Source organism: Bacillus sp. Hm123 (assembly GCF_051842975.2).
GTDB lineage: Bacteria > Bacillota > Bacilli > Bacillales > Domibacillaceae > Bacillus_CE.
Map to the genome: position 1 here is coordinate 887,501 of NZ_CM200277.1, position 54,600 is coordinate 942,100.

A 54,600-nucleotide genomic window follows, 5' to 3' on the forward strand; every position below is an offset into this window, starting at 1 on the left:
TCTGGAAAGGCCCATCAGAGAAGGTAACAATCCTGTAACCGAAATTTCGTTCTCTCCAGAGTGGATCCTGAGTACGGCGGAACACGTGAAATTCCGTCGGAATCCGGGAGGACCATCTCCCAAGGCTAAATACTCCCTAGTGACCGATAGTGAACCAGTACCGTGAGGGAAAGGTGAAAAGCACCCCGGAAGGGGAGTGAAAAAGATCCTGAAACCGTGTGCCTACAAGTAGTTAGAGCCCGTTAATGGGTGATAGCGTGCCTTTTGTAGAATGAACCGGCGAGTTACGATTTCATGCAAGGTTAAGTCAGAAAGACGGAGCCGCAGCGAAAGCGAGTCTGAATAGGGCGAATGAGTATGAGGTCGTAGACCCGAAACCAGGTGATCTACCCATGTCCAGGGTGAAGGTAAGGTAACACTTACTGGAGGCCCGAACCCACGTACGTTGAAAAGTGCGGGGATGAGGTGTGGGTAGCGGTGAAATTCCAATCGAACCTGGAGATAGCTGGTTCTCTCCGAAATAGCTTTAGGGCTAGCCTCAAGGGAAGAGTTTTGGAGGTAGAGCACTGTTTGGACTAGGGGCCCCCATCGGGTTACCGAATTCAGACAAACTCCGAATGCCAAAAACTTATCCTTGGGAGTCAGACTGCGAGTGATAAGATCCGTAGTCAAGAGGGAAACAGCCCAGACCACCAGCTAAGGTCCCAAAGTATACGTTAAGTGGAAAAGGATGTGGAGTTGCTTAGACAACCAGGATGTTGGCTTAGAAGCAGCCACCATTTAAAGAGTGCGTAATAGCTCACTGGTCGAGTGACTCTGCGCCGAAAATGTACCGGGGCTAAACGTATCACCGAAGCTGTGGATTGACATCTTTGATGTCAGTGGTAGGAGAGCGTTCTAAGGGCTGTGAAGCTAGACCGTAAGGACTGGTGGAGCGCTTAGAAGTGAGAATGCCGGTATGAGTAGCGAAAGAAGGGTGAGAATCCCTTCCACCGAATGCCTAAGGTTTCCTGAGGAAGGCTCGTCCTCTCAGGGTTAGTCGGGACCTAAGCCGAGGCCGAAAGGCGTAGGCGATGGATAACAGGTTGATATTCCTGTACCACCTATTTACCATTTGAGCAATGGGGGGACGCAGGAGGATAGGGTAAGCGCGCGAATGGAAATGCGCGTCCAAGCAGTTAGGCCGATGACGAGGCAAATCCCGTCATCATCAAGGCGGAGCTGTGACGGCGAGGGAAATATAGTACCGAAGTTCCTGATTCCACACTGCCAAGAAAAGCCTCTAGCGAGGTAAAAGGTGCCCGTACCGCAAACCGACACAGGTAGGCGAGGAGAGAATCCTAAGGTGAGCGAGTGAACTCTCGTTAAGGAACTCGGCAAAATGACCCCGTAACTTCGGGAGAAGGGGTGCTCTTTGGGGTGAATAGCCCCGAGGAGCCGCAGTGAATAGGCCCAGGCGACTGTTTAGCAAAAACACAGGTCTCTGCGAAGCCGCAAGGCGAAGTATAGGGGCTGACGCCTGCCCGGTGCTGGAAGGTTAAGGGGAGCGCTTAGCGTAAGCGAAGGTGTGAACCGAAGCCCCAGTAAACGGCGGCCGTAACTATAACGGTCCTAAGGTAGCGAAATTCCTTGTCGGGTAAGTTCCGACCCGCACGAAAGGCGTAACGATCTGGGCACTGTCTCAACGAGAGACTCGGTGAAATTATAGTACCTGTGAAGATGCAGGTTACCCGCGACAGGACGGAAAGACCCCGTGGAGCTTTACTGTAGCCTGATATTGAATTTTGGCACAGCTTGTACAGGATAGGTAGGAGCCTTTGAAGCGTGAGCGCCAGCTTACGTGGAGGCGTTGGTGGGATACTACCCTGGCTGTGTTGAACTTCTAACCCGCACCCCTGATCGGGGTGGGAGACAGTGTCAGGTGGGCAGTTTGACTGGGGCGGTCGCCTCCTAAAAAGTAACGGAGGCGCCCAAAGGTTCCCTCAGAATGGTTGGAAATCATTCGCAGAGTGTAAAGGCACAAGGGAGCTTGACTGCGAGACCTACAAGTCGAGCAGGGACGAAAGTCGGGCTTAGTGATCCGGTGGTTCCGCATGGAAGGGCCATCGCTCAACGGATAAAAGCTACCCCGGGGATAACAGGCTTATCTCCCCCAAGAGTCCACATCGACGGGGAGGTTTGGCACCTCGATGTCGGCTCATCGCATCCTGGGGCTGTAGTCGGTCCCAAGGGTTGGGCTGTTCGCCCATTAAAGCGGTACGCGAGCTGGGTTCAGAACGTCGTGAGACAGTTCGGTCCCTATCCGTCGCGGGCGCAGGAAATTTGAGAGGAGCTGTCCTTAGTACGAGAGGACCGGGATGGACGCACCGCTGGTGTACCAGTTGTCTTGCCAAAGGCATCGCTGGGTAGCTATGTGCGGACGGGATAAGTGCTGAAAGCATCTAAGCATGAAGCCCCCCTCAAGATGAGATTTCCCATAGCGCAAGCTAGTAAGATCCCTGAAAGATGATCAGGTAGATAGGTTCGAGGTGGAAGCGTGGCGACACGTGGAGCTGACGAATACTAATCGATCGAGGACTTTTCCTAGGCGATTTGCAAGGTTACAATACTTATTATCCAGTTTTGAAAGAACAAAAAAGTTCTTGCAAAAGATCATTATTATGTTATAATAATAAATGTCTTGAAAAGTCTGGTGGCGATAGCGAAGAGGTCACACCCGTTCCCATACCGAACACGGAAGTTAAGCTCTTCAGCGCCGATGGTAGTTGGGGGTTTCCCCCTGTGAGAGTAGGACGTTGCCAGGCGGATATTCCGCAGTAGCTCAGTGGTAGAGCAATCGGCTGTTAACCGATCGGTCGTAAGTTCGAATCTTACCTGCGGAGCCATTTAGGAGAGCTGTCCGAGTGGCCGAAGGAGCACGATTGGAAATCGTGTAGGCGGTTAACGCTGCCTCAAGGGTTCAAATCCCTTGCTCTCCGCCATTTATACATAATAAAAATAGGCCCGTTGGTCAAGCGGTTAAGACACCGCCCTTTCACGGCGGTAACACGGGTTCGAATCCCGTACGGGTCACCATATGGAGGATTAGCTCAGCTGGGAGAGCACCTGCCTTACAAGCAGGGGGTCGGCGGTTCGATCCCGTCATCCTCCACCATTAATAAATTAGTATCGTCGCGGGGTGGAGCAGTCTGGTAGCTCGTCGGGCTCATAACCCGAAGGTCGCAGGTTCAAATCCTGTCCCCGCAATAAATGGTCCGGTAGTTCAGTTGGTTAGAATGCCTGCCTGTCACGCAGGAGGTCGCGGGTTCGAGTCCCGTCCGGACCGCCATTTATATAATAATCTTGGCTCAGTAGCTCAGTTGGTAGAGCAATGGACTGAAAATCCATGTGTCGGCGGTTCGATTCCGTCCTGAGCCACCTTTATTGCCGGTGTAGCTCAATTGGTAGAGCAACTGACTTGTAATCAGTAGGTTGGGGGTTCAAGTCCTCTCGCCGGCACCACTTTTTAATATATGGAGGGGTAGCGAAGTGGCTAAACGCGGCGGACTGTAAATCCGCTCCCTCAGGGTTCGGCGGTTCGAATCCGTCCCCCTCCACCAGTTTTATAGGGGCATAGTTTAACGGTAGAACAGAGGTCTCCAAAACCTCCAGTGTGGGTTCGATTCCTACTGCCCCTGCCAAGTAAAATTCATAAAAATTATGGCGATCGTGGCGAAGTGGTTAACGCATCGGATTGTGGTTCCGACATTCGGGGGTTCGATTCCCCTCGGTCGCCCCATATTTAATTAATGGGCTATAGCCAAGCGGTAAGGCAGCGGATTTTGATTCCGTCACGCGAAGGTTCGAATCCTTCTAGCCCAGTTTGCGGAAGTAGTTCAGTGGTAGAACACCACCTTGCCAAGGTGGGGGTCGCGGGTTCGAATCCCGTCTTCCGCTCCAGTACATCTTTATGGCGGCATAGCCAAGTGGTAAGGCAGAGGTCTGCAAAACCTTCACCACCGGTTCAAATCCGGTTGCCGCCTCCATAATTTGCCGGTGTGGCGGAATTGGCAGACGCGCACGACTCAAAATCGTGTTCCGTGAGGAGTGTCGGTTCGACCCCGACCACCGGTATTATAAAACGTTGATATAACGGCATTTAAAGACATCTACTATCGTTAGTAGGTGTCTTTTTTGCTCATAATGATGAAGTTCTACATTGAGAGTCTTTATAGACATGTATAAAGGTATTACTTTGACGAATCTTCTGTTTTGAGGATGCTCTCAAACTTATTAAAGGTGGTATAGTATTTTTTAGGTGTGTGAAGATCTAGGGTATTAAAAACATAAATGAAAGGTGTGTAGTGATGAAAGAGATTATATTTAAGAACATTGATCCAATAATAAATGTGCTTTTATCTTATGCAACTTCGAGAGAAAAAATTAGTCGAGAGTATGAAACATACATACAGTCGTTAAATCGAAAGTTATATACGTTTGAGTTGGAAGGATTAATGGTTGGTTGTATCGGGATTGAGTTTGTTTGTTCGAATAAGTGCGAAATAAAACATATTGCGGTATTTCCAAATAAAAGAGGGAAGATGATTGGAAGTAAAATGATTAAGTATATTTGTGATACATACTCGTTAAGTTTTATTTTTGCTGAAACAGATAAAGATGCAGTGGAGTTTTATCGGAAATATGGATTTGAGATAACGAGCTTAGGTGAGAAATATCCAGGCACTGAGCGGTTTTTGTGTGAATATAAAGTTATATGAATCATAATAAGTAGATTGTAAGAGGAATGATAAATGGAGTATATTTCAGGAATTTAATCGTATACATGATAAAAGGAGGTGTAAAAAATGAATCTAAAAAAAGCAAAGATTTATATTTGTGGCTTCATTGCTTTAGGGGTCGTTTCTTTACTACTAACTGGTGCAAGTATACCTGGCATTTTTGGTTCTCAAATAGGGGTGAATCCTTTTCGTGTATTAAAAATAATTGCTTTGTTTTCATTCGTGTCCGCTATTATAACCTACTTCAAATTTCTTAAAGCTAAAAAAGTAGACACGATATAGGCTTTGCTTACCTGCAAAGGCAGGTTTTTTTTATTTTTAAATCTCATTTAAATTAAAAAAACTATTGACCTTAAATGGTTTTTAATGTAGAATATTAAATGTTCAGTCAAGAGAAATAAGCTTTGATGCGGGTGTAGTTTAATGGTAAAACCTCAGCCTTCCAAGCTGATGTCGTGAGTTCGATTCTCATCACCCGCTCCATACATATTGCTATTAACGCAATGTTTTGTTCTTTAGAATAAAACATTGCGTTTTTTACTGTTGTGTGGAATAATGCCTTAGCAAATGAATCGTTCTCTGAAAGGAGAAGAACAATGAATTACGATGTGTTAAAGCAAGAGATTATTGCTTATAGCCGAGAGATCGGGATAGATAAAATTGGGTTTGCTTCTGCTGCGCCATTTGTCGAGTTAAAGGATCGACTTATCCGTCAGCAGGAGTTAAATTATGCCTCTGGGTTTGAGGAGAAGGATATTGAAAAGCGGGTGGACCCTGCGAAAATTTTTGATCAGCCTCGTTCGATTATTGCGATTGCGTTAGCGTATCCTTCTAAAATGAAGGAAGTGGTAAAAGGGAAGCGAGGAGAAAGACGGGGCATATTTTGCCGGGCTTCTTGGGGAGAGGATTATCATAACGTTCTTCGGGATCGTCTCAGTCAATTAGAAACTTTCATCCGCTCTAAAGTGCCGGAAGCTCGTTTTCGTTCAATGGTCGATACGGGAGAACTAGCGGATCGGGCGGTGGCTGAACGGGCAGGGATCGGTTGGAGCGGGAAAAATTGTTCCATTATTACGCCTGAGTTTGGTTCGTATGTATATTTAGGAGAGATGATTACGAACTTACCATTTGAGCCGGATCAGCCAATAGAAGATCGCTGTGGCACTTGCACGAAATGTATAGATGCTTGTCCGACGGGGGCATTAGTGCAGGGAGGACAGTTGAATTCCAATCGTTGCATCGCTTTTTTAACGCAAACGAAGGATTTTTTGCCAGAGGAGTTTCGCGATCATTTAGGGAATCGTTTATATGGTTGTGATACGTGTCAGACCGTTTGTCCAGCAAATAAAGGAATGGATTTTCACTTTCATGAGGAAATGGAGCCTGCGGGGGAAGAGGTGAAGCCGCTTTTAGAGCCTTTACTTCAAATAAGTAATAAAGAATTTAAAGAGCGCTTCGGTTATATGTCTGGTTCGTGGCGAGGGAAAAAGCCGATCCAGCGAAATGCGATGATTGCTTTAGCCCATTTTAAAGAAGCATCTGCCTTGCCGACTTTAATTGATGTATTGACAAAGGATGTACGTCCGGTGATGCGTGGAACAGCGGCTTGGGCTATGGCAAGAATAGGAGGCCCGGAGGCGAAAGAAGCGCTTGTACAAGCAAAAGAAAAAGAAATAGAGCCAGAAGTAATAAAGGAAATTGATCAAGGCTTAGCTTCATTAAATCAATAATAGTCGTCCCTCTTTCATGCATATGATAATAATAAAAGCGGATAACGTGCTTGAAAAAGGGAGGCGCCATTTATGTATCAACAGCTTCAACAAAAGTTAGAGCAGCGTCTGCATCAGCTTTTAGACGATGATATTGCTTGTGTGGATGAAAAGGTTTTGAGAAAGAAGCAGTTGTTACAGGCGAGGCAGTGTCAGCTATTAAAAGCGAAAGCGGCTGTAAAGGTGCTGTTTGAAGATCAAGATGAAATTCATTATAAAGTTCATTTGAAATATTTAATGAGGCAAAAAGATTATGTATATCTTGAAGAAGAGTTGGAGCATCGAGTAGCGGCGAAATATAAGCAGGAGATTGTAGACGACCGAGAGCAGGCCTTTCTTTCTGAAGTGGTCCCTATGGATACGTTAGTGCCGGGTGATCGGTATGAGGAGGAGAGGAAGGGCTTTCGCTATGATCGAATGCAGGCGGTGCAATATGCAGAGCGTTGGTGGAATAGTTATAATCCAGCTTATCCTAAATTCTCTGTAGACTGCACCAATTATATTTCCCAATGTTTACGAGCAGGAGGTTCTCCGATGCGAGGGCATCCTCATAAAAATAAGGGATGGTGGGTTAGCGGAAAAAGCTGGAGCTATAGCTGGTCTGTCGCTCATGCGCTCCGCTGGTTTTTACCTTCATCTCAAATCGGTTTAAGGGCAACGGAAGTCAGTAGCGCAGATCAGCTTCAGCCTGGTGATGTCATTTGTATTGATTTTCAAGGGGATGGGCGGTTTGACCATACCGTATTTGTGACAGCTCAAGACCGTCAAGGGATGCCGCTTGTCAATGCACATACAGCGAACAGTCGCATGCGTTATTGGAGTTATGAAGATTCAACCGCTTATACCGAAAATATTCAATATAAATTTATGAGGATTCAAGATGATCACAGTTAATAATTGATCAATCAGTGGTATAATAAGATATTGGTTACAGTTTTATATAGGAGTTGAAGAATTTTGTCTATTAATGTTGTGCTATACCAGCCTGAAATTCCAGCGAACACAGGTAACATCGCAAGAACTTGTGCAGCTACTGATACAACGCTTCATCTAATCCGACCGCTTGGATTTTCTACAGATGATAAAATGCTTAGAAGAGCCGGACTTGATTATTGGCAGTTTGTAAACGTTGTTTATTATGATTCGTTAGAAGAATTTTTTGAAAAACATCCAGAGGGTGAGTTTTATTATTTAACGAAGTTTGGTGAAAAAGACCATGCTGCGTTTGACTATAGCAATCAGGAAAAAGATCACTTTTTCATTTTTGGAAAAGAGACAACAGGTTTGCCGAAAGATGTAATTGAGGCTAATAAAGAACGTACGTTGCGTATTCCAATGAATGACAATGTTCGCTCACTTAATTTATCGAATACAGCCGCGATCCTTGTCTACGAAGCTCTGCGTCAGCAACAATTCTTACATTTGAAATAAAGGTCATCCATTGTTTAATACAGCAATAAAAAAAGCATTGCAGACTGAACTGCAATGCTTTTTTTATTTTACGCCTGGTTTGTCATTGTATCCAGCAGCAAAGATTGCACTAAGGAAAGCTCCGATCACACCTAAGATTAGTAATAGTCTCATCGTTATGTCCCCCTTTCAATCAGTGATTTCACATATAGTATCTTTATTATATCTCAAACTGTAGCTGATGAAAACTGAACTTTTCCACAATTCATTGATATCCATCTATAAGCCTTTTCCTTAGCATGTTCAAGCCTGTACGAGCATAAGCTTTATTAATCGTTCTCTAATCATACTAAACGGGGGGTCAATATGGATATTTTAAAGAAGATTGAACAATATCGGGAAGAAGAAGAGCAGCTAAAGTGGGAAGGCACTTTTGAAGAATATTTAAATATTATCAGAGAACAGCCATGGGTTGCCCAATCCGCTCATTCACGAGTCTTTCATATGATTAAAGATCAAGGGGTAGAAGAAGAAAACGACGAAAAACGATACAGTTTTTTTAGTAATGAATTGTATGGATTAGAGGAAGCGTTAGAGCGACTTGTAGAGGAATATTTCCATCCAGCGGCCAAAAGGCTCGATGTGCGCAAACGGATTTTATTATTAATGGGACCTGTTAGTGGAGGGAAATCTACATTAGTTGCCATGCTGAAAAAAGGATTAGAAGCTTATTCGCGAACAGATAGAGGTGCCGTGTATGCTATTAAGGGCTGTCCGATGCATGAAGATCCTTTGCACCTCATTCCTAAGCATTTAAGAGAGGATTTCTTTCAAGAGTTCGGTATTCGTGTCGAAGGAAGCTTATCGCCATTGAATACGATGAGATTGCAAGAAGAGTATGGTGGACGGATTGAGGATGTCCTCGTTGAGAGAATCTTTTTCTCGGAGGATAAGCGGGTTGGGGTTGGGACATTTAGTCCATCAGACCCTAAATCTCAAGATATCGCTGATTTAACGGGCAGCATTGACTTTTCGACGATTGCCCAATATGGATCGGAATCAGATCCAAGAGCGTATCGTTTTGATGGCGAACTGAACAAAGCGAATCGGGGGTTAATGGAATTCCAAGAGATGTTGAAATGCGATGAGAAGTTTCTTTGGCATTTGCTCTCTTTGACACAGGAGGGGAATTTTAAAGCAGGCCGATTTGCATTAATTAGCGCGGATGAAATGATCGTCGCTCACACGAATGAAACCGAGTATCGTTCCTTCATTTCTAATAAAAAGAATGAAGCGCTCCATTCACGGATTATTGTAATGCCGATCCCTTACAACTTAAAGCTATCTCAAGAGGAGCGAATTTACGAGAAAATGATTCGTGAGAGCGATGTAGCGGATGTGCATATTGCTCCTCATACGTTAAAGGTAGCGGCGATGTTTACAATTTTAACTAGATTGAAAGAGCCGAAGCGTGGCGATATTGATCTGATTAAAAAAATGAGACTGTATGATGGAGAGAGCGTTGAAGGCTTTAATACGGCCGATGTCGAGCAGTTGAAAAAAGAGTACCAAGATGAAGGGATGAGCGGTATTGATCCACGATATGTGATCAACCGGATTTCTTCGACGATCATTCGCAAGGAAGTGCCATCGATTAATGCCCTTGACGTATTACGATCGTTGAAAGAAGGGCTGGATCAGCATCCATCGATTACAAATGAGCTGCGGGAAAAGTATTTAAACTTCATCTCAGTCGCTCGCAAAGAATACGACAGCATTGCGAAAAAAGAAGTACAGAAGGCATTTGTTTACTCGTATGAAGAGTCTGCCAAAACGTTAATGGATAATTATTTAGACAATGTAGAGGCCTATTGTAATAAATCGAAGCTTCATGATCAATTAACAGGGGAAGAGATTAGCCCAGATGAAAAGCTCATGCGTTCCATTGAAGAGCAAATTGGTATATCGGAAAATGCGAAAAAAGCGTTCCGTGAAGAAATTTTGATTCGGATTTCTGCCTTTGCTAGAAAAGGAAAGAGATTTGATTATCATTCCCATGATCGGCTACGTGAAGCAATCCAGAAGAAGCTATTTGCTGATTTAAAGGACATCGTGAAAATTACGACTTCGACGAAAACACCGGATGAACAACAGCTGAAGAAAATCAATGAAGTCGTTGCACGCTTAATTGATGATCATGGTTACAATTCGGTATCAGCGAATGAGCTTTTACGATATGTTGGCAGTCTGTTAAACAGGTAGAAAAGGAAAGAGGCAGCCATCGTTGGCCGCCCTCTTTTTTCCTTTTTATTTAGTTACTTGATCTCATCTTGATCCTGTGGTTTAAACTGAACGGGATCAGGCTGTCTTTTCTTTTGTTTCAGTTCTTGATTCGTACGCTGGCGTTCCATTTGTTTACCGAGTAGCTTCATTTCATCCAAGTCAGAGGCCATAGAGCCATTAAAAGCTTGCATGTCTTTATCATTCGTATTCATTAGGATCACCTCTTTTCTATTAGTCATACCCTATGGTGAAAAGAATTAAACAAAAGGCAGTTGATTTGTGAGAAGGGAGACTTAAGATGAGCGACAATTATCATATTTCCCGGGAAAATTGGTCTCTCCATCGTAAAGGTTATGATGATCAGCAGAGACATAAGGATAAAGTACAGGAAGCGATTCGCAAAAACCTTCCTGACTTAGTGACAGAAGAAAGTATTATTATGTCCAATGGCGAAGAAATGATTAAGATTCCGATTCGATCGCTAGATGAATACAAAATCCGCTACAATTATGACAAAAACAAACATGTCGGTCAGGGAGATGGCGATAGTCAAATTGGTGATGTCGTCGCTCGTGATGGAAGCGCTTCAGAGGGTCCGGGAAAAGGAAGTGGAGCAGGGGATCAAGCAGGGCAAGACTACTATGAAGCAGAAGTGTCATTTATGGAGCTTGAGAAGGCCTTTTTCAACGAGTTAGCTCTTCCTAATTTGATGAAAAAAGAGCAAGCGCCGTTTACAGTAGAAGATATAGAATTTAATGACATTCGCAAAACAGGTTTGATGGGGAATGTGGACAAAAAGAAAACATTAATGAGCGCCTTTAAACGAAATGCTCTTACTGGTGAACCGAAATTTCATCCGATTCTTCCGGAGGACTTGAAATTTCGCACATGGAACGAAATTGAAAAGCCAGATTCGCGAGCTGTCGTATTAGCGATGATGGATACAAGTGGTTCGATGGGCGTATGGGAAAAATATATGGCGAGAAGCTTCTTTTTTTGGATGGTTCGCTTTTTACGAACGAAGTATGAAACGGTAGAAATTGAATTTATTGCTCATCATACGGAAGCGAGAGTTGTCGATGAGGAGCATTTTTTCTCTAAGGGAGAAAGTGGAGGAACGATTTGCTCTTCCGTTTATCGAAAAGCGTTAGAGTTAATCGAGGATAAATATGATCCGAGTCGTTATAATATTTATCCATTCCACTTCTCGGATGGCGACAACCTGTCTTCTGACAATGCTCGCTGTGTCAAGCTTGTCGAAGAGCTAATGGAAAAAGCGAATATATTCGGTTATGGAGAGGTGAATCAATATAACCGCAGTAGCACGTTAATGACTTCCTATAAAAACATTAAAAATGAAAAATTCCGCTATTATATTTTGCGGCAAAAAGCGGATGTCTTTTATGCAATGAAACAGTTTTTTGCGAAGGAGGAATAGTGCCTTAAAGGGCTGAATGTTTGAGGTTCAGCTCTTTTTTTCGTTAACGAAAATCAAAAAGTTTGACCATCACCACTCCATGTTATAAAATTATCTCGAATTCAAGATATTTTTCGGAAGGGGATGGAGAATGATGATCGAGATTTATCCTGCTAGTTCAAGATATACAGCTAATCATGGCTGGTTAAAATCAAATTTTAGTTTTTCCTTTGCGGAGTATTATGATCCAGCGAATATGCAATTTGGCCCAATGCGAGTTCTTAATGATGACTGGGTGGCTCCAAAAAGAGGCTTCGGGATGCACCCTCATTCAGAGATGGAGATTGTGTCAATTGTGCTAAAAGGATATTTAGAGCATAAAGACAGCGGGGGACATTCAGCCGTGACGACATATGGCGAAATCCAGCGAATGTCGGCTGGAACGGGGATTTATCACTCAGAAATGAATCCGTCGGTGGAGGAAGGAGTCAATTTATTGCAAATGTGGTTTATGCCAGACGAAGCAGGATTGGCGCCTTCGTATGAACAGACACAGTTCGATCTTCAGAAGCTTAAAAATCAACTTTTTCCAGTTGTGACTAAAAATCCGTCGTCCAATGAAGTCGCTCATATTCATCAAGATTTAACGATTTATTTGTCAGAAATAGATAAAGGTGAAACGATTCACTTTGAACAACGAGCTGGTCGCCGAGTGTTTTTGATGGTCCTTGAAGGAAATGTTCAATTGAATGATCAATATCAGCTTAGCAAAAGAGACTCTGCTCGAATCATGAATGTGCCGAAATTAACGATTGAAGCAGAGGAGAATGTTCAACTGATGTTGATTGATCTTCCATAACGGTAGACGATTACTTCTTTTTGTTACTGGCTATACTAGCGATAGACGTAATAGAAGGAGTGGAATCATGAAAAAAGATGAACAAAGACAAGAGGAAGAAAATTTGTCATTAGAGCAAAAAGAGAAGCTAGAGCAAGGAATCGATATCGAACCACAGCGTGAAGTGGAAAAACCGAATCAAATGTGAAAAAGCGAGGATGCATCGGCATCCTCGCTTTTATTAATGAGGTAAAAATACGATTTGATAAAAGAACAGCACAGCAAATATATATACAAGCGGATGCACTTGACGGAACTTTCCTTGCACAACTTTCAGCAGTGGGTAGGAAATAAATCCAAGGGCAATCCCTGTCGCAATACTAGATGTGAGAGGCATGCTCAAGACAATTAAGAAAGCTGGAAATGCTTCGTCTAGACTGTGCCAATCAATTTTCGCAACGCTTTCCATCATTAAGCAACCAACAATAATTAAAGCAGGAGCGGTAATCGCTGATAGACCAGAAACGGCACTAACAACCGGACCGAAAAAGGCGGATATTCCAAATAAGACAGCGACGACAACAGCTGTTAGACCTGTGCGTCCTCCAGCAGCTACTCCAGTCGATGATTCAATGTAAGCACTTGTTGGGCTTGTTCCAAAGACAGCTCCGGCAGAAGCGGCAACGGAATCAGCAAGCAATGCTTGACGGGCACGCGGCATCTTATTTCCTTTCATTAAACCAGCTTGTTGAGCTACCGCAATCATCGTTCCTGTCGTATCGAAAAGCGTGACTAATAAAAAGGAAAAGACCACCGCATACAAGCTATGTTGGAAGACATCGCTAAACGCTGTAATCGGATTGCTAATAATCAATCCTTCCGGAAGCGACGGCATAGATAATAGTTCATTAGTAAACTGAAGCTGACCTGTAAAATAAGCAATCGTCCCTGTAATTACCATTCCGATGAATAAGGCACCGTTTACTTTTAATACCATCAAGACAATCGTCACAGCAAGTCCGATTAAAGCAAGAATCGCGTTTGGACTATGCAAGTCTCCGAGTTGCACTAAATTATCCGGGTGATCAGCAATCAACCCTGTCATGCGCAAGCCGATAAAAGCGATAAATAAACCAATTCCCGCTGTAATTCCGTGTTTTAAGTTACTCGGAATGGCTTCAATAAGTTTTTCGCGGAAGGAAGTAAGTGACAAAGCGATAAAAAGTAATCCAGCGATAAAAACAGCGGAGAAAGCCGTTTCGTATGTAATGTTGTCATGAGCACCGACGACTGAAATCGTAAAGTACACATTTAATCCCATACCGGGTGCGATGGCGATAGGGTAATTCGCAAATAATCCCATCCATAATGTTCCGATAATTGTCGCAATAATCGTAGCGGTAAACACTTGTTCAAATGGCACACCAGCAGATTGCAAGATCATTGGGTTGACGACAATAATGTAGACCATTGTGAAGAAGGTTGTAATTCCAGCAATGACTTCTTTTTTTACACTCGTTCCGTTTTCCTGTAAATTAAACATGAGGAACCTCCAAAATACGAACATTTAAAATCACACTTAATATAATATTCGTTTTAACCTTGAGTTGCAACAATAATTTAAAAAACAAGCCACTGAAAAGCTGAAAAACCTTTTCAGTGGCTTGTTTTATTATTTTATAAAAGTAATTAATTGCTCAATTGGTAAGCGATCTGTAGCGCGCGCTTCTTTTAACGGTTTACCGATTGTAATGAGCATCGTTGGTAAATAACGATCAGACACTTGGAATTCTGATGCTAAGGCATTAGCGTTAAAACCGCCAATTGGACAAGTATCCCATCCCGCCGCTTTAGCCGCAAGCATAAATTGCATAGCTGCTAAAGAGGAGTTTAAAATAGCGGCATCGCGTGGATAGTCGGAGCGGTTATACGCTCCATTAATTTGACCAGCTAGAATTTCCTTTAGCTCTGGTGTCATTTCACCAGCAGCGACTGAAGGATCAAATACGGGATCAATATTTTTATTTCCTTCTAAGTCGCCAAGAATACAAATAACGGCAGAAGCATCCACGATTTGCTGTTGATTATAGGCAATCGGCAGTAGGCGTTGTTGAATTTCCTTCTCATTGAACACTAAGAACTTCCACTGTTGTAAGTTCCACGCCGAAGGAGCCTGCCCAGCTACTTTTAATAATTGAGTTAATTCGTCCTCTGAAATGCGAATTTCGGGGTCATATATTTTTGTCGAATGACGACTGGCAGCTAGTTCGAAAAAGTCTGACATATTTCTTCCTCCTAGTTTATCCTCGTTGAGTGAATAAAAAATTAAAAGCTATAATTACGTTTCTTAAACACTTTTCGTAAGTACTAATCATTATAAACCTTAATAAAAAACGGATAAAAGGTCAAGGAGTATGTGTTAAATAAAACGTTTCATTCGCTACCTCGTCCTTTTATCGATAAAATAAGTTAGAAGGAGGGGTCAGAAATGAATCCAGTAAAAAACTTACAAGATACTTTTACCTTGCATAATGGTGTAGCTATGCCTTATGTAGGTTTAGGTGTGTATAAGATGACGGATGAAGCAGAAGCTTATACAGCGATGATGGCGGCGATTGACACAGGATATCGCTTAATTGATACAGCAGCGTTTTACGACAATGAGCATATGGTAGGAAAAGCGGTTCGAGACCATTCCATCGATCGTCAAGAGCTATTCATTACATCTAAAGTTTGGAATAGTGATCAAGGATATGATGAAACGTTGCGAGCTTTTGAACAGTCGCTCAAGCAATTAGATATGGATTATCTTGACTTATATTTAGTGCATTGGCCAGTGAAGGAAAAATATAAAGAAACGTGGCGTGCGCTTGAGCGCCTTTATCAAGAAGGGGTTGTACGAGCGATCGGAGTTAGTAATTTTCACATTCATCATCTTGAAGATTTGTTAATGGATAGTGTGGAAAAGCCGGTGATTAACCAAGTAGAGCTACATCCTTATTTAAGCCAAGTACCATTGCGAAACTATTGTCAGAAGAATAACATCGCTATAGAAGCGTGGTCACCACTAGCACGTAACCGTTTGGCGGATGAACCAGTGTTGAATCAATTAGCGAAAAAACATGGAAAAAGTGTGTCACAAGTTATTTTACGCTGGCATTTACAACATCAGACGATCATTATTCCTAAATCCGTTCATCCAGAACGGATTCAAGAGAATGTGAATCTGTTCGATTTTGAGCTTACACTAGAAGACATGAAACAAATAGATGCTTTAAATAAAAACGAACGATTTGGCGCAGACCCGGATCATTTTGATTTTTAAATCAAAGAAAATCATCGGGGCTGTGAAAACTCGCTCCGATGATTTCAGTGTTAGTCATTTCCTCGAAACAGGTGGGCGATATCAGTAGGCACATCTGCTTGACAATAAATCTTTTCGTTTGTGAACGGATGAGGGATGTCAATGGCGTAAGCGTGAAGTGCTTGACGTTGGACGATCGGCTTTCCACCATATAAACGATCACCAGCAAGCGGGTGACCAATAGCAGAGAAATGAACACGAATTTGATGGGTTCTTCCCGTATCAAGCTGACATTGAACGAGCGATAGTTGTTTTTTCGGATCTTTTTTCAGTACTTGATAATGAGTGAGCGCTGCTTGACCGGATGGAGAGACTCTTTTTCTTGTCGGATGATGCCTATCTTTCCCGATCGGCTTGTTAATGGTGCCAGTGGAGTGTGACAGCACTCCATGTGCTACCGCTTGATATGTACGTTTAATGTGCCGTTCTTCTAGTAAACGAGAAAGAACAGCATAGGCAGCAGTATGTTTAGCAAAAAGAATAACCCCTGAAGTGCCCACATCAAGGCGATGGACGTGTCGAATGTCGCATGGCTCACCTGCCGCTTGTACATGAAAGGCAACGGCATTTAATAGCGTGTCTGTTTCTGCTTCGTTATTTGGGTGAGTTTTCATCGTAGCAGGTTTATTCGCTACTAACAGATGATCATCTTCAAATAAAATTTCGACTTCTCGTGCTTTAGCTACTACATCCTTCTCCGCTTTTGCGAAAAAAGGTACTTGTAGCTTCATCCCTGGAGCAAGGGGAGTATGCCAATTTGCTTTTGCATCATCAACAAGCACCTCTTGGCTCATTCTCCATTCATGGATCATTTTTTTCGGAAGCTTCCAGATGTTTCTTAAGATTGAATCCGCTGTTTCTCCACTCCATTTCGGTGGAATCGTCACTTCAAACAGCGACCTTTTGCGGTTTGTTTCGTACATGAAAACCCTCTCCTTATTTTAAATAGTTAATTACGCAAAATTACCACCACGAACCGTGTCGTAATATGTTATTCTATCAATGAGATGAAAAATGATGTAGTAAAGTAGGTGTTATTTGATGATGATTTATATGGCCTCTACGATAGAACAAGAGGAGAAGATTATTGAACTTGTTCAGCAAATTAAAGAGCAAATTTTGCCACGTTTTTTCTCTGATGAGGAGCTTGAGCGCATGAATGAGCAAGGAATCCTTCATATAACAGATAAACATATTGAGTCCTTTCACCTTCTTCGCGATGCATTTAAGGTGATCGCTAGCTTGCAGACGATCATTGTCATTCTTGAAGCAAAGGAGCCAAGTCAACTGTCTTCCTATTATGAAGATATCTTCCAACGAAATGTTGAGATTTTGAAGGAGTTCGACCTTCATTTTCCGTACCTACTTAGTCAATTTCATGAAAAGAAAAATGCTATGTTTAATATGATGTATGTTACTCCCGGTAATAAATTTCTCGTGTGAACATAGCTATGAGATTTTACATAGAAAGGCTGTCTATCACTAGATTCAAGTGAAGACAGCCTTTTTTTTACTTAATATTTTCCTTGAAGAATTGTGTGTAGATTTCTTCAGAGGCGCCGCCTGTTACACGAGCTTTTTCTTTGCCGTTTTCAAAATGGATCAAGGTAGGGGTTGCTTCAAAAGCAAATTCATCCCAGCCTTGTTTAAATTCAAGGACATTATATTGTTGAATATCAACACCTTGTTCGTCAGCAAGTGGCATTAACATAGGAGTGGTCTGTACACAGTAATGACACGTTGGACTAAAGAAATAAACGGTCACATCTTCATTATTGGCTAATTTCTTTTCTAACTCGTCTGGCATAATTAAATTTTGATAGTTCGGGTCGTCTAATTGCTTAACCGTTTCTGGATGAAGATCATCCTTTCCATATGGGTTGTCCTTCGATGCTTCTTTTTGTTGAGATTTCGTTAGGAAAACAATTCCTCCGAAAAGAATTAAAATAATAGAAGAAAAAATAATGACTTTTTTCATGTTAGGCGTTGTCCTTTCCTTTAATAATCATAAGACTAGTTACGAAAATAATAATAAATGCTGTCAATGCTAAAAAAGGGATTGTAATGAATCCGAGCCCGTTAATGTACATTCCGGTACAAGGAACTCTGCCACAGGCTGGTGCAGTTTCCGACAAAAAGCTGACTTTTTGAATCGCATAATGATAGATCGAAATACTACCTCCGATGACAGAAAGCAATAAAGAGTATTTCGCCGCAGTCACATCTTTTTTGATGACCGCTAGTCCAAGAATGAAAACGATCGGGTACATAAATATTCGCTGATACCAGCACAGCTCGCAAGGCTCATATTTCATAACTTCTGAAAAATATAAGCTTCCAAGCATCGCCAGGAAGGAAGTGCCCCATGCGGTAAACAATAAATTTTCTTTTTTCATAATGGCTCCTTATTCAAAGTATGTTCGATTCTGAGTATATTATTTAACAGGGGAATATGTAAACAAATATGCAACACGTAAAGCTGTAAATGCTAACCAATTGTATGATAAAATAGAAGGGAAAGATACTTTTTTGATGAGTTAGGGGAGATTGCGGATGAGTTGGAAAGCTGAATTTACGCGTTGGAAAGAGTTTCAAGGCTTAGACGAAGAAATGCATACTCTGCTTGCTGAAATTGAGATGGATGAGCCGAGTATTGAAGAGGCTTTTTACAAAAATTTAGAGTTTGGTACGGGTGGCATGCGCGGCATCATTGGTGCAGGAACGAATCGGATGAATATTTATACTGTTCGGAAAGCATCTGCTGGTTTAGCGGAGTACATTCTTGAGCATGGGGAAGAAGCGAAGCAACGCGGTGTCGTGATTGCGTTTGATTCAAGACATAAATCGTTTGAATTTGCCCTTGAAAGTGCCAAAACGCTTGCAACATATGGTATACAAACGTATGTGTTTGAACAATTACGACCAACCCCGGAACTTTCATTTGCTGTTCGACATTTGCAGGCATTTGCTGGGATTGTGATTACAGCTAGTCATAATCCACCTGAATATAATGGCTATAAAGTGTACGGACCAGACGGCGCGCAGCTTGCACCGCAAGAGGCCGACCAGGTCATTGAAAAAGTAAACAGCATCCCTAATGAATTACATATACAAGTAGAAGCAATTGAAGTGTTACAAGCAACAGGTTTATTGAAAATGATCGGTGAAGAAGTAGACCGTTCTTATATTGAGCATTTAATGACGATTTCGGAACAGCCACAGCTAGCAAAGGAATCGGATGTGAAAGTGGTGTTCACACCGCTTCATGGAACTGGAAATATGCCTGTGCGTAAAGGATTAGAAGCACTAGGCTACAAGCAGGTGACGGTCGTCGCTGAACAAGAACAGCCAGATCCGAATTTTTCCACTGTGAAATCTCCAAACCCAGAAGAAAGAGCGGCGTTTGAGCTAGCAATTCGCGATGGAAAAGCTGAGCAAGCAGATCTATTAATTGCCACTGATCCCGATGCTGACCGACTTGGCATCGCTGTAAAGGATTTAGACGGTGAATATATGTTGTTAACAGGCAATCAAACCGGCGCGCTGTTAATGGATTACATTCTGTCACAAAAGAAGGAAAAGGGGCAACTTCCGGAAAACGGTCGTGTGTTCAAAACGATTGTGACATCGGAGCTAGGTCGAATCGTCGCTGAATCGTATGGTGTTTCTTGTGAAGATGTACTAACCGGCTTTAAATTTATCGGAGAAAAAATTGAAGCGTATCAACAAACGGGGGAATATCAATTTTTATTTGGCTATGAAGAAAGCTACGGTTATTTAGTGGCAGATTTCGCTCGCGATAAAGATGCGATTCAAGCGGCGATTTTGGCAGTAGAAGCTTGTGCTTACTATAAACAACAAGGAAAAACATTATATGAAGTCTTGCTTGACCTTTATCGTCGTCACGGCTATTATCGTGAAGGGTTAACATCCCTTACGCTAAAAGGGATTGAAGGAGCGAACAAAATCGAGGCGATCTTATCGTCATTCCGCGAACAGCCACCGAAAGAACTCGCTGGCAGGGCTGTTAGAATTGTAGAGGATTATCTAACGAGTGAGCGGACTGATGGACAAACAGGGGAGACATCTGCGATTGAATTGCCGGCTTCCAATGTGTTGAAATATTTCTTAGATGATCAAACGTGGGTATGTATGCGACCTTCTGGAACAGAACCGAAAGTGAAGTTTTATTTCGGCGTCGTTAGCGAATCGTTAGAGAGCAGCGACCTCAAGCTTCAAGAAGTCGAGCGAAAGGTTATGGAACACATTCATCAAATGATATAATAATAAGGCGGCTTTCTTCGGAAAACCGCCTTTCTGGTGGAATTCTTTACGTGTTCAGCGAATTGGCGTGCTCGATATAGTGGAACAATGTATAAAACGTTTGCTCCACTGCAGAATAAGAATTAGGGAACCGACGAGCATGGAGGAAATGCTCAATTTTTTTTGAAAGCAAATGGTCATTCGTTCTAACCATTAAAATTAATAAATTGTTCCAATCGGACCGATGGACATAATAGAGAGCCCGGTCGTAATCCGTATATTCCATAGGCAGTCCCTCCTTTAAGAGGAATTGATTATAGTATATGTCGGTGCGGCGAAAGTTCTCTCTGCAAATAATGGGTAGGCTGTCATGATGAAAAAAAGCTTGCTGATTAGCAGGAACAATGTATAATAGTCGGAGTGGGCTACACTCAAAAAAAGTAATTTCCAAATGGAAAGTTCGTAAGTTTTTGACAATAACATATGGAACAATTCTTATCAAGAGAGACTGAGGGACTGGCCCTAAGACGTCTCGGCAGCGGACTCTAAATAGAGTGCTGTGCCAAATCCAGCAAGTAGATGCTTGAAAGATAAGAAGGGTGTTTTTTACATTGAGACCTCTTCTTGCTGACAGAAAGGTCTTTTATTTTTGCGATTTTATGGAAGGAGTGGAGGAGTTGAGTGAAAAAGCAAACGGTTGGGCGCTGTTTCCGCTGTTGATTTTTTTGTTGATCTTTATTGGAAGTGGTATCGCCACTGGTGATTTTTATAAAATGCCGATTATCGTTGCTCTATTTATTACATCGGCGATTGCGTTAATGATGAATCGAAAAAAAACATTTATGGAGAAAGTGGATATCTTTTCGAAAGGTGCAGGGCATCCAAATATTATGCTAATGGCTTTCATCTTCTTGCTGGCAGGGGCGTTTGCTTCTACAGCGAAAGGAATGGGAGCTGTCGATTCAACCGTTAATTTAGCGCTGTCTATTTTGCCGCAAAATTTATTAATGGTTGGCTTGTTCATTATTGCGTGTTTTATTTCTTTATCGATGGGAACATCTGTCGGAACGATTGTTGCTTTGGCACCTATTGGGGTAGCCATTGCTGATGAAACGGGGATTCCGCTAGCTTTAGCGATGGCAACGATCATTGGTGGATCGATGTTTGGCGACAATTTATCGATCATTTCCGATACAACGATTGCAGCAGTACGTACACAAGGAACAAGAATGGCCGATAAATTTCGAACGAATTTCTTGATCGTCCTTCCAGCGGCGGTGATCACGGCTGTCTTTTTAGGAATGATCACTGCTGGACAGCAAAGTATAGTAATAGCAGAATCATACGAAATCATTAAAATTATTCCGTACGTAGCTGTATTAGTAGCGGCTGTAGCTGGGATGAATGTGCTAGTCGTATTAAGCGGTGGTATTCTTTTGGCGGGAATGATCGGCCTATCGGATGGTAGCTATACATTCTTCTCTTTTATTGAAGCGATATCTGAAGGGATCAGCAGTATGTTGGAAATGGCGATGATTGCCATCATTATTGGTGGAATGATTGAAGTGATTCGTTACAACGGTGGTATCGAATTTATTTTACAATTTGTTATGAAAAGGATTCGCACTAAAAAAGGGGCGGAATTCGGAATTGCTTCCCTTGTTAGCTTAACGAATTTATCAACGGCGAACAACACAATCGCAATTATCGTTGCTGGTCCACTAGCGAAAAATATCGCGGATGAGTATGACATTGACCCGCGGAAATCAGCGAGTATACTCGATGTGTTCTCTTGTTTGATTCAAGGGATGATCCCGTACGGAGCCCAAATGTTAGCAGCGGCCGGACTCGCTAGTATTTCGCCCATTAGCATTATGAGCTATTCGATTTATCCTGTGTTAATCGGGATCAGTGGGATCGTAGCTATACTATTCAATCTTCCTCGTTTAAAAGCGAATAAATAAGCAAAAAGGCTGACTTTAAAATGTGTCAGCCTTTTTCTTGTGGTATGTCTTGCTCTTTTTTTTCATAAGTATTGGTAAAGGAAAAAAGGGGGAGTGAAGATGAATGCGGTAGAGATGAGGAAGCTTCAGTATGCAATTGATGAGATTACCGAAATTGCTTCTGGGTTTGGTCTCGATTTTTACCCGATGAGGTATGAAATTTGTCCGGCAGAAATTATTTATACATTTGGCGCATACGGAATGCCGACAAGATTTTCTCATTGGAGCTTCGGAAAACAGTTTTTTAAAATGAAGCTTCAGTATGATCTTGGGTTGAGCAAAATTTATGAATTAGTAATTAATTCTAATCCATGCTATGCCTTTTTGCTTGATACGAATTCGTTAATTCAAAACAAATTAATTGTTGCCCATGTACTCGCTCATTGTGATTTCTTTAAAAGTAATGTCCGATTTAGTCAAACGAATCGTCATATGGTTGAAAGTATGGCGGCGACAGCTGATCGTATTCACCAATATGAAATCGATTATGGCAAGGAGACGGTTGAACAGTTTTTAGATGCGGTGTTAGCCATTGAAGAGCATATTGATCCGTCTTTAATTCGCCCCCAATTGCCTTGGAAAAATGAAGAAGAGGAAGAAGAGAAAGTAAGGGTCAGTCCCTATGATGATTTATGGTCGTTAGATTCATCAGAAAATAAGGAGAAGCCCGAAAAAAAGTTGAAGAAAAAGCTGCCGCCGCAACCGGAAAAGGATATTATGCTGTTTATTGAGCAATACAGTCGGGAGCTTGAGGATTGGCAGCGTGATATTATGACGATGGTTCGGGAAGAAATGCTTTATTTTTGGCCGCAGTTAGAAACAAAAATTATGAATGAAGGATGGGCGTCGTATTGGCATCAGCGAATTATTCGAGAACTGGACCTTACATCTGGAGAAGCAATTGAATTTGCTAAGCTGAATGCCGGTGTGATTCAGCCATCTCGAACGACAATCAACCCTTATTATTTAGGGTTGAAAATGTTCGAGGATATCGAAGAGCGATATAATCATCCGACGGAAGAAATGATTAGAAATGGTGTCCAACCGGGAAGTGGGCGCGAAAAAATGTTTGAAGTCCGTGAAATCGAATCAGATATTTCCTTTTTACGTAATTATTTAACAAAGGATCTTGTGATGAGAGAAGATATGTATTTGTTCGAAAAAAAAGGTAAAGATTATAAAATCACGGACAAGGAGTGGACAAACGTTCGCGATCAGCTTGTAGGCATGAGAGTGAATGGGGGCTTCCCGTATATTACGGTGAATGATGGGGATTATATGAAATCAGGTGAATTATATTTAAAGCATTGGTATGAAGGGATTGAACTTGATTTAAAATATTTAGAGAAGGTATTGCCGTATGTATATACACTTTGGGGAAGAGCCGTTCATTTAGAAACGATTGTGGAAGATCGGGAAGTCGTGTTTTGTTATAGCGGCAATAAAATGCAACGGAAATATGTGTAAGAATAGGGAGGGCTCACGAAGAAGAGCCTTCCCTACTTTCAGCAAGTTACGTCATGTTATCCCGCATTAACGGGCTGTAAGACTCCCACTGATTGAAGTTTCACTTTATATATTGTTGCAACCCTTTCACATAGTCAGCCAATGTATCGCAAACAACTTGATAAGTAGCCCACTTTTCGATAGGTTCTTGAACGTATGAAGGATTAGGGATATTCCAGTGAAGAATATTTTTTTGATCGAAGAAAGAGGTGTCTAGCTGCTCGTCTCGACTAAAATCATAAATAGATATTACTAAATCGGCTTCATTTAATAGCTCAGCAGTCATCGGCTTTGCCTGCAAATAGGAAATATCGATATTTACTTCCTGCATAGCTGAAATGGCGAGGTGATCTTCACTGGCGTGAAAGCAAGAAGCACTGATGAATGTTAGCATGGGGGCATGCAGTCGAGATGCCCAGCCTTCAGCCATGATACTCAAATGATTGATGGGTGAAAGAAATAGGATACGTTTTGTATACATAAAGATAAGCCCCTTTGACATCATGCTATTTCTTTTCTACCCTTTATTTGAAAAAGTAATCATTAAAATCAATATCGCTGTTTAGCGAATTCTTTATTATAGAAGTTAATGGTGTTTAGCATGCTCAATCGCTTGGCAAAGTAGATCGATAACATGCTCATCGTCATGAGAATAATATAAGGTCGTTCCTTCTCTGCGATATTTCACGAGCCGTAAATTTTTTAAAAACCTTAGCTGGTGTGAAACGGTAGATTGTAGCAAGGATAAGTTCTCAGCAATTTCATTGACTGAGTGCTCACCAGTAAACAGTAAATTTAAAATCCGTAATCTTGTTGGGTCTGATAAAGCTTTAAACGTTTGGGAAACGATAAATAACGTTTCTTCATCTAGCTCTTGCAGCTTCTTTTCCATAAAATCCTCCAGTCTTTTTAATATAATAGTAACAAACAGTGAAGTGGGAATCCATGACAACTCATTGGAATGTTTAAGTATGGCAGAAAAACAAGCTTTACCTGTTGATGATTTTCAAAATGTTTTTTTTTATGTATAATAAATTTGTTAAACTTCATTTTCAGCAAAAGGGGATAAAAACGATGAACCTTGGTTTTGGAGAAGTTGCGATTATTGTGATTGTGGCATTATTGCTTTTTGGACCTTCCAAGCTTCCTCAGCTTGGAAAAGCAGCAGGACAAACACTTCACGAGTTTAAACGCGGTATGAAGGGCGTTATGGAAGACGAAGAAGATCAGACAAAGAAAACAAATTAATTTTTCCATAAGAAAGCCGACGGTAATAGACCGCCGGCTTCTTTATTACTATGCTCACGTATGCATTTTCATTGCAATCTCGATGATTATCTTTACAATAAGCTTATGCCAAACGAGGAATTAAGCTTTTCCAGGAGGAAAGGAATACAGTAATGAATAAGGTAATGAAGAAAGGTATTAAATTTATAGGTGATAAATGGAAGAAGTTTCATTTAACGCAAATCACGATTTTGTTAGTATCAGTTTCCATTTTATTGTTTTTAGGTTTCGTTGTATATTTTATGAAGTCAGCGGATGTTGAATCATTAAAACGTGGGCTGTCCCAGTCTACTATTTTATATGATGTCGATGGGGAGAAAGCGAGTAAGTTATCTGCCAATCGCTCGGACAGCGTCCCGATTAAAAAAATGCCGGAGCATTTACAAGAAGCGGTTATTTCGATTGAAGATCATCGCTTTTATGAGCATAATGGGTTTGATTTAAGAGGAATAGGACGAGCCTTCTTTAAAAACTTATTATCTACAGGAACGAGGCAAGGAGGCAGTACCATTACGCAGCAGCTAACGAAAAATGCCCTGCTGTCGCCTGAAAGAACGTACAAACGTAAAATTGAAGAATTATTTTTAGCGATAGAAATCGAAAAAGTATATACAAAAAAAGAAATTTTGGAGATGTACTTGAATACGATCTATTTCGGAAGCGGATCATGGGGCGTTCAAAATGCATCGAAAAAGTACTTTGGGAAAGATGTAAGTGAGCTGACATTGAGTGAATCTGCTTTACTTGCAGGCGTGATTAAAGCGCCTTCCACGTTAGACCCCTACAAGAACATGGACAAATCAATCGCAAGAAGAAATGTCGTTCTCGATCAAATGATAAAGTACGGTTTTATCACAAGTGAGGAAGCTCAGGAAGCAAAGTATGAAGAAATTTCTTTAGAAGATAAAAGCGGGGACCCTTTAAAAGGGAAATATCCACATTATGCAGATGCTGTAATTAACGAAGCCATTAAGCGCTTCGGACTTACTCAAGACGAGTTGTTAACGAAAGGTTACAGAATTTATACAGCGATGGATCAAAATGTGCAAGCCGGTCTCGAAAATGTATATAAAAAAGACTGGTTGTTCCCTAAAGATGTGAGCGGTGATCCGTCACAAAGCGCGGCTGTATTTGTTGATCCGAACAGTGGAGGAGTTGTTGCTATTGTTGGTCGACGTGGTGAGCATGTATTTAGAGGATTCAACTATGCGACGCAAATGAGAACTTCTCCAGGCTCCACGATCAAGCCGCTAGCTGTGTTTACTCCGGCTATAGAAGAAGGTTATGATCGTTATTCGACGTTAAAAGATGAACTGATGAAGTTTGGCGACTATGAGCCGACAAACTACGATGACCAATACCGTGGGGAAGTCCCGATGTATCGCGCAGTTGAGAAATCATTAAATGTACCAACCGTTTGGCTATTAGATCAAATCGGATTGTCGAAAGGATTAAACGCACTTGAGCGTTTCGGTATTCCGTTTGAGAAGGAAGATAAAAATTTAAGCATTGCGCTCGGTGGGATGACGAAAGGAATCTCTCCATTACATCTTGCGGAAGCTTACACCACGTTCCCAAACAATGGAGTTCGTAAGGAAACGTTCTTCATTCGTAAAATCATCGGACCGGATGGACAAGTCACTCCAAAATGGGGGCCGAAAGAAGTAGAAGTAACATCGAAGGAAGTCACTGATGAAATGACGGCTATGCTTTTAAATGTAGTAGAGCGAGGATCTGGTCAGAAAGCACGCATCCCCGGAATGGATATCGCAGGTAAAACAGGTTCTACTCAAGTGCCGATTGAAGGGATTAATGGCACGAAAGATCAGTGGTTCGTCGGTTATACTCCTAATATCGTAGGGACCGTTTGGGTAGGGGTAGAAGCGGTGAGCAAGGAGCATTATTTAACCGCTAATAGCTCGGATGGAGTTGTTCCGTTGTTTAAAGAAATGATGACGGAAATTTCACCGCATATCGAGCAAGCTTCATTTGATGTTAACGAAATTGAAGACATGCCAAAGAAAGAAGAAAAGAAAAGCTGGATCGACCAAATAATTGAAAAATGGAATGAACTTTTTTAAAGCGCCGATGAGTTGGCGCTTTTTTTTGGTTGAATAAATAAAAAAAATTTTATGCCAGAAAAAATTAAAAGCCTATACTTTCAACCTTGTAAGCGATTCCAGATTTTATGAATAACCCTTCAATAATTATAATAATCTAAAAATTTAATAAAAGGTGTTGACCAATAGTGAAAAGCAAGATATGATTGACCTCAACATAAACTTAATTTTCAGATTAGCTAGATAAATAATGCTATTCGAAATAAGTAAAATGATTTTTCAACTTGTTGCAATGTACATGTAGCTTTATGACATCTGGAGGAGATACCATGCGCAGTGACATGATAAAGAAAGGAATCGATCGTGCGCCACACCGCAGCTTGCTTTATGCAGCGGGAGTGAAAACAGAAGATTTGCACAAACCATTCATTGGAGTGTGTAACTCATACATCGATATTATTCCTGGACACGTTCACTTAAACAAATTTGCTGAAGTAGTGAAAGAAGCCATTCGTGAAGCGGGAGGCGTACCGTTTGAATTCAATACGATTGGAGTAGATGATGGGATCGCAATGGGTCACATTGGCATGAGATATTCGCTTCCGAGTAGAGAATTAATTGCCGATGCGGCAGAAACGGTCATCAATGCTCATTGGTTTGATGGAGTATTCTATATTCCAAACTGTGATAAGATCACACCGGGGATGCTGATGTCCGCTGTTAGAACAAATGTCCCTTCCGTGTTCGTCTCAGGCGGACCGATGGAAGGTGGGAAAACACAGTCTGGAAAGCCACTCTCACTCGTTTCTGTTTTTGAAGGAGTAGGCGCCCATCTATCTGGGAAAATGTCAGCCGAAGAGCTACTAGAAATCGAGTCTAGTGCATGTCCGACATGCGGCTCCTGTTCAGGGATGTTTACAGCCAATTCCATGAACTCTTTAATGGAAATGCTAGGTGTAACACCGCCAGGAAATGCGACGATTGTAGCCACATCGAATGAACGACATAAGCTTATTAAACAAGCAGTTAAGCATTTGATGGACATGGTCAAGAATGATGTGAAACCAAGAGATATCGTTACGAAAGAGGCGATCGATGATGCATTCGCTCTTGACATGGCGATGGGAGGATCGACAAATACGGTTCTTCATACGTTAGCTATTGCGAATGAAGCGGAGATTGAATATGACCTCAATCGAATTAATGAAATTGCCAAAAGAGTTCCGTACTTATCGAAAATAAGTCCAGCATCTGACTATACGATGCAGGATGTTCATGAAGCAGGCGGAATTAGCGCGATTATAAATGAATTATGTAAGATTGGTGCTATCAGTAAGGATCGCATCACTATCACTGGAAAGTCAGTGTATGAAAATGTGCAAGATGCTGAAATCACGAACGATGTTGTTATTCGTCGAAGCGACAATCCTTATAGTCCTGTGGGCGGACTGTCCATCCTATACGGAAATTTGGCCCCTGACGGTGGAGTAATTAAAGTAGGGGCTGTTGATCCTTCGATTCAAACATTCATGGGTGAAGCAATCGTCTTTGAATCTCAAGATGAGGCGCTCGAAGGAATCAATAACGGCACGGTGAGAGAAGGGCATGTCGTTGTCATTCGCTATGAAGGTCCTAAAGGTGGCCCGGGAATGCCAGAAATGCTCGCTCCAACAGCTGCTATCGCTGGTCGTGGATTAGAGAAGAAAGTCGCTTTAATGACAGACGGAAGATTTTCTGGAGCATCAAGAGGAATTTCCATCGGTCACGTTTCTCCTGAGGCGGCTGAAGGTGGTCCGATTGCTTTCGTTGAAAATGGTGATCAAATCATTATCGACCTTCCGAATCGAACATTAAATGTCGTGATTACGGAAGAGGAACTGGCTGAAAGAAAGAAGAATTTCGTTCAACCGGAGCCAAAGATTAAAAAAGGCTATTTAGCTAGATATTCTAAATTAGTGACCTCCGCTAGTACGGGCGGAATTATGAAAATATAATAATGAACATGTTGACGAGGAAAAAGTTGTTAGAATCCGTATTTCACAGAGAGCCGGTTAGAGCTGAGACCCGGTAATACCTCTTACAACGACATCCCCTCTGAGTGCTGATCTGAACGTTCGCTAGTAGGATTGGTCGAGTAGCTACTACTCGTTATCAAAAAGGACAATGAATGATTGTCCATGAGGTGGTATTTGTGAAAATACCATAAACCAGGGTGGTACCGTGGAAAGAAAAGCTCTTTTCACCCCTGCGCTTATCGGATTAGTAGGCGTAAGGGTGAGGAGGGCTTTTCTTGTTGTTTTCTTTTCTTTGAAAAAGCTAGTCACTCTTACAAATTAGGGAATAAAACAACTATTTGGAGGGGAACAGAATGAGTCCAAAAGTAAAGGCGGAGACGAAGCTAGTAAAAGAAACGATGAATGGAGCAGAGTTGTTTATAGAAGCACTGAAAAAAGAAAATGTAGAGGTCGTATTTGGGTATCCGGGGGGCGCTGTTCTTCCGCTTTACGATGCGCTATACAAAAATCCTATTCGTCACATTTTAGCTCGACATGAGCAAGCAGCCATTCATGCAGCAGAGGGCTACGCAAGAGTTTCAGGTAAACCAGGAGTTGTTATTGCGACATCAGGTCCGGGGGCAACGAATCTTGTAACAGGAATTACCGATGCATTAATGGATTCTCTGCCATTAGTTATTTTCACTGGCCAAGTAGCAACGGGCGTGATCGGATCTGATGCTTTCCAAGAAGCAGATGTAATCGGAATTACGATGCCAATTACAAAGCATAATTACCAAGTGAGAGATTTAAAAGAATTGCCGCGAATTATTCGTGAAGCTTTCCATATCGCCACCACTGGAAGACCTGGTCCTGTGTTAATTGATATTCCTAAAGATATCGCAACGACGGTGATCGAACCGGAATTTGTGACAGAAGTCAATTTACCAGGTTATCAGCCGAACTTAACGCCAAATGTTTTACAAGTGAAGAAATTAGTTGATGCATTAGCTGAAGCGAAAAAGCCTGTTATTTTAGCAGGTGCCGGGGTATTACATGGAGGCGCAACAGAAGAATTATTAGCATTTGCAGAGGAAATGAATATTCCTGTTGCTAATACATTGTTAGGTTTAGGCTCTTTCCCATCCGATCATCGACTATTTCTTGGCATGGGGGGCATGCATGGAACGTACACAGCCAACATGGCAATGTATGAAAGTGATTTGCTCATTAATATTGGCGCTAGATTTGATGATCGTTTAACGGGGAATTTACAGCATTTTGCGAAGTATGCAACAGTCGCTCATATTGATATTGACCCAGCAGAGATCGGAAAAAATGTGGAAACAAAGATTCCGATTGTTGCGGATGCGAAAGAAGCATTGCAAAAGTTGCTTAACCTAGAATTAACCGCTCCTGATGCGAAAGAATGGCTTAGTAAGTTAGAGAAGAACAAACAAGAATATCCATTATGGCATTCGGACAATGAAGAGGGGATCTCTCCTCAGCGTTTAACTGAAATGATCCATGCGGTTACAAATGGGGATGCCATTGTTACGACGGATGTTGGTCAGCATCAAATGTGGACGGCACAATATTACGGTTTTAATAAACCGAATCGCTGGGTCACATCTGGGGGGCTTGGCACGATGGGATTTGGTTTCCCAGCAGCGATTGGCGCTCAGATTGCCTATCCTGATGATACAGTAGTAGCCATTGCTGGAGATGCTGGTTTCCAAATGACATTGCAGGAGCTAGGTTTGATTGCTGAGTTAAACTTACCTGTTAAAATTATGATTTTTAACAACCAAGCATTAGGAATGGTTCGACAGTGGCAGGAAACATTCTATGAAGAAAGATATTCGCAATCACTTCTTCCGTGCCAGCCTGATTTTGTGAAGTTAGCAGAGTCGTATGGCATCCGCGGCTACTCTGTTTCGACAGAAGAAGAGGCGGAGAAAGTGTTACAAGAAACATTAAATGACCGTCAAGCAGTACTCATTGATTTCCGTATCAAACCGAAGGAAAAAGTATATCCAATGATTGCGCCAGGAAAAGGACTTCATGAAATGATTGGGGTGAGACCATGAAACGTATTGTAACGGTTACTGTTCTTAATCAAAGTGGTGTTTTGAACAGAATTACCGGCTTATTTACAAAAAGGCAATTTAACATTGAAAGCATTACAGTCGGTCCAACTGAAACAGACGGGATCTCTAAGATGACAGTCATCGTTCATGTAGAAGATGAGCGAACGATTGAACAAGTGTTAAAGCAATTGAATAAGCAAATCGATGTATTAAAAGTAACAGACATTACCGATTTAGCGATTGTATCGCGCGAGCTGGCTCTCATTAAAGTGATGACCACACCACAAACTCGCGCTGAAATTAACGTCATTATCGAGCCTTTCCGGGCGACGATTATCGACGTTGCTAGAGATAGTGTCACGATTCAAGTAGTAGGGAATTTCGAGAAAATTGAATCGATGATTGAGCTGCTTCGTCCATATGGCATTAAAGACTTGTCACGAACTGGGCAAACAGCACTTACACGCGGCTCACAAAAGCAAGTCACTGAAATGAAGCAATACTCTATTTTAAAATAAAATTAACTAAATTTTCGGAGGATGATGAAAAATGGCGAAAGTATATTATAACGGAGATATTAACGAAGCGGTATTAGCAAACAAAAAGGTAGCAATCATCGGATATGGCTCTCAAGGTCACGCACATGCACAAAACCTTCGTGAAAGTGGCGTAGATGTAGTTGTTGGTTTAAGACGAGGAAAGTCTTGGGAGCAAGCGGAAAAAGACGGTTTCGATGTGAAATCTGTACGTGAAGCGAGCGCAGAAGCAGATTTAATCATGATCTTACTTCCAGATGAGTACCAAACAGCAGTATACAAAAATGAAATTGAGCCTGAGTTAACCGCAGGAAAAGCATTAGCATTCGCTCACGGATTTAATGTTCATTTCAATCAAATTGTCCCACCAGCGGATGTAGACGTATTTTTAGCTGCACCAAAAGGACCAGGTCACTTAGTTCGCCGCACATATACTGAAGGTGCTGGAGTTCCAGCGTTAATCGGTATTTATCAAGATGTGACAGGTCAAGCGAAAGATATCGCTCTTGCTTACGCTAGAGGTGTAGGAGCAGGCCGTGCAGGTATTATCGAAACAACATTTAAAGAAGAAACAGAAACGGATCTATTCGGTGAGCAAGCTGTCCTTTGTGGTGGCGCATCTGCTCTAGTAAAAGCTGGATTTGAAACGTTAATCGAAGCTGGCTACCAACCAGAAGTTGCTTACTTCGAATGTTTACATGAGTTGAAATTAATCGTTGATTTAATGTACGAAGGTGGACTTGAAGGAATGAGATATTCCATTTCTGATACAGCACAATGGGGAGATTTCGTCTCTGGTCCTCGCGTCGTTACAGCTGAAACAAAAGAGCGTATGAAAGATGTATTAACAGATATTCAAACTGGAAAATTTGCGAAAGGTTGGTTGCTTGAGAACCAATTGAATCGTCCAGAATTCACAGCGATCAATGAAAGTGAAAAACAACATCCGATTGAAGTGGTAGGACGCGAGCTTCGCGAAATGATGCCATTTGTCAAAAAACAATCGAAGAAGGAAGTGACGGCTGGTGCGCAAAATTGAGATCTTTGACACAACGTTAAGAGATGGGGAACAATCAGCGGGTGTCAACTTAAATACCATTGAAAAGTTAGAGATCGCCAAGCAATTAGAACGATTAGGAGTAGATGTCATTGAAGCGGGCTTTCCTGCCGCTTCAAGAGGCGATCTAGAAGCCGTTCAATTAATTGCTAACACAATCAAAAACAGTTCAGTAACGGGCCTTGCTCGCTCGCATCAAAAAGACATTGATGCAACTTGGGAAGCATTAAAGCAATCAGCTGAGCCAAGAATCCATGTCTTCCTCGCTACTTCACCGATTCACCGCGAATTTAAGTTGAAGATGAGCAAAGATGAAGTGGTCGAACGTGCAGTTGAAGCTGTTAAATACGCAAAACAAAAATTTGCTAAAGTACAATTTTCAGCGGAGGATGCCTGTCGGACAGAGCTTGATTTTCTAGCTCGTGTCACAGAAGCGGTTATTGATGCAGGAGCAACTGTTGTTAACATTCCAGATACAGTCGGCTACATTACACCGCAAGAAATTAGACAAATCTTTACGTATTTACGAGAAAACGTCTCGAATATTGATCAAGCGATTTTATCCGCTCATTGCCATGACGACTTAGGAATGGCAACGGCGAACTCGTTAGCAGCTATTGAAGCCGGAGCTGGACAAGTGGAAGGTACAATTAACGGAATCGGTGAACGTGCTGGAAATGTGGCGCTTGAAGAAGTAGCTGTTGCTCTTCACATTCGTAATGATTTTTACAAAGCTTCAACGAATATGAAGCTAGATGAAATTAAGCGTACGAGTAATCTAGTTAGTAAATTAACAGGTATGATCATCCCTGCGAATAAAGCGGTGATTGGTGACAACGCTTTTGCTCACGAATCCGGCATTCACCAAGATGGTGTGCTGAAGGAGAAAACAACGTACGAAATTATTACACCAGAATTGATCGGTGTGAAATCAAATAAATTAGTGCTTGGCAAACACTCCGGTCGTCATGCGTTTAAAACTCAAGCGATTGAGCTAGGTTTTGAATTAGCTGATGACAAGCTAAACGAAGCATTCCAAACTTTTAAAGACTTAGCTGACAAGAAAAAAGAAATTACCGATGAAGATTTATTCTCCATCTTAGCTGATAAGCAGACGGAATCCGTTGATGTGAGCCACTACGTTTTAAATACGATCCAAGTTCAGTATGGAACAGAAAATATTCCAACGGCAACTATTTCAGCCACTTTGCCAGACGGTCAAAATGTTACAGAAGCAGCAACAGGCTCAGGAAGTGTAGAAGCCATTTACAACACATTAGAGCGTCTATTAAAAGGCCCAGTGAAATTGCATGATTACAAAATTAACTCAGTGAGCGGTGGCCGTGATGCTCTAGCTGAAGTGTATGTACGAGTGAATTATAACGGAATGGAATCAAGCGGTCGTGGAACGGCACAAGATGTTCTTGAAGCTTCGGCACGCGCTTACTTAAACGCTGTGAATCGAGTATTGACGATTGAAGCACAGCAGCAAGATATACAAAAAGCTCACATTTGATGTAACGGAGGGGTTAACGTGAAAAAGAAAATTGCAGTATTACCTGGAGATGGAGTTGGCCGAGAAATTGTGAAAGGAGCCACTTCTGTTTTAGCAGCGATCGGTCAACGATTCGGTCATGAATTCGAGATTGAATACGGTGAAATTGGAGGAGCGGCGATTGATTCGTTTAACACACCTCTTCCAACAGAAACGCTTGATCTTTGTAAAAGAAGTGATGCTGTTCTACTTGGAGCGGTAGGTGGACCAAAGTGGGATCACTTGCCTTCTCATATCCGTCCAGAGCGCGGGTTGCTAGCGATTCGTAAAGAGCTTGGCCTTTTCGCTAATTTACGTCCAATCCTTGCTTTTCAAACATTACTGCAATCTTCACCACTTAAACCTGAAATTGCAGAAGGTGTGAACTTAATGATTGTTCGTGAATTGACGGGTGGCTTATATTTCGGCAAGCCAAGTGAACGTCGAGGAGAGAACGAAGAGGTCGTTGTCGACACATTGCAATATACGAGAGAAGAAATTGAACGTATCGTCGATCAAGCGTTTGAACTGGCAGTTGTACGTCAAAAGAAACTGACGTCTGTAGATAAAGCGAATGTGCTAGAGTCCAGTCGCATGTGGCGAGAAATTGTTAATGAAAAAGCGAAACTTTATCCACAAGTAGAAGTGGAGCATATGTATGTCGATGCTGCGGCGATGAAGCTTGTAAGCCGCCCGAAAGATTTCGATGTCGTTGTGACAGAAAACTTATTTGGCGATATTTTAAGTGATGAAGCATCGATGATCACCGGTTCACTGGGGATGCTTCCATCCGCTAGCTTGCGTGCTGATGGGTTCGGCTTATACGAGCCCGTGCATGGATCGGCTCCTGATATTGCTGGACAAAATAAAGCGAATCCGATGGCGATGATTTTATCCGCAGCGTTGATGTTGAAATACTCGTTTAATCTTCGTGAGGAAGCAGAATCGATCGAGCAAGCGGTACAAGAAGTGTTAAATGCCGGTTACCGTACGAGCGATTTGCAAATTGAAGGTGGAACGGTCGTTGGCACCGATCAAATGATTGAGTTGATCGTTCAACGAGTAGAAGAAGGGTCAGCTATTTCTTCAATCATGGGTGCTTATATGTAATAAGTGAAACATAGGTGGATTCCTCGTTGCAGGAATCCCTCTTTTTTAAAAAAAGCCAGTGGGGGGGCTAGTTATGACAGCGAAAACAATTATTGAGAAAATATGGGAAAAACATATCGTGCATAGAGAAGAGGGAAAACCGGATCTTTTATACATCGATCTTCATTTAGTTCATGAGGTCACTTCTCCACAAGCATTTGAAGGGCTACGGATGAACAACCGCAAAGTTCGTCGTCCCGATTTAACGTATGCGACAATGGATCATAACGTACCGACTGTTAACCGTCATATTGTGAAAGATCCTGTTTCCAAAACGCAAATGGAAACGTTAGAAAAAAACTGCCAAGAGTTCGGGGTGGAGCTTTCAGACATTGATCATCCAGATCAAGGAATTGTACACGTCATTGGTCCCGAGCTTGGATTAACGCAACCAGGAAAAACAATTGTTTGTGGAGACAGTCATACGTCTACACATGGAGCTTTTGGAGCGTTAGCATTCGGAATTGGAACAAGTGAAGTCGAGCACGTTTTGGCTACTCAAACATTGTGGCAAGCAAGACCAAAAACGCTACAAATTAAAATTAACGGTAAGCTTGGCTTTGGAGTAACAGCGAAAGACTTGATTTTAGCGGTCATTGCCAAATACGGAGTCAATGCCGGGACAGGCTATATTATGGAATATACCGGTGAAGCGATTCGTGATTTATCAATGGAAGAGCGAATGACGGTTTGTAACATGTCTATTGAAGCAGGTGCACGTGCGGGGTTGATTAGTCCAGATGAAAAAACGGTCGAATATTTAAGAGGTCGCCGTCATGTTCCAGAAGGAGAAGAATTTGAGCAATTAGCTCAGACATGGTTAGCGCTTGCGACCGATGAAGGCGCTGTGTATGACCAAACATTTGAGATCAATGGAGAAGACATTGAGCCACAAGTGACATGGGGAACCAATCCTTCTATGGGCAGCGGCATTAGCGCCACAGTTCCAAATCCGAATGATTTTGAGCGCGCTGTGGATCAAGAGTCCGTCTCAAGAGCATTAGATTACATGGGATTAGCAGCGGGAACGAAATTAGCAGATATTCCGGTTGATTATGTTTTTATCGGTTCTTGTACGAATTCGCGCATTAGTGATTTACGAGCAGCTGCGGAAGTGGCGAAAGGACGCAAGGTACAACCAGGTGTAACCGCGATTGTTGTCCCAGGTTCGCAAGCGGTGAAGCAAGTAGCAGAGTCAGAAGGGCTGGATCAAGTTTTTACTGAAGCGGGCTTTGAGTGGCGTGAATCTGGATGTAGTATGTGTTTAGCGATGAATGACGATATCGTTCCGGCAGGCAAGCGTTGTGCATCGACATCTAACCGCAACTTTGAAGGGCGCCAAGGAAATGGAGCGAAAACGCATCTTGTCAGTCCGACAATGGCGGCAGCGGCAGCGGTGACTGGTAAATTTACAGATGTACGCCAATTAGTAGGCGTACAACAATAAGGGGGAGAATGAAATGAAAGCAATCAATCAATTTAATGGTGTTGTCTGCCCTCTCAACCGTGTAAATGTTGATACCGATCAAATTATTCCGAAGCAGTTTTTAAAGAGAATCGAGCGTCAAGGCTTTGGGCAATTTGTTTTCTATCACTGGCGTTTTGATGATGACGGTGTGAAAAAGGACGATTTTGTCATGAATCAACCGCAATATGAGCAGGCAGAAATATTAGTAGCTGGAGAGAATTTTGGCTACGGATCTTCACGTGAGCATGCACCGTGGGCATTGCTAGACTATGGATTCCGCGTCGTTATTGCTCCAAGCTTTGCGGACATCTTTTATAATAACTGTGTCAAAAACGGTATTTTAGCGATTCGTTTAACAGAGGATGAAGTACAAACGATTATGAAAAAAGCGGAACAGCGAGAATATCGCTTATTCATTGATTTAAAAGAGCAGAGCATTACCGATCAAAACGGCTTTGAAGCATCATTTGATATCAATCCTTATTGGAAAGAGATGCTGTTAAACGGCTGGGATGAAATTGCTGTTACATTGAATTTAGAAGCAGAAATTACAGCATACGAACAGCAGTGATCAAACGAAGGAAGGTCTCTATGTCGAGGCTTTCTTTTTTTCTTTTACTAACGTGAATGTTTTTTGGGAAAAGAGGGAAAAGTGATAGAGGTGAAGTAAACGTGGAAGCAAGTACATATCGGATAGTACAAACACAATATAGTAAGGAGAACTTTCAAGTCGGGATGAAGCGAGCTTTCACTGATTGAAGTTTTTGCTCATTTGAAAAAATAAGATGAGCCCTTGAAAGAATTCAAGGGCTCTAGCCATAAATATGAAGTTGTAAAAGGATTATTTTTGTTGGTAGCCGCCCATTTGTTGTTGAGCCATTGCTACTAGACGCTTCGTAATTTCTCCACCAACAGAACCGTTAGAGCGTGCAGTTGAATCTGGGCCAAGGTTTACACCGAACTCAGAAGCGATTTCATACTTCATTTGGTCGATCGCTTGTTGTGCTCCTGCAACTAGTAATTGGTTGCTGTTGTTACGATTTGCGTTTGTCATGTTTGTCATCTCCTGTTGTATGATTTTTGGTTGGGCCACTGGAATTGCACCAGTCCTTTTTTAGAGGCCAGACTATCTGGTGAGCCCATTAATATGAGTGACTTGCTGCTTGTATTACTATTATGTTTTCTTTTTTACGGTTTATTCACTCATATTTCATGGTAATTATTACCTTTTGGTTTTTGGTTAAAAAAGCGTTTTTTCAAGCTCTATGCTATAATTGTTACAGAGTATGTTGAACGAGGTGGAGAAATATGGATCATAATCGTGAGGTCACTAATAGATTGCGACGTATTGAAGGACAAATTCGTGGCGTAATTAAAATGATGGAAGAAGAAAAGCATTGTAAGGAAGTCGTTACTCAATTATCAGCGATTCGCTCAGCTGTCGATCGTTCTATTGGATTAATCGTTGCTAAAAATCTTGAAAGCTGTATTCGTGAAGCAAATGAACAAGGCCAAAATGCGGAAGAAGCGATCCAAGAAGCGGTAAATATGATTGTTAAAAGCAGATAAAGCTGTCTAAAAATGAGTGCCAGACACCAACTTTCGGCGTCAGGCACTTATAGGGCAGCTTTTTTTTAAGCTCTAGGAGGCGTTTCGTCAATGAACATATGTGTCTCTTCGATATTAGCAGTGATCTCGTCTTCTCTCATATGAACAGACCCTCCAGAAAGTCCTTCATTGATCATCCGATCGACGTCTAAAAAGGCTTGATCTTTCCCTTCAAACTGAGTATCTGGAAGGAAGGAAAATTCCACATCTTTTTTCTTCATTAAAAAAACCTCCTTTACCATTAATTTGTGCATCAATGAAGGTTTTTATTCAGTCATCTTCTAGTGAACAATATTTGCTAAAATTCGCTAAATAAATTTATAATGAAAGAGCCGATTGAATCGGTGATGAACAGTTTGGTAGGTGAACAGGAAAATGAATTTCTTTTTGTTATTATTATTTATGATTGTTATTGGAGCGGTTATTGGAGCGGTAACGAACTCCATTGCGATTAAAATGCTATTTCATCCTTATCGTCCGCTGTACATAGGGAAGTGGCAGCTGCCGTTTACGCCTGGATTAATTCCGAAAAGGCGAGGGGAGCTTGCAGAACAGCTTGGAAAGATGGTCGCTCAATACTTATTAACGCCGGAAAGCATTGAGCGTAAATTAAGCCACCCTGATTTTCAGAAAGATATCGTATCGCTTCTACAACAGGAGGCAAAGCCGTTCCTTTCTTCGGATAAGACACTTTCTGAAGTTTTGGAAAAAGTGCATGTTCACGGAGCGGAGCAAAAAGCAGAGCAATGGGTAGAGCAATGGATTGATAAGAAATACCGTAGCATGAAAGACTTCTATATCGATCAAACGGTTGGAGAATCTCTCCCTATTGAATGGATCGATAAAATCGACACGAAAATCCCTGAAATATCGGATTATATCATTCATAAAGGAGTCGATTATTTCTCTAGCTTAGAAGGTCGACAACGAATCAAAAAAATGACGGACGACTTTTTATCTGAGTGGGGGAAGCTTGGAAGCATGTTGCAAATGATCCTTGGCAACACGACGTTAGAAGATAAAATTCAGCCGGAAATTCTCAAATTTTTAAACAGTCCAGGTACGAAAGAATTAATGGATACATTGCTTAAAAATGAATGGGAGAAAATTCTCAATTGGAAATGGTCCTACGTCCTTACTCAATTTTCCGATGAAAAAGCATTGGAAAAGGGAAAAGCTTTCGTTCTTCGCCAGCTCAATCTTCATGCGCTATTTGGACGATCCGTGTCGGATTTGATCCAGCCATTTGAAGAGAAAATCATTGATGAAGTCATTCCAACACTCGTTCAAAAAGGTGGGCATTTTGTCGCTACACGCATTCCGATGATGATGGAAAAGCTTCATATTGCTGACATCGTGTGTGAACAAGTCGAAACATTTTCGCTTGAGCGCCTAGAGGAAATGGTCCTAGAAATTTCGAGGCGAGAATTAAAAATGATCACCTTCCTTGGTGGCTTACTAGGAGGAGTGATCGGATTACTTCAAGGTGTAATTGTTGGACTATTTACGTAAACATTCGCATAATCATGGTATAGTCTGTTAAAGTGAGTGTATAAGAGATAAAGGAGGAACAATAATGGCAATCAATTTACATGATTTAGCTTATGAGTTAGAGAAAGGTGTACGCGAAAGTGCGGAGTATATTCAATTAAAACAATTATATGCAGAAGTAAATAATGATCCAGAAGCGAACAAAGTATTTTCGGAGTTCCGGGACATTCAAATGAAATTACAAGAAAAGCAAATGGCAGGACAAGATATTACAGAAGAAGAAGTGCAACAAGCTCAACAAACGGTTATGCTTGTTCAACAACATGAGAAAATTTCGAAATTAATGGAAGCAGAGCAACGGATGAGCATGGTGATTGCTGATTTAAATAAAATCATTTTAAAGCCGCTTGAGGAAATGTACGGTCCAGTTGTGGATTAAGTAAAGATGGGCACCCAATTTGGGTGTTCTTTTTTTATTTTGTCGTTCATATTTTTAACGTAAGACAACGTGAAGGGGGAACGCAGATGACGTATCGGTTATTAGCGCTGAATATAATGGGCGCTTTTTCTCAAAATAAAGGACGTGTGAGCAAAGCGACGAAAGAAGCAATTGAATATGCGCATAAGAAAAAGGTGTCTATCCTCTTATTTTCCGAGCGAGAGCATGCGTTTGTTAAGCGAATAGCGAAAGCATTACATTCCGAAAGTCACCTTGTTGCCCATAATGGTGCATATGTCATTTCCAGTCAAAATAAGCCGATGTATATTCAAAGAATTTCTGAAGATGATACATTCGATTTAATCCAATTTCTAGAATCGTTTGACTGTCAAATCACTGTAGAAAATGAAAGTTTTTCGGTGAGTAATAAAGGCAAGCTACCAGCCACATTAGTGAAAAGAACGATTTGGCAACGAACGCAAAAGTTTCTCTACTCCCAATACTTTGTTGATTCTTTAGGGGAGCACTTATTAGAAGAGCGAATTTCGCCGTTATCGATTCAAGCAACATTTCATAACAGTGAAGAAAGGGATGAAGCTTTACAAGCGTTAGCGAATATGTTTGAACATATAAACTTTATTAGTAGAGATCAAAATAAAATTGAAATGACAGCAACCGGTGTCTCTAAATGGAATAGCATTGTGTATGTAGCTGAGCAACTTGGAATTTCTAGATCAGAAATTGTGGTGATTGGGATTAGTGAAGATGATGAAGAAGCTGTCCAGCAAGCAGGGACGGGGATTGCGATGGGGAATGCCGATCCAAAAGTGAAGGAAGTGGCTGATTGGGTCACAAGAACGAATAAAGAAGAAGGTATAGCTTACGTCGTGAAGGAACTTTTGCGGCATCAGCATAAACACGCAATAGAAGAAATGAATAAAGTCGATTAAGCGGTGGGAAAAGCCGCTTTTTTTTCATGTTCCTCTTTGCGATAAGTCAACATCGATTTACTGTCGTTCATCGTGTTTCCTTTATCTCGATCGGCTCGTTCCAGTCCATACGCCGCTAACAGCGCCCTTCGCTTTTCTTGTGTCCAGCTCCGCCTCCTAGACACTCGAGTCAAATGTCAGCCTGACTGCATGGCTGAAGAACGCCATTCCGTCATTCTGTCATTTGCTTGTCGTGTCTGGACAGTCGGCTCCGCTTTTCTATTGTCCAGCTCCAGGCGCTAGCGACTAGTGGACTTCCACGCTCCTCCTTGCGATAAGTCAACATCGATTCACTGTCGTTCATCGTGTTTCCTTTATCTCGATCGGCTCGTTCCAGTCCATACGTCGCTAAACAGCGCCCTTCGCTTTTCTATACTTGACCTTGTTGTTTAGTTTTCAGTATGCTAGATGGAGCAAATTGTGTAGAAGGGTGATTGGATTTGTTAATTAGTGTGAAAGGTTTAGAGGATGAGCGATATGAGCGGCCGTTGAGGTTGATTGCTAATTTGTTTTTTGAGGAAACAGAGATTGATATGGTAGGGGATGACGGTGCCCTGGAAGTGTCTTTTACGTTAACGGGAGAAACAGATGTGAAAGCGGAGGCTGTTTTGACGATCAAGGAGAGCGGAGAACAATTTGTCTCTCACTATGAGAAACGAATTGTAGCTGATCAAGAAAGAGAATATTTCAAAGGGTTGAAAAATATCGTGTCGCATGTGTATTTACATGTGCTTCAAGACTACACGGAAGTTGTACAAAAATGGGGCATCTTAACGGGGATTCGCCCAACTAAATTGTTGCATCGTCAAAATCAAGCGGGTGTTCCGACAGAAGTGGCTCATCGTAAACTGCAAGAAGAGTACTTAATGACAGCAGAGAAAACGGAGTTAATGCAGCGGATTTTGGAACGCCAGCTAGCGATTGTTCCAGATTTATATGATTTGAAAAAAGAAGTCAGTATTTATATCGGGATTCCATTTTGTCCAACGAAATGTGCGTATTGTACGTTCCCTGCCTTTGCGATTCAAGGAAAGCAAGGACGTGTATCCTCCTTTCTAAGCGGGTTACATTTTGAAATGGAAGAAATCGGACGATGGTTAAAAGAAAAAGGTGTACGCATCACGACGGTTTATTACGGAGGAGGGACACCGACGGCGATCAGCGCAGAGGAGATGGATGATCTGTATGAACTGATGTATCAAGTGTTTCCTGATGTGGAGAACATTCGTGAAATCACCGTTGAAGCTGGACGACCTGATACGATTACGCAAGCGAAGCTAGATGTATTAAAAAAGTGGAACATCGATCGGATTAGCATTAATCCACAATCATATACGCAGGAAACGCTGAAAGCGATCGGACGACATCATACAGTCGAAGAAACGATTGATAAATATCAGTTAGCTAGAGAAAATGGCATGAATAACATTAATATGGATCTAATTATCGGTTTGCCGGGTGAAGGGTCTGAGGAATTCCAGCATTCCCTTGATGAAACGGAGAAATTAATGCCAGAGTCCTTAACGGTTCACACGCTATCGTTTAAAAGAGCTTCTGAAATGACACAGAATAAAGACAAATATAAAGTGGCGGACCGCTCCGAAGTGGAACAGATGATGAGCATGGCCGAACAGTGGACGAAGGATCATGGCTATGTACCGTATTATTTATATCGCCAGAAAAATATTCTCGGCAATTTAGAAAATGTCGGCTATTGTATGCCGGGACAAGAAAGTATTTACAATATTGTTATTATGGAAGAAGTGCAGACGATTATCGGTATTGGCTGTGGAGCGGCGAGTAAATTTATCGATCCGAATACCGGGAAAATTGAGCACTTTGCTAACCCGAAAGATCCGAAAACTTATAACGAACGGTTTGAAGAATATACGAATAAAAAGATTGCCATTTTAAATGAATTATTTAAATAAAAACAGGATTTCAGCTTGCTCTTTTACAGGAGCAAGCTTTTTTTTGTGATGAAAATTCGAAATTTTTAAAAAATAACTATGAATGGTGCTTCATTTTTTGTATCCTTAATAGTAGGGAGGGTGGTTAACATGAGTAAATTTGAAACGGTGAAATGTGATGTCGACGGGGGAGTGGCACGGATTATTTTGAACCGTCCACAGTCAATGAATGCGTTAAATGTAGAAATGATGGAGGAATTGCTTACTTGTTTACAACAAGTAAGTAGCGACGATCACGTCAAGGTGGTCGTATTATCAGGTGAGGGGCATGGGTTTTCTTCAGGGGGAGATATTAAACAAATGCTCACGGGTTTAGATAACGAACAGCTTTTCTCAGTCATGGATGTTATTTCTGATTTGGTCACAACGTTATACAAAATGCCAAAAGTAACGATTGCAGCGATTCACGGAGCCGCAGCAGGATTAGGGTTGAGTTTAGCACTTGCTGCTGATTATGTCATTTGTGGTGAGCAAGCAAAGGTTGCAATGAATTTCATCGGAATTGGATTGATTCCTGATGGAGCCGGTCATTTTATGATGGAAAGACGAGTAGGAGAAGTGAAGGCGAAGCAGCTCATTTGGGAAGGGAAAGTGATGAGCGGATTAGAAGCGGAAGCAATTGGACTGGTCGATCAAACAGCGGAAGAAAGCCAGTTGGTCGAAAAAGTGGAGCGGTTAATACATTATATTAAACAAAAGCCGCTCAAAGCGATGATTGCGACAAAGACAATATATGTCGAACTGCAAGAAGCTAAACTCATTCAATCATTGCAATTAGAAAAGCAAGCTCAACTTAATATGCGACAAACGAAGGACCACCAAGAAGGCATTCAAGCATTTATCGAGAAGCGTAAGCCGGTGTTTACAGGGCGTTAGTATGGAATAAAAAGCATCCATTTTGATAGTTGATCAAAATGGATGTTTTTTAGATCAAAAGAGCATTTTCAATTAATCTAACTGTTTGACAAATAATACTCTATCTTGGTTAGGGCCATCGTAGTCAATGTTGACTGAAACACCATCTACTTTTTTGTCTCCCTCTTCAACTTCAAATCCCATCTTAGTGTGATAGCTAATCGACGCTTTGTTAACAGGTGATGTTACACAACGGACAATATGACGATCGTTTTGTTTAACCACTTGAAAAAATTCAGTGTATAAGCGTTTTGCAATATTATGTTTCCTGTGTTTGGGATGAACTCCAACAAAATGAATATAGGCTTCATTAGCATGATTTTGAGATAAAAAACCTATTAGAAAGCCTACAATTTTTCCTTCTTTTTCAGCAATGAAACTTGTATTTGTAAAATGGTTAAAGAAGAGTCTCGGTAGCATATCAGACATGTTTCTGCCACCCCACCATTCGTTGATTAATGGGGCAAGGACTTTATAATCTTCTTCTTTTACTGAACGAATTTTCATTGAAGTCTCCTTAAAAATTTGTCGTCGCTGACCAACGTCTTCCGCTTTAGTCCTCATCTAGCTCCGCCTCCTAGACCCTCGAGTCAAATAACCTGCCGCTTACAAGGCCCGTCGCCTTTTCAGCGTCAGAACATTTGCTTGTCGTGTCTGAACAGTCGGCTCCGCTTTAGCTATTATCCAGCTCCAGGCGCTAGCGACTAGTGGACTTCCACGTTCCTCCTTGCGATAAGTCAACATCGATTCACTATCGTTCATCGTGTTTCCTTTATCTCGATCGGATCATTCCAGTCCATACGTCGCTGACCGAGCGCCTTCCGCTTTAGCTATCACACATGAAATAGTACTAGTTTTCCTAGTGGTGAGGTGCAGCGGTGGGTGTGTTCTTCGTAGGCGTGGCGATGAAGGATTTCTTGTCCCAGTGTTTTGGCTTCTTCGTCGTTTCTAGCTTCAAAGGCTTCGTCTAATAATTTTTCTCCGTTTTTTTCAAAGACTGTTAGTTTGTAAGTTTGCATACTCTTTTCCCCCTTATCGTTGTATATGTTTATTTTACATGAATTTAGAAAATTTTAAAAATAATCTTTGCGGAACTTTTTGGCATTTGATTCGTAGAACATAAAGAGGTGATGAATAGATGCTAGTTTTGGAGCAGGTAACAAAAAAATTCGGAGATTTCACAGCGGTAAATCAACTATCGCTAAACATTCCAGAGAAGGATACTTTCGGTTTTTTAGGAGGAAACGGAGCAGGAAAGACGACTACGTTTCGCATGATTTTAGGGTTGATGCAGCAAACGGATGGTCGTATTACTTGGAAGAATGAAGCGATCAATTACGATACGAGTGCTCATATTGGTTATTTGCCTGAGGAAAGAGGATTGTATCCGAAAATGAAGGTAAAAGAGCAAATTGTCTATTTAGCAAGATTGCGCGGAATGGATAAGAAAAAAGCAGCGAGCGAAACGGATCGCTGGCTAGAAAGGTTCAATGTACCCGATTATGCGAATAAAAAAGTAGAAGAGCTTTCGAAGGGGAACCAGCAAAAAATACAGTTTATTGCGTCCGTTGTTCATCAGCCACAGCTGCTCATTCTTGATGAACCGTTTAGTGGGTTAGACCCGATCAACGTCGAATTACTGAAACAAGCAGTGGTTGAATTAAAAGAAAATGGGACGACGATTGTTTTTTCTAGTCACCGAATGGAGCATGTAGAAGAGCTATGTGAGCATTTATGTATTATGCATCACGGCCGTCCAGTGGTGCATGGGAACTTGAGTGAAATTAAACGTTCATTTGGCAAAAAGAACGTGAAGGTGCATGCGGATTTTGATGTCAGCTTTTTAGCGAATGCTCCAGGTGTGTTGAAATCGACGAAGACGGCTGAAGGAATTATTTTGCAAATTGCCGAGGAAGAGATCTCGCAGCGCATTTTTTCTGAGCTACAAGGAAAAGGTTTCGTGAAGAAATTTGAATTAGAAGAGCCGTCCTTAAATGATATCTTTATTGAAAAGGTAGGTGCTTCGTATGAATAGTTTTTGGTTAATGCTTTCGCAATCATACACAAATAAATTTAAGACGAAAGCTTTTTTATTGACGACGATTATTGTGGCCATTGTCATTATGGCTGGTGCAAACTTTGAAAAGATTGTCGGTGTGTTTGATGAAGAAGATGAAAAGACAAAGCTAGCAGCAGTTGATGAAAGTGGGACGCTGTTGCAGCCGTTAAAGCAACAGTTGACCGCGCAAAATAGTGATATTCAGTTAATTGAAGCGAGTAAGAAAACGGAAGCGCAGTTAACAAAAGCAGTAGAAAATGAAAAGTATGAAGGGTATATCCTGTTAAAAAGAAATGAACAAGGCCTACCTACAGCTACATATAAAGCATTAAGTGTCGCCAATAGCACATTAGTGAATGAGGTTAGCCAAGCTTTGCAAATGATTAAAGGGCAAGAAATGGCGAGTCAATTAAAGCTATCGCCAGAAGAAATGGCTCTTTGGAACGCTCCAATCGATGTCGAAAAAGTGGCGCTAGCGAAAGAAGCGAAATCAGAGGAAGAGATGATGCAAGCTCAGGCGCTTGTGTATATTTTATTGTTCTTTATTTATTTATCAGTCATTGTTTATGCGAATATGATTGCTTCTGAAGTAGCGATTGAAAAGTCTTCAAGAGTGATGGAAATTTTGATTTCAAGCGTGTCACCAGTGAAGCAAATGTTTGCCAAAATCATCGGCATTGGCCTGCTTGGGATGACGCAAATGGCCGTTTGGTTCGGAGTGGCTTATTATGCGTTCTCTAGTCAATCAGACGATTCAGTCGTCAGTCTATTAGGATTAACAACCGTTTCCGCTCCGTTACTCATCTATGCGATCGTCTTTTTCATTCTTGGCTACTTTTTATATGCGACGATTGCTGCTTTATTAGGCTCGCTCGTCAGTAGATTAGAAGACGTCCAGCAAATGATGATGCCATTGACATTTGCGGTGATGATCGGTTTCTTTTTATCGATGTATGGACTTGGAAATCCAGAATCTTCGTTCATTACTATTACTTCGTATATCCCGTTCTTTACACCGATGATTATGTTTGTTCGTGTAGGTATGCTAAATATTCCAATGTGGGAGGTCGCAACGGGGATTGGTGTTTTACTCGTCTCGATTATTCTATTAGCTATAATTGGCGCAAGAATTTATCGCGGTGGCGTGTTAATATACGGAAAATCTAGCTCGTTGAAAGATATTAAAAAAGCGATTCAATTATCGAAACATCAATAATGAGAGAGAGGCCTGATAAAAAGGCCTCTTTTCTGTTTTTTCTAGCAATAACTACTCGCACCTGAAGTAATAATTGGTTAAAATAACAATACTGCTACAAGTGGGAGAGGAATGTATGATGAAAAAAAACAAAGGCCCATTATTATTGCTTAGCTTTAATTTATTTATCATTATGGTGGGAATCGGTCTTGTTATTCCGATTTTGCCATTTTATGTGGAGGAGTTTGGGGCAGGAGCAAGAACGCTAGGAGCTTTAATTGCGGTGTATTCTTTTATGCAGTTTCTGTTCGCGCCGGTATGGGGGAAGCTGTCTGATAAAATTGGACGGAAGCCGTTAATCACAGCTGGTTTGCTTGGCTTTGCAGCGGCTGAGTTTATGTTTGCCTTTGCTACTAGCATCGGGATGTTGTTTATTGCCCGAGTGTTAGCAGGAGTGTTTGGTTCAGCCTTAATGCCAACAGCGATGGCTTACGTATCTGATGTCACGACGTCTGAAGATCGTGGAAAAGGGATGGGGATTTTAGGAGCATCGATGGGACTTGGGATTGTCATTGGCCCTGGTATTGGTGGATGGCTCGCTGAATATGATTTATCATATCCGTTTATTTTCGCTGGAATTGCGGCCACTATCGCGGCGATTGTGTCCGTGTTAATTTTACCGGAATCGTATTCTAAAAAACAACGGGAGCAGGATGCACAGAAAAAAGCAAATGAACCGGCGGTCAATCAATGGGAACAATTTAAACAGACGATGTTGAGCCCTGCTGGATTTCTGTTATTGCTTGTGTTCTTATTAAGCTTCGGTCTTGCCAATTTTCAATCAATATTTAGTTATTATTCATGGGAGCGTTACAATTATGGCCCCAAAGATGTCGGTCTTATTATGCTCATTATCGGTTTGCTCGGCACCGTTGTTCAAGGGTATGGTGTTGGGAAAATCACAAAGAGGTTTGGAGATCGTAACACCGTACTCGGTTCGTTAATGTTGAGTGCGATCGGTTTTATGATTATGACACTTGCGACTAATTTTGTTGGTGTGTTAATAACAACCGGCTTGTTTTTCATTGGAAATTCGTTACTTCGCCCATCGGTCAACACCTTGCTTTCTAAATATGCCGGTTCGGAACAAGGCTATATTATGGGGTTGAATAATTCATTTATGAGCCTTGGAAACGTCGTGGGCCCGCTCGTTGCGGGTATGCTATTCGAATGGAATATTCATTCCCCTTATTTATTTGGCGGAGCTGTGATGTTAGTTGGCTTTCTATTGACTTATCGCTTTGCTATGAAGCACAAAGTACAAGAAGCAAAGTAGCCTTTTATGTTATCATTTAATTATCGAGTTGAAGGAGGGAGAAGTAGGCATGTCTCAAGGAATTACACATTATGAAGCAGGACAAAGTGTCGATTGCTATTTGTTAATTAAGTCTGTGACAAGAAGTATTGCGGTTAACGGCAATCCTTATTTAACGCTGATTTTACAAGATAAAAGTGGAGAGATTGAAGCGAAACTGTGGGATGCAAAAGAGGAGACAGAAAAATTATATCAGCCTCAAACGATTGTGAAAGTAACGGGTGAAATTCAAAATTATCGTGGGCGAATGCAATTGAAAATTCGCCAAATCCGCCCAGCAAATCCACAGGATGGTGTGCAGGTGAGTGAATTTATTGAAACGGCTCCAATGACGCAAACGGAAATGACGGATATCATCACTCAGTTTATTTTTGAAATGAAGAATCCGCATATTCAGCGAATTACCCGTTTTTTATTGAAAAAACATCATACGGAATTTCTCGAATATCCAGCGGCGACAAAAAATCACCATGAATTTGTTTCGGGGCTTGCTTTTCATGTCGTTTCGATGTTAAAGCTAGCGAAATCAATCGCAGACCTGTATCCATCGCTTGATCGGGATTTATTGTATGCAGGTGTGATTTTGCATGATTTAGGGAAAGTGATGGAGCTTTCTGGTCCGGTCTCTACGACATACACAGTCGAAGGGAATTTGCTCGGGCATATTACCATCATGGTCAATGAAATTGGCAAGGCAGCAGACGAGCTTGGCATTGATGGGGAAGAGGCGATGATTTTAAAGCATATTGTCCTTTCTCACCATGGAAAAGCGGAATGGGGAAGTCCGAAGCCACCAATGGTGAAGGAAGCAGAAATTCTTCATTATATTGATAATTTAGATGCGAAAATGAATATGCTAGATCGTGTGCTAGATCGGACGAAGCCAGGAGAGTTTTCTGAGCGAGTATTTGCTTTAGATAATCGTTCCTTCTATAAACCGAATTTTTCTTCTTAACATGTCCTTAACGGGCATGTTTTTTTCATTCTAGAATATATATAGTAACGAATGCGAGTCCAAGGAAGGGGAGAAGGTCATGACATTTCCATTATGGATGTATGTCGTAGTAGCAGGGATTTTTTTCAGCGCATTTATGACAGTGAAGACATCAAAGGCTGAAAGAAAGGCCGAGATGGATTATATTGAACAGGAAGGGCAAGTGTATATTCAAAGGATGGAAAAAGAGAGAGACTTGAAAATGAAAAATTAACGATAAAAGAGATGGTCCCACTCTCGGATGGAACCATCTCTTTTTCAATTATTTTGCTTCTTTCTTTTCTTCTTCTTTCGGTCCGCCTTCAGCAGGAGCAGATTCGCTCTTGAATGCATCTTTTAAGTCAGCATCTTTGACTTCGACATCGGCTTCTTTTATTTCTTTATCTAGTTTTTCTTGTAATTTCGCAGGGTCTACTTTAGAAGCTTTCAGTTCATCTGTTAATTGTGCCTTCATATCTTCAAATGATTTCTTCTCTTTTTTGTCGGTAATTTTGATGATATGGTAGCCGAACTCTGATTTCACTGGCTCACTAATTTCGTCGACTTCTAATTTAGTTAGCGCTTCAGTAAATTCAGGAACGAATTGCTGGCGACCTTGATTATCGACCAAGCCTAAATTCCCACCGTTTGCGGCAGAACCGTCCATCGAGTGTTCTTCAGCTAATTCCTCGAATTTTGCTCCTTTATCAAGCTGCGCCTTAATTTCTTTCGCTTTCTTTTCATCTTCTACTAAAATATGGCTAACTTCGATTGGGGCTTCCCACTTGTCGTAGTATTCTTTTAATTCTTTATCAGACACTTTAATATCTGCCGTTGCGGCTTTTTTGCGCAATAGCTCTGATTTGATCATCTCTTTAAAGCCTTTTTCATCTATACTATATTGAGTTAGGAACATCTCATATTGATCTCCTAATTGCTCTTTTACTTTCTTTAATTCCTTATCTAATTCTTTATCGGATACAGAATATTTTTCGGAAAGAACTTTTTCATATACAAGATTTTGAAGAGTTTGTTCCATTTGCTGTTTGCTGTTTTGTTTCATTGCATTGTAAAGTTCGTCTTTCGTCACGTCTCCTGCTTTTGTTGTAGCGACAACGTCATCACTTGCGCCACATCCAGCTAGGCCGACTGCACCTGCCGCTAAAGAAATAGATAATAACCATTTTTTCATTCTCATTAACAACTCCCTGATAAATTAGCCGGTTTTTGTTAAGCAGCGGCTTCTGCAATTTCATTCTAGCACATACTATAACATACTTTTATAAAGTAGCCAAAAATTTGCACATATAAACGAAAACGAGCCGGGGTTAGATACACGGCTCGTTTTATGTATAAAGAATTTCTACATAAGAGGAAATTAATAAAATCGTAATGTAAATATTTATTGTACGGAAGATCTTTGGATGCTTCTCTTCCGGAATCTCCTTTTGAGTACAAAGAATGCTCGTTAATCGGTTGATGTTAAACAGGATGAGTGCAGAAAATATCACGAATACAACAATAATAGTGATCAAATGGTTTCCCTCCTCGTTTGATTATATGTAAATAACATATCAAAAAGCGCTCCAAAAAGATAGAAAAACAGTTAGGAAGAAGGGATTTTCCTTCTTCGCTAAACGATTTGCTCGATCTATTGAGGAATTAAAATCTCATACCCGCGGTCGTGCTCTTCGATGACGGCTGATTTCGGTGAGGTTACTAACGCCTTTAAATAAATAAAATCCATCACACAAATTCCTGTATGAAAAGCAGAAAGCATCGTGAAATAATGCAAATAATGTGGGAAGAGAACACCGCTTAAAAGCAACACAGGGTTGATGATGCAAAAAGGGAATATCAAACTAAGCATAAACCTCTTCTTTGGCACAGGCTTCTTAATTGTGATGAAAATAACGGGAAGACAGCCTAATTTCAAATTATATTTAAACGTCATATGCGGAAAATAATGCAAAATAGGTAGCATATGAACAAGTTTATGGAGCGGATAAATGGCCAGTAATAGGATCACAAACAACCCAAAATATGAAGAGTATAACGTTTCAGCATACAACGACTGCATGAGCGCAAAACTGAAACTAAAAAACATCATCATTAGAATTAACGAAAAAATGATGATTTTATTGAAGCCGTAGCGTCTTTCAAAATCAAATGTACACCAACACTTCATAACAATCGCCCCTCCAATTTACGAAAAGATGATAGGATTATTCCACTAATTTACGATGATTGCAGGGAAAAAGCAATATTTGTTTTTATAAAAATAGAAGTGAATATGTGAAGAAATGAACAAAGTCGGGCAGAATGGAGCACGGAAGGTCTTTCTTCCGTACTATAGATCGGTTAGGAGTGGTTATCTTGGCTGAATGGAAGCTTTGATGAGCTTCCCGTCTTCTTCTAAAAAATCTTTGTCGATATTATGGATTGATTTCTCAAAAATATCCATAAAATCTTCACCATAAATATTTTTGACGATCGTCATAAGTTCTACTAAATCAGGAAATTGACCAAAAAGCTCTCGTAATGGGGCTGTTCCTGCAAATACAGAATTATGATGAGGGTCATAGCTCTCCATCAAATCGAGCAAGACGTGTTCCCCACTTGGTGTAATTTCGATATACGTATTGCGTTTGTCGTTTTCTTTCTTAGAAAAGTTCAAATAACCTCTCTCTTCTAACTTTTTTGAAAAATTAAAAGCGGTGGAGACGTGCATCACGCCAAATTTAGCGACATCTGAAATCGAAGCTCCTTTTAAATGATAAGCAATCCATAAAATATGATGCTCGTTAATATTTAAATCGTACGGTTTAATCCATTGCTGCCAATCCTTTTCGACGGCCTTCCATAAGGCTTTGCTTAATTGTGCCATTCGCTGACTAAATATAAGCGCTTCTTTCATAGAATATTGATGATTAGACATATCTGCACCTTCTTTTTCTAAATTATTCACTCCCAATAGACAAAAATATGAATATAGTTAATATTATTATGCCAATAAAATAAAAAATAATAAAGATATAAATTTACTAAATTTTCGAAAAAAACAAGGAATCTTATTTAGATTCCTTGTTTTTAGGTAGTTGATTTTGTAATTCAGTTAATTCTTCTACTGTTGATTGGATCTCTCCTAGCTCTTCTTGAAGCCTTTGAATTGAGGGTTGTGTACTTTCCTGCCATAAAGATACACTCGTTTTTAAGCCGCTCGTTACGTCAGCAAATGTCTCCTTGCCAACTTCCGTGAGTGTTTTCACTGAGGATTTGACTTCATGTAAATCCTTGCTGATACTATTGACCGAACATTTTGCACTATGTAGTGAAGTTTTTATTTTTTCTTGTGCTTCTTTACCAGATAACGGCGTGTTCCATAAAGTAGCCATAACTCCAGCTGCTGCGCCGGTGAGTACTCCGAGTAATAATGCTTTTTTATCCATATGTTTTCACCTCATTTCTTTCAATTCTCGATAAACGGTCAAATTCCTGCATTTCCGTTTGTAAACAGGTTCATTGTCGCTCTTTGTATGCATAGTATGTAAGAAACGTCATCCTTTATTGTAATTGTTACGATCAATGGAAAGCAATGATTAAGGAAAGAAGTAGAGGAGTGACACGGATGGAAGTCGTCATTTTTGCATGCTATGCGATTAGTTTTATTCTTTTAATGAGCATGGTCAACTACGTTCGCGAAATTTACAGACCAGGAATATCTATGTCTAAGCATGTAGCGAAACAAAGAATTAAAATCTTCGGGATTGCAGGAGGCGTTTTGTTAGTATTAGCTATTTTACTTACCTATATGTGGAATGGATAAGTAAAGCAGATGAACAAAGGGTCAGCCCTCTCGGAGTCTGACCCTTAACCAGTTTTAAATATGCTGAGCAATGTCTTGAGCGATTTGTTGAAATTCCTCTTTCGAATATTCGCCGCTATGGTCTTGAAAAATCGGATGAAATCCATCTTCTTTGCCGTAACGTGGCAGTAAATGAATGTGAGAGTGGAACACGGTTTGGCCGGCTACTGCACCGTTATTGTTTAAAATATTTAACCCTTCGACTTGAAATTCCTTTTTGATCGCTTGGGCAAGTTTCGGCACCACTTCAAAGAGACGAGCTGCTTGATCAGACGTCAATTCAAAGACATTTTCCTTATGCTCTTTCGGGATAATAAGAGTGTGGCCCTTTGTGACTTGACTAATGTCTAAAAACGCATACACATGCTCATCTTCATATACTTTGGCAGAAGGAATGTCTCCATTAATAATTTTACAAAAAATGCAGTCGCTCATTTTTTTCATCCTTTCTAGTTATGTAATTGTCAAAATTTTAACACATAACTAAGATTTAATAAATAGACAAGCTATGAGACAATCGGTGAGTTTTATGAAAGAATTTGCTAAAATAGGAGTAATCAAATGATGAGAAGGGACGTTTTCTATGTCTTTATTAAAAGTAGAGGATCTGGTCGGTGGATATACACGTAAGCCAGTGTTGAAAAATATTTCTTTTTCGATTGAAAAAAAGAGTATTGTAGGATTAATCGGTTTAAATGGAGCGGGAAAAAGTACGACGATTAAACATATTATTGGGCTGATGGAACCGAAAGAAGGAAGCGTATGGATCAATGGTCATACGTTGAAAGATGGCCCGGAAAAGTACCGCCAACAGTTTTCTTACATTCCGGAAACACCGATTTTATATGAAGAGTTAACGTTAGAGGAGCATATGAAGCTAACAGCGATGGCTTACGGGTTGAGCGAAGCGGAGTA

The 54,600-nt window shown here is 41.2% G+C and carries 59 protein-coding genes, 16 tRNA genes, 2 rRNA genes and 1 riboswitch (2 of these 78 only partly in view); of the genes, 55 read left to right on the plus strand and 22 right to left on the minus strand.

Annotation, left to right across the window (positions count from 1 at the left end; translation table 11 throughout):
* From ACSVDJ_RS04575 to prkA, 24 genes are all read left to right on the plus strand, one after another.
* Positions 1-2,586, plus strand: a 23S ribosomal RNA gene (locus ACSVDJ_RS04575) (it extends 347 nt beyond the left edge of the window).
* Positions 2,587-2,688: 102 nt separating this feature from the next.
* Positions 2,689-2,804: ribosomal RNA gene (gene rrf / locus ACSVDJ_RS04580) — 5S ribosomal RNA — on the plus strand.
* A gap of 6 nt (positions 2,805-2,810) precedes the next feature.
* Positions 2,811-2,885, plus strand: a tRNA-Asn gene (locus tag ACSVDJ_RS04585).
* A 4-nt stretch (positions 2,886-2,889) separates the two neighbouring features.
* Positions 2,890-2,981, plus strand: a tRNA-Ser gene (locus tag ACSVDJ_RS04590).
* Between the two features lie 19 nt (positions 2,982-3,000).
* Positions 3,001-3,075 (plus strand) — tRNA-Glu (locus tag ACSVDJ_RS04595).
* 3 nt (positions 3,076-3,078) lie between these two features.
* A tRNA-Val gene (locus tag ACSVDJ_RS04600) sits at positions 3,079-3,154 on the plus strand.
* Between the two features lie 18 nt (positions 3,155-3,172).
* Positions 3,173-3,246, plus strand: a tRNA-Met gene (locus ACSVDJ_RS04605).
* Positions 3,247-3,251: 5 nt separating this feature from the next.
* A tRNA-Asp gene (locus ACSVDJ_RS04610) sits at positions 3,252-3,328 on the plus strand.
* A gap of 16 nt (positions 3,329-3,344) precedes the next feature.
* A tRNA-Phe gene (locus ACSVDJ_RS04615) sits at positions 3,345-3,417 on the plus strand.
* A gap of 8 nt (positions 3,418-3,425) precedes the next feature.
* Positions 3,426-3,501: transfer RNA gene (locus ACSVDJ_RS04620), tRNA-Thr, on the plus strand.
* A 13-nt stretch (positions 3,502-3,514) separates the two neighbouring features.
* Positions 3,515-3,599, plus strand: a tRNA-Tyr gene (locus ACSVDJ_RS04625).
* A 7-nt stretch (positions 3,600-3,606) separates the two neighbouring features.
* Positions 3,607-3,680 (plus strand) — tRNA-Trp (locus ACSVDJ_RS04630).
* Positions 3,681-3,702: 22 nt separating this feature from the next.
* Positions 3,703-3,778, plus strand: a tRNA-His gene (locus ACSVDJ_RS04635).
* 11 nt (positions 3,779-3,789) lie between these two features.
* Positions 3,790-3,861: transfer RNA gene (locus ACSVDJ_RS04640), tRNA-Gln, on the plus strand.
* Positions 3,862-3,864: 3 nt separating this feature from the next.
* Positions 3,865-3,939 (plus strand) — tRNA-Gly (locus ACSVDJ_RS04645).
* Between the two features lie 12 nt (positions 3,940-3,951).
* A tRNA-Cys gene (locus tag ACSVDJ_RS04650) sits at positions 3,952-4,025 on the plus strand.
* A 6-nt stretch (positions 4,026-4,031) separates the two neighbouring features.
* Positions 4,032-4,113 (plus strand) — tRNA-Leu (locus ACSVDJ_RS04655).
* Positions 4,114-4,346: 233 nt separating this feature from the next.
* Complete coding sequence (locus ACSVDJ_RS04660) at positions 4,347-4,757, plus strand: GNAT family N-acetyltransferase (RefSeq protein ID WP_439169742.1); 411 nt, start codon at positions 4,347-4,349, stop codon at positions 4,755-4,757.
* An 87-nt stretch (positions 4,758-4,844) separates the two neighbouring features.
* On the plus strand, positions 4,845-5,060 hold the full coding sequence (locus tag ACSVDJ_RS04665; protein ID WP_439169741.1) for a hypothetical protein: 216 nt from the start codon (positions 4,845-4,847) through the stop codon (positions 5,058-5,060).
* 127 nt (positions 5,061-5,187) lie between these two features.
* A tRNA-Gly gene (locus ACSVDJ_RS04670) sits at positions 5,188-5,261 on the plus strand.
* Between the two features lie 113 nt (positions 5,262-5,374).
* Positions 5,375-6,508 (plus strand): tRNA epoxyqueuosine(34) reductase QueG, encoded by a 1,134-nt coding sequence (gene queG / locus ACSVDJ_RS04675; protein WP_439169740.1) that lies wholly within the window; start codon positions 5,375-5,377, stop codon positions 6,506-6,508.
* Between the two features lie 72 nt (positions 6,509-6,580).
* Positions 6,581-7,441, plus strand: a complete 861-nt coding sequence (locus ACSVDJ_RS04680) for an amidase domain-containing protein (protein ID WP_439169739.1) — start codon at positions 6,581-6,583, stop codon at positions 7,439-7,441.
* A gap of 63 nt (positions 7,442-7,504) precedes the next feature.
* Positions 7,505-7,978 carry a tRNA (uridine(34)/cytosine(34)/5-carboxymethylaminomethyluridine(34)-2'-O)-methyltransferase TrmL gene (gene trmL / locus ACSVDJ_RS04685; protein ID WP_439169738.1) on the plus strand — a complete coding sequence of 158 codons (474 nt, stop codon included), beginning with the start codon at positions 7,505-7,507 and terminating at the stop codon, positions 7,976-7,978.
* 345 nt (positions 7,979-8,323) lie between these two features.
* Positions 8,324-10,219, plus strand: a complete 1,896-nt coding sequence (prkA, locus tag ACSVDJ_RS04690; protein WP_439169737.1) for an ATP-dependent protease PrkA — start codon at positions 8,324-8,326, stop codon at positions 10,217-10,219.
* A 53-nt stretch (positions 10,220-10,272) separates the two neighbouring features.
* Here prkA and ACSVDJ_RS04695 read toward each other — a convergent pair whose 3' ends face one another.
* Positions 10,273-10,452 (minus strand): hypothetical protein, encoded by a 180-nt coding sequence (locus ACSVDJ_RS04695; protein ID WP_439169736.1) that lies wholly within the window; start codon positions 10,450-10,452, stop codon positions 10,273-10,275.
* Between the two features lie 86 nt (positions 10,453-10,538).
* Between ACSVDJ_RS04695 and yhbH the strand changes: the two genes are divergently transcribed.
* The 3 genes from yhbH to ACSVDJ_RS04710 all read left to right on the plus strand — a co-directional run bounded on the left by yhbH (position 10,539) and on the right by ACSVDJ_RS04710 (position 12,703).
* Complete coding sequence (yhbH, locus tag ACSVDJ_RS04700; RefSeq protein WP_439169735.1) at positions 10,539-11,678, plus strand: sporulation protein YhbH; 1,140 nt, start codon at positions 10,539-10,541, stop codon at positions 11,676-11,678.
* 133 nt (positions 11,679-11,811) lie between these two features.
* Positions 11,812-12,516, plus strand: coding sequence for a pirin family protein (locus ACSVDJ_RS04705; protein ID WP_439169768.1), 705 nt, complete (start codon positions 11,812-11,814; stop codon positions 12,514-12,516).
* Between the two features lie 67 nt (positions 12,517-12,583).
* A complete protein-coding gene (locus ACSVDJ_RS04710; protein WP_095479932.1) occupies positions 12,584-12,703 on the plus strand; it encodes a 3-methyladenine DNA glycosylase in 120 nt (39 codons plus the stop codon).
* Between the two features lie 33 nt (positions 12,704-12,736).
* Here the strand turns inward: ACSVDJ_RS04710 and ACSVDJ_RS04715 are convergent, their stop codons facing one another.
* Positions 12,737-14,038, minus strand: a complete 1,302-nt coding sequence (locus tag ACSVDJ_RS04715; protein WP_439169733.1) for an NCS2 family permease — start codon at positions 14,036-14,038, stop codon at positions 12,737-12,739.
* 129 nt (positions 14,039-14,167) lie between these two features.
* Positions 14,168-14,779, minus strand: coding sequence for a nitroreductase family protein (locus tag ACSVDJ_RS04720; RefSeq protein WP_439169732.1), 612 nt, complete (start codon positions 14,777-14,779; stop codon positions 14,168-14,170).
* Between the two features lie 204 nt (positions 14,780-14,983).
* Between ACSVDJ_RS04720 and ACSVDJ_RS04725 the strand changes: the two genes are divergently transcribed.
* A complete protein-coding gene (locus ACSVDJ_RS04725; RefSeq protein ID WP_439169730.1) occupies positions 14,984-15,820 on the plus strand; it encodes an aldo/keto reductase in 837 nt (278 codons plus the stop codon).
* A 50-nt stretch (positions 15,821-15,870) separates the two neighbouring features.
* Here ACSVDJ_RS04725 and ACSVDJ_RS04730 read toward each other — a convergent pair whose 3' ends face one another.
* Positions 15,871-16,782: an RluA family pseudouridine synthase gene (locus tag ACSVDJ_RS04730; protein WP_439169728.1), complete on the minus strand. Its 912-nt coding sequence runs from the start codon at positions 16,780-16,782 to the stop codon at positions 15,871-15,873.
* Between the two features lie 118 nt (positions 16,783-16,900).
* On the opposite strand from ACSVDJ_RS04730, the gene ACSVDJ_RS04735 reads away from it, so the two are divergent.
* The gene (locus ACSVDJ_RS04735) at positions 16,901-17,302 is read left to right on the plus strand and encodes a DUF5365 family protein (RefSeq protein WP_439169726.1); all 402 of its coding nucleotides are present in this window, start codon (positions 16,901-16,903) and stop codon (positions 17,300-17,302) included.
* 67 nt (positions 17,303-17,369) lie between these two features.
* Here ACSVDJ_RS04735 and ACSVDJ_RS04740 read toward each other — a convergent pair whose 3' ends face one another.
* Both ACSVDJ_RS04740 and ACSVDJ_RS04745 read right to left on the minus strand, forming a co-directional pair.
* On the minus strand, positions 17,370-17,837 hold the full coding sequence (locus ACSVDJ_RS04740) for a thioredoxin family protein (RefSeq protein ID WP_439169724.1): 468 nt from the start codon (positions 17,835-17,837) through the stop codon (positions 17,370-17,372).
* Between the two features lies 1 nt (position 17,838).
* Entirely contained in the window at positions 17,839-18,255 is a 417-nt protein-coding gene (locus ACSVDJ_RS04745; protein ID WP_439169722.1) for a disulfide formation protein C, read from the minus strand.
* A 157-nt stretch (positions 18,256-18,412) separates the two neighbouring features.
* Between ACSVDJ_RS04745 and ACSVDJ_RS04750 the strand changes: the two genes are divergently transcribed.
* The gene (locus ACSVDJ_RS04750; RefSeq protein WP_439169721.1) at positions 18,413-20,143 is read left to right on the plus strand and encodes a phospho-sugar mutase; all 1,731 of its coding nucleotides are present in this window, start codon (positions 18,413-18,415) and stop codon (positions 20,141-20,143) included.
* 46 nt (positions 20,144-20,189) lie between these two features.
* On the opposite strand, the gene ACSVDJ_RS04755 is transcribed toward ACSVDJ_RS04750, so the two are convergent.
* Complete coding sequence (locus tag ACSVDJ_RS04755) at positions 20,190-20,408, minus strand: YhdB family protein (protein ID WP_439169720.1); 219 nt, start codon at positions 20,406-20,408, stop codon at positions 20,190-20,192.
* 206 nt (positions 20,409-20,614) lie between these two features.
* A riboswitch (SAM riboswitch) is annotated at positions 20,615-20,719 on the plus strand.
* Between the two features lie 62 nt (positions 20,720-20,781).
* Here ACSVDJ_RS04755 and ACSVDJ_RS04760 point away from each other — a divergent pair.
* Entirely contained in the window at positions 20,782-22,086 is a 1,305-nt protein-coding gene (locus ACSVDJ_RS04760) for a Na+/H+ antiporter NhaC family protein (RefSeq protein ID WP_439169719.1), read from the plus strand.
* A 99-nt stretch (positions 22,087-22,185) separates the two neighbouring features.
* Complete coding sequence (locus ACSVDJ_RS04765; protein ID WP_439169718.1) at positions 22,186-23,592, plus strand: SpoVR family protein; 1,407 nt, start codon at positions 22,186-22,188, stop codon at positions 23,590-23,592.
* A 100-nt stretch (positions 23,593-23,692) separates the two neighbouring features.
* Here ACSVDJ_RS04765 and ACSVDJ_RS04770 read toward each other — a convergent pair whose 3' ends face one another.
* Together ACSVDJ_RS04770 and ACSVDJ_RS04775 are read right to left on the minus strand one after the other, a co-directional pair.
* A complete protein-coding gene (locus ACSVDJ_RS04770; protein ID WP_439169716.1) occupies positions 23,693-24,112 on the minus strand; it encodes an arsenate-mycothiol transferase ArsC in 420 nt (139 codons plus the stop codon).
* A 105-nt stretch (positions 24,113-24,217) separates the two neighbouring features.
* The gene (locus ACSVDJ_RS04775) at positions 24,218-24,523 is read right to left on the minus strand and encodes an ArsR/SmtB family transcription factor (RefSeq protein ID WP_095479922.1); all 306 of its coding nucleotides are present in this window, start codon (positions 24,521-24,523) and stop codon (positions 24,218-24,220) included.
* A gap of 182 nt (positions 24,524-24,705) precedes the next feature.
* Here ACSVDJ_RS04775 and ACSVDJ_RS04780 point away from each other — a divergent pair, with 182 nt between their 5' ends.
* The 10 genes from ACSVDJ_RS04780 (at position 24,706) to leuD (ending at position 37,377) form a co-directional block, all read left to right on the plus strand.
* Positions 24,706-24,879: a twin-arginine translocase TatA/TatE family subunit gene (locus ACSVDJ_RS04780; protein WP_094836565.1), complete on the plus strand. Its 174-nt coding sequence runs from the start codon at positions 24,706-24,708 to the stop codon at positions 24,877-24,879.
* A 152-nt stretch (positions 24,880-25,031) separates the two neighbouring features.
* Positions 25,032-26,999, plus strand: coding sequence for a transglycosylase domain-containing protein (locus ACSVDJ_RS04785; RefSeq protein ID WP_439169714.1), 1,968 nt, complete (start codon positions 25,032-25,034; stop codon positions 26,997-26,999).
* 308 nt (positions 27,000-27,307) lie between these two features.
* Positions 27,308-28,972 (plus strand): dihydroxy-acid dehydratase, encoded by a 1,665-nt coding sequence (gene ilvD, locus ACSVDJ_RS04790; protein WP_439169713.1) that lies wholly within the window; start codon positions 27,308-27,310, stop codon positions 28,970-28,972.
* A 374-nt stretch (positions 28,973-29,346) separates the two neighbouring features.
* A complete protein-coding gene (ilvB, locus tag ACSVDJ_RS04795) occupies positions 29,347-31,062 on the plus strand; it encodes an acetolactate synthase large subunit (RefSeq protein WP_439169712.1) in 1,716 nt (571 codons plus the stop codon).
* Complete coding sequence (gene ilvN / locus ACSVDJ_RS04800) at positions 31,059-31,580, plus strand: acetolactate synthase small subunit (protein ID WP_439169710.1); 522 nt, start codon at positions 31,059-31,061, stop codon at positions 31,578-31,580. The genes ilvB and ilvN overlap by 4 nt, the downstream gene beginning before the upstream one ends.
* Positions 31,581-31,611: 31 nt before the next feature.
* Entirely contained in the window at positions 31,612-32,637 is a 1,026-nt protein-coding gene (gene ilvC, locus ACSVDJ_RS04805; protein ID WP_439169709.1) for a ketol-acid reductoisomerase, read from the plus strand.
* Positions 32,624-34,171 (plus strand): 2-isopropylmalate synthase, encoded by a 1,548-nt coding sequence (locus ACSVDJ_RS04810; RefSeq protein ID WP_439169708.1) that lies wholly within the window; start codon positions 32,624-32,626, stop codon positions 34,169-34,171. The genes ilvC and ACSVDJ_RS04810 overlap by 14 nt, the downstream gene beginning before the upstream one ends.
* A gap of 18 nt (positions 34,172-34,189) precedes the next feature.
* A complete protein-coding gene (gene leuB, locus ACSVDJ_RS04815) occupies positions 34,190-35,299 on the plus strand; it encodes a 3-isopropylmalate dehydrogenase (protein WP_439169707.1) in 1,110 nt (369 codons plus the stop codon).
* Between the two features lie 73 nt (positions 35,300-35,372).
* On the plus strand, positions 35,373-36,785 hold the full coding sequence (gene leuC, locus ACSVDJ_RS04820; protein WP_439169706.1) for a 3-isopropylmalate dehydratase large subunit: 1,413 nt from the start codon (positions 35,373-35,375) through the stop codon (positions 36,783-36,785).
* Positions 36,786-36,798: 13 nt separating this feature from the next.
* Positions 36,799-37,377: a 3-isopropylmalate dehydratase small subunit gene (leuD, locus tag ACSVDJ_RS04825; protein ID WP_439169705.1), complete on the plus strand. Its 579-nt coding sequence runs from the start codon at positions 36,799-36,801 to the stop codon at positions 37,375-37,377.
* 270 nt (positions 37,378-37,647) lie between these two features.
* On the opposite strand, the gene ACSVDJ_RS04830 is transcribed toward leuD, so the two are convergent.
* Positions 37,648-37,860 (minus strand): alpha/beta-type small acid-soluble spore protein, encoded by a 213-nt coding sequence (locus ACSVDJ_RS04830; protein ID WP_100403372.1) that lies wholly within the window; start codon positions 37,858-37,860, stop codon positions 37,648-37,650.
* Between the two features lie 254 nt (positions 37,861-38,114).
* Between ACSVDJ_RS04830 and ACSVDJ_RS04835 the strand changes: the two genes are divergently transcribed.
* Positions 38,115-38,375, plus strand: a complete 261-nt coding sequence (locus ACSVDJ_RS04835; protein WP_439169704.1) for a metal-sensitive transcriptional regulator — start codon at positions 38,115-38,117, stop codon at positions 38,373-38,375.
* Between the two features lie 65 nt (positions 38,376-38,440).
* Here the strand turns inward: ACSVDJ_RS04835 and ACSVDJ_RS04840 are convergent, their stop codons facing one another.
* Positions 38,441-38,635: a hypothetical protein gene (locus tag ACSVDJ_RS04840; RefSeq protein WP_439169703.1), complete on the minus strand. Its 195-nt coding sequence runs from the start codon at positions 38,633-38,635 to the stop codon at positions 38,441-38,443.
* Positions 38,636-38,777: 142 nt separating this feature from the next.
* Here ACSVDJ_RS04840 and ACSVDJ_RS04845 point away from each other — a divergent pair, with 142 nt between their 5' ends.
* The 3 genes from ACSVDJ_RS04845 to ACSVDJ_RS04855 all read left to right on the plus strand — a co-directional run bounded on the left by ACSVDJ_RS04845 (position 38,778) and on the right by ACSVDJ_RS04855 (position 41,294).
* On the plus strand, positions 38,778-39,926 hold the full coding sequence (locus ACSVDJ_RS04845; RefSeq protein ID WP_518620124.1) for a DUF445 family protein: 1,149 nt from the start codon (positions 38,778-38,780) through the stop codon (positions 39,924-39,926).
* 64 nt (positions 39,927-39,990) lie between these two features.
* Entirely contained in the window at positions 39,991-40,344 is a 354-nt protein-coding gene (locus ACSVDJ_RS04850) for a YlbF/YmcA family competence regulator (RefSeq protein ID WP_439169700.1), read from the plus strand.
* An 86-nt stretch (positions 40,345-40,430) separates the two neighbouring features.
* Entirely contained in the window at positions 40,431-41,294 is an 864-nt protein-coding gene (locus ACSVDJ_RS04855) for an HAD hydrolase family protein (protein WP_439169699.1), read from the plus strand.
* Here the strand turns inward: ACSVDJ_RS04855 and ACSVDJ_RS04860 are convergent.
* Together ACSVDJ_RS04860 and ACSVDJ_RS04865 are read right to left on the minus strand one after the other, a co-directional pair.
* The gene (locus ACSVDJ_RS04860; protein WP_518620127.1) at positions 41,291-41,467 is read right to left on the minus strand and encodes a hypothetical protein; all 177 of its coding nucleotides are present in this window, start codon (positions 41,465-41,467) and stop codon (positions 41,291-41,293) included. The two genes, ACSVDJ_RS04855 and ACSVDJ_RS04860, sit on opposite strands and share 4 nt — an antisense overlap.
* 38 nt (positions 41,468-41,505) lie before the next feature.
* Positions 41,506-41,637, minus strand: a complete 132-nt coding sequence (locus ACSVDJ_RS04865) for a hypothetical protein (protein WP_439169697.1) — start codon at positions 41,635-41,637, stop codon at positions 41,506-41,508.
* 136 nt (positions 41,638-41,773) lie between these two features.
* Here ACSVDJ_RS04865 and ACSVDJ_RS04870 point away from each other — a divergent pair, with 136 nt between their 5' ends.
* Both ACSVDJ_RS04870 and ACSVDJ_RS04875 read left to right on the plus strand, forming a co-directional pair.
* Positions 41,774-43,264 carry a coproporphyrinogen III oxidase gene (locus tag ACSVDJ_RS04870; RefSeq protein ID WP_439169767.1) on the plus strand — a complete coding sequence of 497 codons (1,491 nt, stop codon included), beginning with the start codon at positions 41,774-41,776 and terminating at the stop codon, positions 43,262-43,264.
* Between the two features lie 129 nt (positions 43,265-43,393).
* On the plus strand, positions 43,394-44,179 hold the full coding sequence (locus ACSVDJ_RS04875) for an enoyl-CoA hydratase (RefSeq protein WP_439169696.1): 786 nt from the start codon (positions 43,394-43,396) through the stop codon (positions 44,177-44,179).
* A 72-nt stretch (positions 44,180-44,251) separates the two neighbouring features.
* Here the strand turns inward: ACSVDJ_RS04875 and ACSVDJ_RS04880 are convergent, their stop codons facing one another.
* The 3 genes from ACSVDJ_RS04880 to ACSVDJ_RS04890 all read right to left on the minus strand — a co-directional run bounded on the left by ACSVDJ_RS04880 (position 44,252) and on the right by ACSVDJ_RS04890 (position 45,237).
* Positions 44,252-44,725, minus strand: a complete 474-nt coding sequence (locus ACSVDJ_RS04880) for a GNAT family N-acetyltransferase (protein WP_439169766.1) — start codon at positions 44,723-44,725, stop codon at positions 44,252-44,254.
* A gap of 99 nt (positions 44,726-44,824) precedes the next feature.
* On the minus strand, positions 44,825-44,980 hold the full coding sequence (locus ACSVDJ_RS04885; protein WP_439169695.1) for a hypothetical protein: 156 nt from the start codon (positions 44,978-44,980) through the stop codon (positions 44,825-44,827).
* 71 nt (positions 44,981-45,051) lie between these two features.
* A complete protein-coding gene (locus ACSVDJ_RS04890; protein WP_095479900.1) occupies positions 45,052-45,237 on the minus strand; it encodes a YhzD family protein in 186 nt (61 codons plus the stop codon).
* 119 nt (positions 45,238-45,356) lie between these two features.
* Here ACSVDJ_RS04890 and ACSVDJ_RS04895 point away from each other — a divergent pair, with 119 nt between their 5' ends.
* The 5 genes from ACSVDJ_RS04895 to ACSVDJ_RS04915 all read left to right on the plus strand — a co-directional run bounded on the left by ACSVDJ_RS04895 (position 45,357) and on the right by ACSVDJ_RS04915 (position 50,055).
* On the plus strand, positions 45,357-46,253 hold the full coding sequence (locus ACSVDJ_RS04895; RefSeq protein WP_439169693.1) for an ABC transporter ATP-binding protein: 897 nt from the start codon (positions 45,357-45,359) through the stop codon (positions 46,251-46,253).
* Positions 46,246-47,493: an ABC transporter permease gene (locus ACSVDJ_RS04900; RefSeq protein WP_439169692.1), complete on the plus strand. Its 1,248-nt coding sequence runs from the start codon at positions 46,246-46,248 to the stop codon at positions 47,491-47,493. Before ACSVDJ_RS04895 ends, ACSVDJ_RS04900 begins: the two co-directional genes overlap by 8 nt.
* A 115-nt stretch (positions 47,494-47,608) precedes the next feature.
* On the plus strand, positions 47,609-48,808 hold the full coding sequence (locus ACSVDJ_RS04905; RefSeq protein ID WP_439169691.1) for an MFS transporter: 1,200 nt from the start codon (positions 47,609-47,611) through the stop codon (positions 48,806-48,808).
* Between the two features lie 49 nt (positions 48,809-48,857).
* On the plus strand, positions 48,858-49,802 hold the full coding sequence (gene yhaM / locus ACSVDJ_RS04910) for a 3'-5' exoribonuclease YhaM (RefSeq protein ID WP_439169690.1): 945 nt from the start codon (positions 48,858-48,860) through the stop codon (positions 49,800-49,802).
* 79 nt (positions 49,803-49,881) lie between these two features.
* The gene (locus ACSVDJ_RS04915; RefSeq protein WP_439169689.1) at positions 49,882-50,055 is read left to right on the plus strand and encodes a sporulation YhaL family protein; all 174 of its coding nucleotides are present in this window, start codon (positions 49,882-49,884) and stop codon (positions 50,053-50,055) included.
* Positions 50,056-50,103: 48 nt separating this feature from the next.
* Here ACSVDJ_RS04915 and ACSVDJ_RS04920 read toward each other — a convergent pair whose 3' ends face one another.
* From ACSVDJ_RS04920 to ACSVDJ_RS04940, 5 genes are all read right to left on the minus strand, one after another.
* Entirely contained in the window at positions 50,104-51,012 is a 909-nt protein-coding gene (locus ACSVDJ_RS04920) for a peptidylprolyl isomerase (RefSeq protein ID WP_439169688.1), read from the minus strand.
* Positions 51,013-51,166: 154 nt separating this feature from the next.
* Positions 51,167-51,346: a hypothetical protein gene (locus ACSVDJ_RS04925; protein ID WP_094836735.1), complete on the minus strand. Its 180-nt coding sequence runs from the start codon at positions 51,344-51,346 to the stop codon at positions 51,167-51,169.
* A 125-nt stretch (positions 51,347-51,471) separates the two neighbouring features.
* Positions 51,472-52,008, minus strand: coding sequence for a DUF3267 domain-containing protein (locus ACSVDJ_RS04930; RefSeq protein WP_439169687.1), 537 nt, complete (start codon positions 52,006-52,008; stop codon positions 51,472-51,474).
* Between the two features lie 183 nt (positions 52,009-52,191).
* The gene (locus tag ACSVDJ_RS04935) at positions 52,192-52,758 is read right to left on the minus strand and encodes an HTH-type transcriptional regulator Hpr (RefSeq protein WP_439169765.1); all 567 of its coding nucleotides are present in this window, start codon (positions 52,756-52,758) and stop codon (positions 52,192-52,194) included.
* A 133-nt stretch (positions 52,759-52,891) separates the two neighbouring features.
* Complete coding sequence (locus ACSVDJ_RS04940) at positions 52,892-53,269, minus strand: YtxH domain-containing protein (RefSeq protein WP_439169685.1); 378 nt, start codon at positions 53,267-53,269, stop codon at positions 52,892-52,894.
* 179 nt (positions 53,270-53,448) lie between these two features.
* Between ACSVDJ_RS04940 and yhzF the strand changes: the two genes are divergently transcribed.
* Positions 53,449-53,646 (plus strand): membrane protein YhzF, encoded by a 198-nt coding sequence (gene yhzF, locus ACSVDJ_RS04945; protein WP_439169684.1) that lies wholly within the window; start codon positions 53,449-53,451, stop codon positions 53,644-53,646.
* A 54-nt stretch (positions 53,647-53,700) separates the two neighbouring features.
* Here the strand turns inward: yhzF and ACSVDJ_RS04950 are convergent, their stop codons facing one another.
* Positions 53,701-54,120: an HIT family protein gene (locus ACSVDJ_RS04950; protein ID WP_439169683.1), complete on the minus strand. Its 420-nt coding sequence runs from the start codon at positions 54,118-54,120 to the stop codon at positions 53,701-53,703.
* A gap of 148 nt (positions 54,121-54,268) precedes the next feature.
* On the opposite strand from ACSVDJ_RS04950, the gene ACSVDJ_RS04955 reads away from it, so the two are divergent.
* Positions 54,269-54,600: the 5' end (the start) of an ABC transporter ATP-binding protein gene (locus ACSVDJ_RS04955; RefSeq protein ID WP_439169682.1), read on the plus strand. The gene runs 403 nt beyond the window's last position; the window shows 332 of its 735 coding nt (coding positions 1-332); it begins with the start codon at positions 54,269-54,271; its stop codon lies beyond the right edge, outside the window.

Bases quoted from the DNA above. Each gene is read 5' to 3' on its own strand.
- ACSVDJ_RS04660 (WP_439169742.1), top strand. From the start codon at position 4,347: ATGAAAGAGATTATATTTAAGAACATTGATCCAATAATAAATGTGCTT.
- ACSVDJ_RS04665 (WP_439169741.1), top strand. From the start codon at position 4,845: ATGAATCTAAAAAAAGCAAAGATTTATATTTGTGGCTTCATTGCTTTA.
- queG (WP_439169740.1), top strand. From the start codon at position 5,375: ATGAATTACGATGTGTTAAAGCAAGAGATTATTGCTTATAGCCGAGAG.
- ACSVDJ_RS04680 (WP_439169739.1), top strand. From the start codon at position 6,581: ATGTATCAACAGCTTCAACAAAAGTTAGAGCAGCGTCTGCATCAGCTT.
- prkA (WP_439169737.1), top strand. From the start codon at position 8,324: ATGGATATTTTAAAGAAGATTGAACAATATCGGGAAGAAGAAGAGCAG.
- ACSVDJ_RS04695 (WP_439169736.1), bottom strand. From the start codon at position 10,452: ATGAATACGAATGATAAAGACATGCAAGCTTTTAATGGCTCTATGGCC.
- yhbH (WP_439169735.1), top strand. From the start codon at position 10,539: ATGAGCGACAATTATCATATTTCCCGGGAAAATTGGTCTCTCCATCGT.
- ACSVDJ_RS04705 (WP_439169768.1), top strand. From the start codon at position 11,812: ATGATCGAGATTTATCCTGCTAGTTCAAGATATACAGCTAATCATGGC.
- ACSVDJ_RS04710 (WP_095479932.1), top strand. From the start codon at position 12,584: ATGAAAAAAGATGAACAAAGACAAGAGGAAGAAAATTTGTCATTAGAG.
- ACSVDJ_RS04715 (WP_439169733.1), bottom strand. From the start codon at position 14,038: ATGTTTAATTTACAGGAAAACGGAACGAGTGTAAAAAAAGAAGTCATT.
- ACSVDJ_RS04720 (WP_439169732.1), bottom strand. From the start codon at position 14,779: ATGTCAGACTTTTTCGAACTAGCTGCCAGTCGTCATTCGACAAAAATA.
- ACSVDJ_RS04725 (WP_439169730.1), top strand. From the start codon at position 14,984: ATGAATCCAGTAAAAAACTTACAAGATACTTTTACCTTGCATAATGGT.
- ACSVDJ_RS04730 (WP_439169728.1), bottom strand. From the start codon at position 16,782: ATGTACGAAACAAACCGCAAAAGGTCGCTGTTTGAAGTGACGATTCCA.
- ACSVDJ_RS04735 (WP_439169726.1), top strand. From the start codon at position 16,901: ATGATGATTTATATGGCCTCTACGATAGAACAAGAGGAGAAGATTATT.
- ACSVDJ_RS04740 (WP_439169724.1), bottom strand. From the start codon at position 17,837: ATGAAAAAAGTCATTATTTTTTCTTCTATTATTTTAATTCTTTTCGGA.
- ACSVDJ_RS04745 (WP_439169722.1), bottom strand. From the start codon at position 18,255: ATGAAAAAAGAAAATTTATTGTTTACCGCATGGGGCACTTCCTTCCTG.
- ACSVDJ_RS04750 (WP_439169721.1), top strand. From the start codon at position 18,413: ATGAGTTGGAAAGCTGAATTTACGCGTTGGAAAGAGTTTCAAGGCTTA.
- ACSVDJ_RS04755 (WP_439169720.1), bottom strand. From the start codon at position 20,408: ATGGAATATACGGATTACGACCGGGCTCTCTATTATGTCCATCGGTCC.
- ACSVDJ_RS04760 (WP_439169719.1), top strand. From the start codon at position 20,782: ATGGAAGGAGTGGAGGAGTTGAGTGAAAAAGCAAACGGTTGGGCGCTG.
- ACSVDJ_RS04765 (WP_439169718.1), top strand. From the start codon at position 22,186: ATGAATGCGGTAGAGATGAGGAAGCTTCAGTATGCAATTGATGAGATT.
- ACSVDJ_RS04770 (WP_439169716.1), bottom strand. From the start codon at position 24,112: ATGTATACAAAACGTATCCTATTTCTTTCACCCATCAATCATTTGAGT.
- ACSVDJ_RS04775 (WP_095479922.1), bottom strand. From the start codon at position 24,523: ATGGAAAAGAAGCTGCAAGAGCTAGATGAAGAAACGTTATTTATCGTT.
- ACSVDJ_RS04780 (WP_094836565.1), top strand. From the start codon at position 24,706: ATGAACCTTGGTTTTGGAGAAGTTGCGATTATTGTGATTGTGGCATTA.
- ACSVDJ_RS04785 (WP_439169714.1), top strand. From the start codon at position 25,032: ATGAATAAGGTAATGAAGAAAGGTATTAAATTTATAGGTGATAAATGG.
- ilvD (WP_439169713.1), top strand. From the start codon at position 27,308: ATGCGCAGTGACATGATAAAGAAAGGAATCGATCGTGCGCCACACCGC.
- ilvB (WP_439169712.1), top strand. From the start codon at position 29,347: ATGAGTCCAAAAGTAAAGGCGGAGACGAAGCTAGTAAAAGAAACGATG.
- ilvN (WP_439169710.1), top strand. From the start codon at position 31,059: ATGAAACGTATTGTAACGGTTACTGTTCTTAATCAAAGTGGTGTTTTG.
- ilvC (WP_439169709.1), top strand. From the start codon at position 31,612: ATGGCGAAAGTATATTATAACGGAGATATTAACGAAGCGGTATTAGCA.
- leuC (WP_439169706.1), top strand. From the start codon at position 35,373: ATGACAGCGAAAACAATTATTGAGAAAATATGGGAAAAACATATCGTG.
- leuD (WP_439169705.1), top strand. From the start codon at position 36,799: ATGAAAGCAATCAATCAATTTAATGGTGTTGTCTGCCCTCTCAACCGT.
- ACSVDJ_RS04830 (WP_100403372.1), bottom strand. From the start codon at position 37,860: ATGACAAACGCAAATCGTAACAACAGCAACCAATTACTAGTTGCAGGA.
- ACSVDJ_RS04835 (WP_439169704.1), top strand. From the start codon at position 38,115: ATGGATCATAATCGTGAGGTCACTAATAGATTGCGACGTATTGAAGGA.
- ACSVDJ_RS04840 (WP_439169703.1), bottom strand. From the start codon at position 38,635: ATGAAGAAAAAAGATGTGGAATTTTCCTTCCTTCCAGATACTCAGTTT.
- ACSVDJ_RS04850 (WP_439169700.1), top strand. From the start codon at position 39,991: ATGGCAATCAATTTACATGATTTAGCTTATGAGTTAGAGAAAGGTGTA.
- ACSVDJ_RS04855 (WP_439169699.1), top strand. From the start codon at position 40,431: ATGACGTATCGGTTATTAGCGCTGAATATAATGGGCGCTTTTTCTCAA.
- ACSVDJ_RS04865 (WP_439169697.1), bottom strand. From the start codon at position 41,637: ATGAACGACAGTGAATCGATGTTGACTTATCGCAAGGAGGAGCGTGGA.
- ACSVDJ_RS04875 (WP_439169696.1), top strand. From the start codon at position 43,394: ATGAGTAAATTTGAAACGGTGAAATGTGATGTCGACGGGGGAGTGGCA.
- ACSVDJ_RS04880 (WP_439169766.1), bottom strand. From the start codon at position 44,725: ATGAAAATTCGTTCAGTAAAAGAAGAAGATTATAAAGTCCTTGCCCCA.
- ACSVDJ_RS04885 (WP_439169695.1), bottom strand. From the start codon at position 44,980: ATGAACGATAGTGAATCGATGTTGACTTATCGCAAGGAGGAACGTGGA.
- ACSVDJ_RS04890 (WP_095479900.1), bottom strand. From the start codon at position 45,237: ATGCAAACTTACAAACTAACAGTCTTTGAAAAAAACGGAGAAAAATTA.
- ACSVDJ_RS04895 (WP_439169693.1), top strand. From the start codon at position 45,357: ATGCTAGTTTTGGAGCAGGTAACAAAAAAATTCGGAGATTTCACAGCG.
- ACSVDJ_RS04900 (WP_439169692.1), top strand. From the start codon at position 46,246: ATGAATAGTTTTTGGTTAATGCTTTCGCAATCATACACAAATAAATTT.
- ACSVDJ_RS04905 (WP_439169691.1), top strand. From the start codon at position 47,609: ATGATGAAAAAAAACAAAGGCCCATTATTATTGCTTAGCTTTAATTTA.
- yhaM (WP_439169690.1), top strand. From the start codon at position 48,858: ATGTCTCAAGGAATTACACATTATGAAGCAGGACAAAGTGTCGATTGC.
- ACSVDJ_RS04915 (WP_439169689.1), top strand. From the start codon at position 49,882: ATGACATTTCCATTATGGATGTATGTCGTAGTAGCAGGGATTTTTTTC.
- ACSVDJ_RS04920 (WP_439169688.1), bottom strand. From the start codon at position 51,012: ATGAAAAAATGGTTATTATCTATTTCTTTAGCGGCAGGTGCAGTCGGC.
- ACSVDJ_RS04930 (WP_439169687.1), bottom strand. From the start codon at position 52,008: ATGAAGTGTTGGTGTACATTTGATTTTGAAAGACGCTACGGCTTCAAT.
- ACSVDJ_RS04935 (WP_439169765.1), bottom strand. From the start codon at position 52,758: ATGTCTAATCATCAATATTCTATGAAAGAAGCGCTTATATTTAGTCAG.
- ACSVDJ_RS04940 (WP_439169685.1), bottom strand. From the start codon at position 53,269: ATGGATAAAAAAGCATTATTACTCGGAGTACTCACCGGCGCAGCAGCT.
- yhzF (WP_439169684.1), top strand. From the start codon at position 53,449: ATGGAAGTCGTCATTTTTGCATGCTATGCGATTAGTTTTATTCTTTTA.
- ACSVDJ_RS04950 (WP_439169683.1), bottom strand. From the start codon at position 54,120: ATGAGCGACTGCATTTTTTGTAAAATTATTAATGGAGACATTCCTTCT.